Origin of the sequence: Streptomyces albidus (ex Kaewkla and Franco 2022) (assembly GCF_013870515.1) — a bacterium.
GTDB classification, from domain to species: domain Bacteria; phylum Actinomycetota; class Actinomycetes; order Streptomycetales; family Streptomycetaceae; genus Streptomyces; species Streptomyces albidus.
On record NZ_JACBXA010000009.1, the window covers coordinates 1 to 56,145 of the forward strand.

Below are 56,145 nucleotides of genomic sequence, written 5' to 3' on the forward strand. Positions count from 1 at the left end.
ATCCGGGTGCTGCGGGGTCCGTCCGTGCTCGGATGCGTCCGGGTTGGCTCGGGTGCGGTCGATGGCTTCGGCGAGGGGGACGCCGTATCGGGCCAGCCGCAGCGGCAGCCGCATCTGTTCCGGTGCGGTCCGGCGCCAGTTGCGGCCGTAGCGGGCGCGCAGTTGCTCGCGGTAGACGGCCCAGTCCTGCTCGAGGGCCACGGCGGTCTCGTAGCTGCGCAGCTCCCACAGCTTCATGCGCCGCCACAGGCCGAAGGTGGAGGGGAAGGCCAGCAGCCACCGGGCGAGGCGTACGCCTTCCATGTGCTTGTCGGCGGTGATGTCGGCGATGCGTCCGACCGCGTGGCGGGCGGCTTCCACGGCGACGATGAACAGCACGGGGATGACGGCGTGCATCCCGACGCCGAGTGCGTCCGGCCAGGCGGCCGCGGCGTTGAAGGCGACGGTGGCGCCGGTCAGCAGCCAGGCGGTCTGACGCAGCAGTGGGAAGGCGATGCGCAGCCAGGTCAGCAGCAAATCGAGCGCGAGCAGGACGACGATGCCGGCGTCGATGCCGATGGGGAAGTACGGGGCGAACTCGCCGAAGCCCTTCCGCTCAGCCAGATCCCGTACGGCGCTGTAGGAGCCGGTGAAGCCGATCGCGGCGATCACCAGCGCTCCGAGCACCACCACGGCGATCAGCAGCCAGCGCACCGTCGACGGGCCTGTGGCCGGCAGAGGCTGTGCCTCGTCCTGGTCCTCGACGACGGCTGGCAGCGGCTCCCTTGTTGGCGTCTCGGTTCGGGGTGCTGTGTCGGGGGGTGGCGTTGTGGTGAGGGGGCGGCCGTCGACGGCGACCAGGCCGACGCGGGTGGCCGGCTTGGTGCCGTTGCCGGACGTGAGCATGGGGTGCGGCACGGTCAACTCCAGGCAAGATCAGTGGGGTTCAAGGGCGGTCAGGTGGTGGTCTGGCGGTGCTGAGTGATGAGCAGAGCTAGCCAGCGGGCGTTGTTGGTCTGGCCCGCGTAGGAGCCGTTGGGAGCCCAGGCGTGCCACCACAGGGAGGGACGGCCGTAGAAGCGCTCGATGGTCAGCGCGACCGTGTAGCCCTTCAGGACTCCGGCCTCGACGGGCAGTTGCTGGACGGCGCCGGTCACGAGGTCCTGCCTGCGCGGGAGGGCTGGCAGGTGTGGGTGCGGGCAGCGCGGCGGGCGGCCTTCTGGTTGCGGTAGGTGCGGCGCCAACCGCAGTCGGGGCAGCGGGTCTTGGCGCTCATGCGATCCGCCTCCCTCGCAGCGGCAGCACCGCGGCATGGGCCTCGGCGGTCAGCTGCGGCGCGTACTCGGGCAGCTGGTCGAGCTGGTCGAGGGTGTCGATGAGGACGGACAGCGGCAGCGCCTGGCCGTCGAAGTGAGCTACGACGGCGGTGCGGGCAGCGGCCAGCAGCTCGGCGTGGTCGTGCCGCAGCGCGGCCAGCTGCCGGCGCAGGTACGCGGTACTGCTGGCGAGTTCGGTACGTGTCGGGGTCGACATGAGCGGAGGAACCTCCACAAGTAGGGCGCCACCGGGCCGCGATGAGCCAAGGCGACGGGCACGCGGCCCGGCGGCGTCAGGACGAGCGAGGGATGAAGGAGGCGGTCAGCGGTAGGAGGCGAGGCTGCGCATCACCAGCACGCAGCACGTGATCGCTACCGCGGAGACACCGACGGCGACGGCCACCACCGCGACGGACAGCAGCAGCGCGACCACCACGGCACCCACCACCAGCGCACCGGCAGTGCCGACACCGACAGCAGAGGCCTTGAACTGCCCTCGTGAGCTGGGCTGTTGACCTGAGTCGTGATGCGAGCAGCAGTGCGGCACCGCGGCGGTCGGCGGGGCAGAAGCGACCTGGTGCGCGGACGGAGGCTGAGCCGCTGGCGCGAGGGAGGCGAACTGCCGCCCCGAGGCGTCGGTCAGGACGTACGCCGGATTCGCGGCCTGCGTCTGCGGACTCTGGAGCTCGGTCATGCCGCCTCACTCCTCGACCGCAGTGCGCGGCGCTCCTGGGCGGTCAATCCGCCGAACACTCCGAACTGCTCGCCATTGGCCTGCGCGCGATCCAGGCATGCGGTCCGTACGGGGCAGGATTCGCAGATGCTCTTGGCGATCTCGATCGCTGCGGCGTGTTCAGAGAAGAACAGCTCGGTCTCGACCTCGGCGCACGCGGCGCCGGCTTCGACAGTGGGGTCGGCTCCCGGTACGGGCGGGCCGCCGGGGCGGCGGTGGTTGGGGTGTATGTGGGTCTGCTTGGCCTGGAGCAGGTGCGGGCGGGAGGAGCCCACCACGCGGATCGTCACGGGACGGAGGACCATCTCAGCGCACCCCCTCACGCTCGAGGAGCGGGCCGGGCGTCCACATGTGGCCGCAGCTCCCGCACACCTCACGCGCTGCAGTGCGGCACTGCGAGACGCAAGTCGGGCTCTGGCAACGCGGGCACCGGGCCGATGCACAGGCCGAGCGCTGGTCGTAGAACGGACGCGTCGACATCATGCTGCGTCACCGTCCCGACCACTCTTGGGCCCCGCAACGCAGGTGTAGACGCGCACGTTGCGGTCGCCGACCTTGACGTGCGTCTCGAAGAACCACCAGTCACTGCCCGAAGGCTGAACCAGGGCAACACCACCGGCTCCCCGCGCGATCCGCGCGACTGCCTGGCATCGCTGACCCGGTTCACCGGGAGCAGAGCAGATCTGTACGCCGATCGCGCCGTCAGTCGGAACCGTCACGTACAACTCGGGAAGGCCCGGAAAGCCTTCGAGAAGGTCCGCAACCAGCCGCAAGCCTGCGACTGTGCGGGAAGTGCCCAGCTCATCAGGCTGGGCATCGACCGCCACATCGGCGGTACGCTCGTTGAGCATCGTTGAACTCCTCTGGTAAGGACTCGCGATGTCGGGCCTCGGTGAGGTCGAGCCGGAGTTGCCGCTCCAGGTCGACCGCTCTCGCCGGGGCCTCTTCCTGTTCGCCCTCAGGCGGCGTCGGCCGTCGGCACCGTGCCCGCATCGAGCAGGTAGGCGTCGAGTGAAGGCCGGGGGATCCGCAGCGTGCCGCGGCCGGCACCCACACGAAGCGCATGCAGCCGGCCGGCCTCGATCTCGCGATAGACGGTGGCCACGTGCACGTCCAGGAAGTCAGCGACTTCCCTGACTCTCAGGGGGCGCTGATCGTGCTGGTGCGGCTGGCTGGGCTCGAGCAAGGGGAACCTCCTAGAAGGCGCTGCAAGCGCAGGGTGCGCTGCTTTCGCTTACTGTTGTAATGCAAGTAGTGCAACTAATGCAAGTACCTGTCTTGGTTTCACTGCCTGGACTGATGTGGCGTCGGTACGATGGCGAGATGCGACAGCTCCCCGAAGACGACCGCCCGAAGTTCGAGCGGCTGGCAGCTGTTCTTGAGAGCGACATCGCACGCGGTGATCTGAAGGCTGGGGAGCGCCTGCCGCCAGTTCGCGACCTACGAGCGACGTTCCCGGTGTCAGAGGGGACCGTCATCCATGCGCTGAGGCTGCTGCGCGAACGAGGCCTCATCTGGCGCGATTCGACTCGTGGACACTTTGTGCGTGAGCCCGTCGATGTCAGTGTCGAGTCGTCGGACGACCACAGCCCTGAGTACGACGCGATCATGCGTGAGATCCAGGAGATCCGCCGCGATATGAAGCGTCTGACACAGCGGCTGGATGGGATCGAGAAGGCGGGTCGCGAGTCACGTCCGTGAGAAGGCTCTCCGTCCTGTCCAGCAACTGTTGGGCTTCACGGCGCACCGCGCGCAGAGCTGCTGCCACCTCAGCCCGCTCGTTCGGGCGAAGTCGACTTGCCGCGTCTCGCTGTCGCATGGCCCCGTCATCCTCCCTGCCCACGGCACTTGAGCTGTCGTGAGTAAGAGCATGTGGCTTCACGCTGATGGGGACCCGGACACTCTGTCCGGGTCCCCATCAGCGGCTGCTTGAACTGCTGTTGCTACGTCACTTCACGGCTCTCTCCGCAGCGTTGAGAATCGCACCCCAAGGCAGGTCGCGGCCGGAAACGCCTTCGCGAGGCTCGTACAACGGCCAGACGTCGCTGCCCTGAATCATCAACACGCCTGCGCTTTCCAGAGCAGCCACGTGGCTCTTCCACGACGGGTGCCGCGCATGAGCCATGTTGATCCGTGGGAACACGACGACTGAGACGCCCTGCGTGCCGATCGCCTCATTGACCTGTGTGAGCGCCTGGTTGTCCGAGATCCCCACGGCCAGCTTGGCCACGGTGTTGGCGGAGGCCGGCGCGACCACGTAGCAGTCGACAGGGGGATGAGGACGTGCCTCGCCTGGCAGGCGTGGCTCATCACGTACAGGCAGAGCCGTGAGCTCCTCGAGCTGCCGCAACTCCCCACTCCTGCGGAGCCATTGGCCGGCAGTAGGAGTGAGGGTCACCGCAACCCGCCAACCGCGGTCGAGGGCTGGGACGACGAGCCCGGTGCGGAGTTCTTCCAACCCGCCGGCGCTTGTACCTACGACTCCCAGGACCGCTTGCCCCTTCGTGTTCACTGCACCGCCCTACACCGTTGGGCCATTGAGTAGAGCTCGGACGACCGAGCGCCACCCGTGACCGGTGATTGCTTCATCAGGTCCCTCAGCGTCTCTCGAACTCGAGGGTTGTTGCGTACGAGCTGAGGAGACGTCTGTTCCGCCCTACGTAGCTCGGCGAAGGCGTCGTCGGTCTGACCGGCGAGGCACAGTGCACGACTGTGGTCGATCCGGTGGGAGACACCGCGCTCTGCAGGCATGTGGTCGACGGCTATGTCGCCGTGCTCGATCACGTACGGGATATTCTCTAAATCGAGCTCGATCGAGAGACGGTGTAGTACTACGTTGGTCGGCCCGAACGATGTCTGCCAGAGGTTCTGATCCGAACCGAGGCGCTCCGCAAGGGCTTCCGCGCGGTTGAGCAGGTCGGAGGCGGTGCTCCGGTCCTGATGGCGGGCGGCGGCAACCGCCGCGCGCAGATGGATCATCCCGAGCAAGCTCAAGGCGGCAGGATCCTCGTTCTGCACCTGTGATGCGAGCCAGCGCGCCGCAGCGTTGCCCAACTCCAAGGCGTCGTCATAGCGACCGTTGGCGAGCAGGGCGTGAGTTCCAGAGCGTGCCGCCGAAACCAACGAGAGCGGGTCCTCAGACGCGTCCGCGGCCTGCATCGCGCGCTCGGCGGCGAGCCAAGACAAGTCAGACTCCCCGACTTTCGCGAGAGTCGTCGCGGCGAGGTGATGCGTGCGTGCTGAGACGGCCCACCCGTGGCGGTGCATCGACTGTGACCTGGCTGCATCTTCCAGCCCTTGAGCTGTTTGGAGCAGGCCGGGGAGGGCCGACACGACGTGCCCGAGACGGCCCGCCTGATAGTCGTCCCAGCTGCGTTCCACAACGGACGCAGCGTGCCGAGGCTCGGGGACCTGCGCGTCCGCCGTCGGACCGAACAGCAGCTTCGACAGGCGGCGGGGGCTCATCAGCGCGTCTCGGACAGCCGGGACATCGTCCAACTTCTTGTCGTCCTCCAGGAGCACGGACTGCCCCAGCAGATCGCCCAGCGGGACACGGAGCACCCGAGCAAGCTCCGACAGCTTGTCGATTCGAGGTGGTTTTCTGATTCCCCGCTCGATCTTCGCCAGCCAGTCGGTGCTGTGGCCAACGAGCCCAGCTAGCACTTCCTGGGTGTAGCCACGACGTACGCGGTAAAAAGCGATCCGTTGGCCAATGCTGAGGTGGTCACCAAGACCACGCATAGGGCGCCTCCCCTGGACGATTGGTCCGCTGACAACGGTAGCTGGGTCGAGAGTGGGGCCGCGGCGTCCATTCGAGCCGGACACTCTGTCCGGCCATGCATGCCCTAGGTGGGCCCACATACCGCATCCGCTGAAATTGGTGGCCCCGTCAAGGGTCGGCGGTGACGAACCTTCTCGCCGGCGGCTCACCCCTGCTCGCGCGGGGACCACTGGATCGGGACCTTCCCGGACGGCCCGAGCCCCGGCTCACCCCCGCTTGCGCGGGGACCACAAGGCGGAGGTGTGGCGCTGGCCCGTCTGTGACGGCTCACCCTCGCTCGCGCGAGGACCACGACCGTGCGGCTGTCCTTCGCGGTGTCCGGCTCACCCCCGCTCGCGCGGGGACCACACGGCCAACTCGGAGAAGTGGAACGTGCGGGACGGCTCACCCCCGCTCGCGCGGGGACCACACCGGAATCTGTCCGCAGGCGCCTCTTCCTACCGGCTCACCCCCGCTCGCGCGGGGACCACGACGGCCGGCAGGTCAGCGTCGCCGTCGCCTACGGCTCACCCCCGCTCGCGCGGGGACCACTACCCATGCCCGTACAACCGTTGTGCCTTCAACGGCTCACTCCCGCTCGCGCGGGGACCACCGAGGCACCATCAACCTGCGTCGCCTGCCGACCGGCTCACCCCCGCTCGCGCGGGGACCACGTCCTTCGCGGACTTCTCCGCCACGTCCGTCGCGGCTCACCCCCGCTCGCGCGGGGACCACGAAGGCGAGGGCACCGAATCCAGCGTTTGCAGCGGCTCACCCCCGCTCGCGCGGGGACCACCGGCTGGAAGCCGCGGAGGAGTTGTGGAACAGCGGCTCACCCCCGCTCGCGCGGGGACCACCGTACGGGGCCATCGTCCGCGGATCCCACTCAAAGGCTCACCCCCGCTCGCGCGGGGACCACCCTCGCCGACCAACCCGCGGCCAACGCCGCAGCGGCTCACCCCCGCTCGCGCGGGGACCACTTCCACACGTGGTAGCCGATGCCTGGAGCGAACGGCTCACCCCCGCTCGCGCGGGGACCACTTGCGCTACTGCACGGTCACCTCCACCCGTGGAGGCTCACCCCCGCTCGCGCGGGGACCACTTGCGCTACTGCACGGTCACCTCCACCCGTGGAGGCTCACCCCCGCTCGCGCGGGGACCACTAGACCGTGTTGATGATGAACGCGATCGGCTTCGGCTCACCCCCGCTCGCGCGGGGACCACCTCCGAGAGCTGATCCGTCGACACGGACGAGCCGGCTCACCCCCGCTCGCGCGGGGACCACGGCCACCGCGAGTGGCCAAAACCCGCGGCAACTGGCTCACCCCCGCTCGCGCGGGGACCGCACGCCAAAGCCCGCCGCATCCGCTACGAGTTCTACGGCTCACCCCCGCTCGCGCGGGGACCACGGCTGACCCATGCCGCCGAAGGCGCACGACCACGGCTCACCCCCGCTCGCGCGGGGACCACAGGATCCGCGCGACGTTGTCCGTACCGCGGTCCGGCTCACCCCCGCTCGCGCGGGGACCACAGGACAATGAAACGTGGAAGTTCCTGTCTCTCCGGCTCACCCCCGCTCGCGCGGGGACCACTGACGCAGCCACCGGAGAACGACCTCCAGCTGCGGCTCACCCCCGCTCGCGCGGGGACCACTTCGCGGTGACCGCCGCGTCCGGCTTCCCGTCCGGCTCACCCCCGCTCGCGCGGGGACCACGAGCTGGACGAACAGCGGGGGCCCCGTGGCTCCGGCTCACCCCCGCTCGCGCGGGGACCACCTGCACGTCCTGCCGTGGGTGGCCGGCCTCATCGGCTCACCCCCGCTCGCGCGGGGACCACTCGCCGCTGCCCACGCGGGCGCCAACTACCAGCGGCTCACCCCCGCTCGCGCGGGGACCACTCCATCGAGCTGGTGGCGGAAGCAGACCACGACGGCTCACCCCCGCTCGCGCGGGGACCACTTCCTGCCCGAGCGTCTGCCGCTTGATCTGCGCGGCTCACCCCCGCTCGCGCGGGGACCACGACAGCACACCCTTGTTGACGGCCTGCTTCGCCGGCTCACCCCCGCTCGCGCGGGGACCACTGTCCTGCCATCGAGAACAGGAAGGCTGACTACGGCTCACCCCCGCTCGCGCGGGGACCACCCGAACGGCATGAGGTAGCTCTCGAAGCGGATCGGCTCACCCCCGCTCGCGCGGGGACCACCGTACTCCGACGACGGTATCGACTCCGACCCGCGGCTCACCCCCGCTCGCGCGGGGACCACACTTCTCGACCTGCACAGTTAGGGGCGCTTTGCCATTCCGTGATGTCTGCCCACGTTGAGCTTCACGATCTTGGGCAATTGAAACTTCCGTTCCCGAGTTTTGCGCTCTTCTTCTGTGATATGAGTTTTCGCCTGATTGATCCGATTGTCAGAGGTGTGTGCTCTGCTAGTTGGGCACTGTAGCTAGGGGGCAGGAATGAGTATCCGTGGTGTCGATTCTCGACTGTGGGGCAAGCAGGCGGGCTTAGATCGCCCATATCCGCTGGTGTGTCACCTGTTGGACACCGGGGCGATAGCAGGGGCTTTGTGGGACGTGTGGTGGCACGGCGCCGCGGCTGCCAGAGCATCGACGGAGACGGGGTTGCCAGCACGGGAGTTACGGCAGCTCGTGTGCTTCTGGGCAGGTCTCCACGACATGGGGAAGATCAGCCCTCCGTTCCAGGTGAAGGTGCCGGAGTTGCACCGCCAACTGCTGGACGGCGGTGGGAGGTACGGCCCTGACGTGGTCTCGGATGAAGCCCGGCGCCTGCATCATAGTGAAGCTACTCACTGGATACTGCCCGAAATCCTTGCCGGGCTCGGCTACCCCGCGGGTGGCAGTGCCAGGAGGCACATCGGCCATCAAGTTGCGCAGATGCTCGGCGGTCACCACGGCAAGTTCTGGGAGTCGATGCGGCGAGAGGCGCTCGTATCCCCCCGCGGGCACTGTCCAGCACTCGGTGTTGAGACTGGATGGGTTGAGCAGTGCCGGGCACATGTTGATGTCCTGCAGCATCTGACGGGGGCCGGAGCTCTCACGTCCCCGCTTTCTCCAGCCCTCGCGGTCGTCATTTCCGGCGTTGTTGTCGTTGCTGACTGGCTGGCAAGCCAGGAGGAGTTCATAGCGGCTCGACTGCCTCAGACGCAGTGGTCTGGGGACGTGGACGAGCTCTGCGCGCACTGGAAGCAATCGGTGCACGATGCCCCGGACGTCGTCCGAGAGGCGGGCCTGGGCCGGGCGTTGGTGACTCCTGCCAGGGATTTCGTCGAGCGGTATGGCTTTGAGCCGAACGCGTTGCAGGCCTCTCTGGCGCGGGAGTTGCCGCACCTCGTGTCCCAAGGCAAGGGGACGGGCCTGCTGTTGGTGACAGCTCCGGCAGGTGATGGGAAGACCGAGGCAGCCTTAGAGGCAGCGGCTGTGCTGGCAGGTTTCTCCGGTGCGACGGGAATTGGCTTCTCGCTGCCCACGATGGCGACTGCCGATGCCATGTATAAGCGGGTCGAGGCCTTTGCCCGTCAGGCTTTGCAGGGCGACGCCGCGCTCACGCGGGTCCACAGCATGGCGTGGCTGGCGAAGTCCGCGGGTGGGGACGCGGCATCGCAGTCGTCTGAAGCTGGCAAGGTGCTTTCGGGGCAGACGGCCTCGGTTGAGGCCGCGCAGTGGCTCCACGGTGGGCGTCGCGGTCTGCTGGCGCCGCTGAGTGTCTTCACCATCGATCAAGGACTGTCAGCGGTTCTGCCCCTGCGCTACAACGCGCTCCGGATGTTGGCGCTCTCCGGGAAGGTCCTGGTCGTGGATGAGGCCCACGCCTACGGCCCTTGGATGCACGCCCTGTTGGTGAGGCTGCTGGAGTGGCTGGGCGCGCTCGGGGCTCCTGTGGTCATGCTGTCCGCCACCTTGACCGGACGTGTTGCGCGTTCGCTGATGGCGGCCTACGTGCGCGGCTCCGGCGCCGACGCGGGCGACGGCCCCGGAGCCGAGATGCCGCAGCTGCACTATCCGGGGTGGGTGTGGGTCGATGCCGGGGGAGAGGTCAGTCCTCCACGAGCGGTGCGCAGCGAACGTGAACACCTACTTCGATTCCAGGTCGAGCCGGTACGGCGGGACACGGAAGTCACGCATACACGACACAGGCTCTCAGTGATCAAACGACTGTTGGGGCCGGTCGTGGACGAAGGCGGCTGCGTGCTGATCTGCTGTACGACCGTCGCCGAGGCCCAGCGGACCTGGCACTTCATCGCCGAGTGGTTCGACGAGCTGGCCCCGCAGGACCGTGAGCTCCCAGAGCTGTTCCTGCTGCACTCGCGATTCCGTGCCGGAGACCGAGCGGTGCTTACGAAGCGCTGCGAAGGAACATTCGGTAAGCAGGGTCGTCGGCCGGTGACCGGAGCGGTCATGGTCGCCACACAGATCGTCGAGCAATCGCTCGACCTGGACTTCGACTTGGTGATCAGTGAGCTGGCCCCCGTGGCACAGCTTATTCAGAGAGCAGGACGCTGCCAGCGTCACCGGCTGCAACCCGACGTCCCCGATCCCCATCGAGATGTCCGGCCGGCCTGGCTGTCCCAGTCGTCGGTGCCGCCCACCGTCGAAGTCGTCGTGCTGGACCCTGTCGGTTCTGACGGTGTGTTCGACCGCCCCAGGGAATGGGGAGCGGTATACGACGAAGGGCTCCTGCTTCGCACGAGCGAGCTCCTCGCTGCCTTGGCGGTGCGGCCGCAGGAGGTACCAGCGGGTGTCCAAGGACTCGTGGATGCCGTGTACGCAGAGGACTTCACATCTGTCGCCGCGATGGACGAGACGGTGCAGAGGCGCTTGGCGTTGGCGGATGCCGAACGCTTGGCTGAGGAAGCTGCCGAAGAGCAACTGGCTGCGATGGTGCGCATTCCTTCCCCCGGCGACTTGGGGAAGGACCTGCATCCGCTGAGCGCCACCTCGGTGCCCGTCGACGAATCCCTGATCGCCACACGCCTCGGCGCTGATTCGGCGCGACTGGTCTGCGCTTACGAACAGCCCGACAAGGGCTGGACGCTTGATGAGGCAGGGGAGCTGCCGATCCCGGGGATAGCCGGCGGGACGGCGGATTCGCGATATCAGGCGCGGCTCGTCGCCGACTGTGTGATCCCGGTGCCGGGCAGCTGGGTGCGTGGGTGTGCCGAGTTGCTGCCCCAGCCACAAGCCTGGACGGACAACGCCGTACTCCGCTCGTGGGCGTTGATGCCGATGCGGCGTGGTTCCGACGGAAGTTGGCGCGGCCTCCTGAGACCTGGAGAGGTCTCGTACGGCACATGTGGCCTCGCTCCCTACGCCGAGTTCGGTGACGGCCGAGTCGGTGCCGCGTCTGCGGAAAGCGCCGAAGGAGCGCGTTCGTGAAACCCATCCGTGCGCATCGGCCTTGAACTCCCGTTCTGTACCGCAGTGGGAGGCGAGACCAATCGTGCTCCTGCGTCGCTCGCGGACGTCCCAGCTCTATCTGTCGCAGAGGAAGGCGGAAACATGGACCATCAGGGGCACTACCCCCTCACGAGCAAGCCCTGGATCGGCGTGAGGTGGCGGTCTGATCAGCACGGCCAACCTGCTGTCGGTCTTCGGGACTTGCTCGTCCACTCTCACCGGATCGCCGGGTTGACTGTCGGTCCAACACCCGCGCTGTCGGCTCTCTATCGCATTCTGTACGCCCTCACGGCACGGGTCACCGGGCTGGACGAAGCCAGGAAAGGCCGGGACGACTGGCTGGACCGGCGCAATGAAGTCCTTGATTCGGGCATCGAGGCTCAGCGTGTCGATGACTATCTGAGTTCTCATGCCGAGTCGTTCGACCTTTTCGGCTCCCGACCCTTCCTGCAGGATCCGCGACTCGCTCAGGAATGTCCGAAGACCGCCGGGGTGAACAAGCTGCTGTTCGGACGTTCCGCCGGCAACAACCACTCCTGGTTCGGCCATCACAGGGACGAAGCCCCCCATGCGCCGAAAGCCTCGGAAGCCGCACTGCATCTGCTGATGTGGCTGTACTACGGACCGTCAGGACGCTGCGGGACACGTATTGTCGAACAGACCAGCGCCGCGGACGTGTCCGCCGGACCTCTCCGTTCGAGCCTGTCTTTCCACCCCGAAGGCTCGTCACTTCTGCAGACCTTGCTGGCTGGCCTGGTACCTCCGGAGATCAGCGACAGGGCCGAGACCGACCTTTGCCCCTGGGAGCTCAACGAGCTGCCTGATCCCCTCTCCGCACCGGAGTCGGGCTCAGGCCCGTGTTCACGGCTCACCAGCGGCTGGCAGCATGCCGTGCTCCTGGTCCCGGATGCCGGCGGGGAGATGGTCACAGACGCTTACGTCACCTGGGCCCGCAGGAAGAAGCTGCCCCGAGCTGACGACGCCTATCTGATCTGGCAGACCAGCCAACAAGGCAACCTCTATCCCCGGCCTGCGGACTCCGGTCGTGCTCTTTGGCGGGACTTGGACGCGTTGCTCTTGACGAAGCCAACAGGGTCGACTCAACCCCACCGCCCGCCCGTTCTCGCCAGCACAGCGGAGCTGGAGGAAGTCCTCGACCAGCTCGCCGTCCGTGCTCTCGGCTTCGAGCAGGACGGAAAGACGAAGGACGTGCAGTACGTCTCCGCGACAACTCCTGCAGTACTCGGAGGCATTGAAGAACGAGAGCCGCACATCGCGCACAGCATCGGCGATCTCCGCAAAGCGGGTGAGAGCTACGGCGCGCGACTGACGTGGGCGACGAAGAAGGCATGGGCCGAGGTCACCGACACCAAGGCAGGTGACTGCGCTTGGGCAGACCAGGCGGCGGCTCTCTACTGGCCCGAGGCAGAGCGCTTCTTCTGGAGACGTCTGGAGGATCGCGACTTCGACGGAAGCTGGCGCGAATTCCGACAGCTGGCCGTGGACGTCTTCGAGCGAGTCACTCGAGCCGCCCCTCCCACATCGCGTGCCGTCCGAGCTGTGGAGAACGCCCGCTTGGAGATCTACGGCGGACGACAGCGCAAGAAGCGCCCTACGCCACAACCCTCCTGAACGCCTTACCGACATGAACGGAGCACCCATGACCGAGACACAAGCGCCGACCAGGGCTGCACCCGGAGCGGCACGCGAACCGTCCGACGCCTATAAGCGGGCCCAGAAGTTCGTCAGCCGAGTCCACGACTTGTGCGGCGATCCCGGTCGTCGTGCAGCGCTGCGCAGCGGCCTCGGCCGTCCTTTGGACCGCTGCTCCCGCATGCACGCGGTCATCGCAGGTTTTGTGCCGGAACGCCTCTCCGAGAGCAGCCAACGCGCGCACTACTCGGTTGCCGCGATGATCGCTTCCTTGCCGCCTGCCGCGCGACGCAGTGCCACCGCAGAGCCGGCGGAGCATGCTGACGCCCCGCAGCGCAATTTCGGGCGTTGTCTCGCGGACGCCGTCGAGAGCGGTCGCGTCCGTGAGAGCGCCGCGGAAGCCCGTCTGAGTCTCCTAACCCGGCAAAGCGTGAGCGGTTTGCATCGCCACGTTCCTTCCTCGGTACGCCTGCTCACGTCCAGGCCCGACGACGTCGACTTCGCCCAGCTGCTGGTCGACCTGACCTATTGGGACCGCTACCCCAGGCGCATCGGGCGGACGTGGCTGCAGAGCTACTACCGCTCGCGAATGCGCGCAGATCAGCAGGCGGCGGAGGAAGCAGACGCACAGCTGCACCAGGGCCACGCAGACGAAGACCACTGACACCCGACACCGTCCCAACCCGACAGGAGAACCCTCCATGACCCGCACTCCCGGCCGCTTCATCGAGGCGCACATCATCCAGACCATCCCTTACGCCAACCTGAACCGCGACGACACCAACTCGGTGAAGACGGTGGAGTTCGGCGGCGTCAATCGCACGCGCATCAGCAGCCAGTCCTGGAAGCGGGTCATGCGGCTGCGTCTCCAGGAACAACTGGGGGAGCAGGCACTGCGAACCCGCCGCCTGGCCGAGCGCATCGAGCGCCATCTCATGGCTGAGCCTCACAGTTGGCCGAAGGACCTCGCGGCGCGAGCCGGTCGTCACGTCGTGGTCGCCAGCAGCGTCGGAGCCGAGCCCCCGAAGAACGGCGAAGACAGCAGCGCCTGGTCGAGCGCGGTGATGGTCTACGTGCCGGACACTGCAGTGGCACAACTCGCCGACTTGGCCGCCGAGCACCGCACGGCCCTGGAAGCCGCGAAAGACACCAAGACGCTCACGCAGAAGGACGCCCTGGTCCCCACCGACCGTGTGGATGAGGTGCTGCGCTCCCGCAACGGCGTGATCAACCTGTTCGGACGGATGCTGGCCCAGGTCGAGGACGCCAAGGTGGACGGCGCGGTTCAGGTTGCCCACGCCTTCACCACCCATGGCACCGACACCGAGATCGACTACTTCAGCGCCGTCGACGACGTCACCGACGGCTGGGGCGACACCACCGGAAGCGCCCACATGGGACACGCTGAGCACAGCGCCGGCGTCCTCTACCGATACGTCGTCCTGGACGTGGCGGACCTGCTGAAGAACCTTGGCGGGGACACGGAAGCCGCCCGCCGCCTCGCCACCGGATTCCTCGACGCCGCCCTGCTCTCGATGCCTGCGGCGAAAAGGAACTCCACCGCCCCACACACCATTCCCGACATTGCCCATGTCTGCGTCCGCAGCGACCGCCCGGTCTCATACGCCTCCGCGTTCGAGCGACCCGTGCGCGCTGACTCCGAGGGTGGCTACACCCGGCCGTCCATCGCGGCGCTGGAGGCGTACGCCGAAGCGGCAGGGAAGCTGCTCGGCAGCTCCAACTCGCTGCACAGCGCACACGCCACCTTGGAAGCGAAGGATCTCGCCGGCGTGGGTCGCCGCGTGGATTCGTTCGAGGACCTCACCAGCGGCGCAGTCGAGGCAGCTCTGGGCACGGCACCGACGGAGTCCGCATGACGGCCACGACGGGGGCAACTCATGGCCTGCTGCTGCAACTTGCTGCGCCACTGCAGTCTTGGGGCGAGCGTTCCCGGTTCACGCACAAGCGGGACACGGCCGCAGCTCCGACTCGGTCAGGACTGATCGGCCTCATCTGCTCGGCATTGGGGCGTCGACGGGATGAGTCCATAGAGGACTTGGAACCGTTCGCGTTCACCGTACGAATCGATCGGCCGGGGACACAGGTAAGAGACCTGCACACCGTGGGTGGTGGCCTGCCGCGGCACCTCACCGTCGCGACGGCCGAAGGCAAGCGACGTACAGGCGAAACAGGCACGTTGCTCTCGCATCGCTACTACCTGCAGGACGCCGTGTTCACCGTCGCCGTGACGGCAGCGGACCAAGCATTGGTACAAGAATGCGCGGATGCCCTGCGGTGCCCTGTCTGGCCGCCCTACCTGGGGCGCCGTTCCTGCCCGCCGAGCGGACCCATGGTGCTTCTCGGCGCTGTTCCCGATCCGCTCCACCATCTACTGGAGCTGCCGCTCGCCCGTACCGCGCCGGCAAGCCAGCGGCGGACCCCGCAGGCGACAGTGCGAGTCGACTTCACCTCCGACGAGCCGCTCTCCCAACTGCTGACGGATACCGCAGTGGACAGGGCAGAGCAGATCGTCGGCGAGGCCCAGGACGACCCGGTCTCCTTCGCACCGCTGGACCGGCGCTACCGGACACGGCCGGTGCATCGCACGACCCTTCAACTGCCCGCACTGCTGTGCGGCGGCTACGGAGTCGACTACCTCACAGCCCTCCACACCTACCTCGACCATGACAACCGCACGGAGGCGTCGTGATTTCCAAGTCCTTGTGGGTCACGCAGATCCGCCCCGATACCCGACACAGCCGTGACGCCCGACGCGACGTCAGGAGTGCCGTCGGGCTGCACCATCGCGTCATGAGCCTGTTCCCCGACGATCTGGGCCCAAGTGCTCGGCAGCAGGCAGGGGTGCTGTTCCGCCTCGACGAAGGTCCCGACGGGCATTCGGTCCTGGTCCAGAGCACGGTGAAGCCGGACCCGACCCGGCTCGAGGACTCGTACGGTGTGGCACGCGCCAAGGAGCTCACCCCCCTCCTTGAGCAACTCCGCCCCAGAACAGCGGTGCGATACCGGATCACTGCTAACGCCACTCGCAAGCTCGGCAAGAACACCGTCGCAGGGCGCCCGAAGCAGTTGGTGCCCCTGCATGGTCAAGATGCCGAGGAGTGGTGGCTCCGTCAGGCGGACCGCGCAGGACTAACCATTCGGACCGTGGCCAGCACCGCACTTCCGGACGCAGGTGGCGAGCGCCGTGACAAGCACACCGTCACCCACGCCCGTACCCGTTTCGATGGGCAAGCCCTCGTTCGCGACCCTGCTGCATTGGTTGAACACCTTGTTGCCGGCTTCGGGCGAGGTAAGTCGTACGGATGCGGTCTCCTGAGCATCGCACCCGCCCGGTGACCACTCGGCAACCCGGCCAGGCGCGAAGGCGCCTGGCTGCCCCCACAGCTGCGATGTTGCCCCGCATCGGTGACAGCCTGTCCTTCCTGTACCTGGACATCGCACGCGTAGTGCAGGACGACACAGGGGTGGATGCTGTCATCGAGACGACCCATGGCGAGCAGCGAATCCCCCTGCCGACGGCTGCATTGAGCTGCTTGCTTCTGGGGCCAGGCGCGTCCATCACAACGAGGGCACTCACCACGTTCCCTCGGCATCGCACGACCGTGATCTGCACCGGCGCCGCCGGAGTTCGCTGTTACAGCGCCACGGTGGCGGACTCGCTGCCGACACGTTGGCTGGAGGTCCAGGCGCGCGTCTGGGCTGATCCCGAGCAGCGTACGGAGGTCGCCCGGCGCATGTACCGAACTCGGTTCGGTGACACCGCGCCGCCGGATGCGACCATCGCTCAGCTGCGTGGGCTCGAAGGACAGCGGATGAAGGCCCTGTACCGGATGCTCGCCACGCAGCACGGTGTCCGCCCGTTCAAGCGATCCTACGACCCCGATGACTGGGACACCCAGGATCCGGTCAACCAGGCACTCTCAGCCGCGAACACCTGCCTGTACGGCATTGTGCATGCCGCAGTGAACGCCCTCGGCTGCACGCCCGGTCTCGGATTCGTGCACACCGGGACTTCGCACTCCTTCGTCTACGACTTGCCGACCTTTACAAGACCCGTCTCACGCTTCCTCTCGCCTTCTCACTGCACAGTTCTGATGACCCCGAGAGCGATGCTCGTAGATCCTTCCGTGAGGAACTCCGGCTGTTCCGCCTCCTGCCGCGCGTTGTCGCCGATATCCAGAACCCCCTGGAACCTGGCTCAGGCGCATCCGATGAGGACGTGGAAGAAGCCACTGAGGAGCTGGTCGATCTTTGGGACCCGGACACCGGCACGGTGAGCGGCGGCGTCAACTATTCGCCCGATAAGGACCTCTGACCATGGCGAAGATGACGGTCATCGCCACCACGGCCGTGCCTGACCACGTACGAGGCGCTCTCAGCCGTTGGATGACGGAGACCATGCCTGGGCTGTACGTCGGGACACTCTCCGCACGTGTCCGAGAGGAACTCTGGACCGCGGTATCCGCCACCGTCGAGTCGGGGGCCGCCGTCCTGCTGCACCCTGAAGCGAATGAGCAGGGCTACACCCTGCATACCGTTGGCGAGAGACGTCGACGGCCCGTGGACTTCGACGGACTGATGTTGGTGGCGATGAATCCTGCTGAGGTTGGTAACGGAACGGCAAAGCCAGCGTAGCGTCGCAGGTCGCGAAGTGTGGTCCCCGCGCAGGCGGGGGTGAGCCTGCACAGGGACTCCGGTCCCCTCGGGGGCAGTAGTGGTCCCCGCGCAGGCGGGGGTGAGCCGCACCGTGGCCGTACGTGCAGGGATCTCCTCAAGTGGTCCCCGCGCAGGCGGGGGTGAGCCGACATGCGCGGAGAGCTGGAACGCGCAGCACCCGTGGTCCCCGCGCAGGCGGGGGTGAGCCGCACCGCAATTCGTGCAATTCATCGTTCCCCCTGTGGTCCCCGCGCAGGCGGGGGTGAGCCGGCGCCGGCGGTGACGACACCGGTCGTACCGACGTGGTCCCCGCGCAGGCGGGGGTGAGCCGGTCAGGAGCGCGGTGACGATGGCGCCTTGGGCGTGGTCCCCGCGCAGGCGGGGGTGAGCCGTGCCCTGGAGTGGAGTCGAACCACATCCGACCGTGGTCCCCGCGCAGGCGGGGGTGAGCCGACCACGGCGTCAGTGGAGAGGCTGAGCGGGTAGTGGTCCCCGCGCAGGCGGGGGTGAGCCGATCGAGCTGCGCGCCGAGCTGTCCAAGCTCACGTAGTCCCCGCGCAGGCGGGGGTGAGCCGGTCACCGTTCGGACAACCTGGGTCACGACCACGTGGTCCCCGCGCAGGCGGGGGTGAGCCGACGTACGCGCTGTGGGCGTCAGACGAGACATCGTGGTCCCCGCGCAGGCGGGGTGAGCCGGTGGCCGTGGCCCAGGCCCTCTCGCCTCTCGGGTGGTCCCCGCGCAGGCGGGGGTGAGCCGTGCTACGACTACGAGCCGAACTGGACGGGTGAGTGGTCCCCGCGCAGGCGGGGGTGAGCCGGCCGTGTACGTGCTGGCGAAACCGAGCGACTCGTGGTCCCCGCGCAGGCGGGGGTGAGCCGCACGGCGACAAGCTGCCGTCCGTACGCGCCCTGTGGTCCCCGCGCAGGCGGGGGTGAGCCGTGAGCTGGGGCTTCGCTCCGTCAGCCGGAAGGGTGGTCCCCGCGCAGGCGGGGGTGAGCCGCCGCGGATAGACCCCACAGACCGCACCCTCGAGTGGTCCCCGCGCAGGCGGGGGTGAGCCGGTGATCGAGGCCGGGGTGTACCGGTGCGTGACGGTGGTCCCCGCGCAGGCGGGGGTGAGCCGTGCTGGCGATGCCAGGACTGGCGCGAGGTGATGTGGTCCCCGCGCAGGCGGGGGTGTGATCCGCAGGCCAACGAGCTGTTGTTGGACACCTTCGGTGTGACCCTGTGTAGCTTCATTTCACCTAGGCGGGCGTGCATCATCCGTCCGGCGCTGCTAATTGCTTGCTAACTGGGCTCCTGCGCACCATGCGAAACAGGTTCAAAGAACCTGCGCTTAGGGCCCACTATGGCGACAAAGACGAGGTCAGCTACCCCCGCGACATCCACCAACGCGCTTGTAAACAGAAGGTCGTCGGTTCGAATCCGACAGGCGGCTCCCAGGTCAGAGGCCCCGTTCCATGATCGGAACGGGGCCTCTGTGCGCTGTACAGCAGGGAAGTACAGCAACAGTCGTGATTCTCAGCGTCTGTGCGGGGACTGGCCGAGGCGTTGGGGAGCCGGTCTGGTCAGGTGCCGGCTCCGACCTTGGCCTCTTCGGCTGTTGCCGACGACGGGGGTGTCTTCTTGGGGTAGAGCGTGGAGCGGGCTTGGGCGCTGTCGAAGTCGTTCTCCCACTTGCCGATCACGATGGTGGCGACGGCGTTGCCCAGCACGTTGATGAAGACACGGCCCTCGTTCAGGATGCGGTCGATACCGACGATCAGTGACAGGGCGGCCAGGGGGATGTGGCCGACTGAGCTCACCGTACTGGCGAGAACGATGAACGCGCCTCCCGCGATGCCGGCAGTTCCCTTGCTGGTGAGCATCATGACGCCCACCATGACCAGCTGCTGTTGCCAGGACAGATCGATGCCGACGGCTTGGGCCATGAACATGGAGGCCATCGTCAGATAGACGGCGGAGCCGTCGAGGTTGAAGGAGAAGCCGGAGGGGATGACGATGCCGACCACTGGGCGGCCGACGCCGAGGGTCTCCAGTTTGCGCACGAGCTGCGGCAGCACGGCCTCACTGGAGCAGGTGCTGAGCGCCACGAGCAGCTCGGCCTTGAGGAACCGAATGAGCGCGAAGAGCCCGAATCCGCAGACCCGCATGATGGCGCCCAGCAACACCAGGACGTAGACGACGCAGGTCGCGGTGAACAGGATGATGAGGTAACCGAGTTGCTTCAGGCTCTCGGCGCCGTAGGTGGAAACCACCATGGCCAGGGCGCCGAAAGTGCCCACAGGAGCCAGCCGCATCACCCAGCCGACGATTCGGAACACCACGTCCGACAAGGCGCGGATGCCGTCGGTCAGCGGGGCCGCCTCCTCCCCGGCCATGTTCAGCGCTATGCCGAAGACGATCGAGACCAGCAGGGCGGCCAGGATCGTGTCCCCCGTGATCGCCCCGAAAAGTGAGGTGGGGATCAGGGAAGAGATGAACCCGGTGAAGGTGGCGTGCTCTTGGCTGGTCTTGGGGACGTCGTCAGTGTTCAGCGTCGAGGGGTCGACGTTGAGCCCGGCGCCGGGCTGGAAGACGTTCGCGACGACCAGGCCGATCAGCATCGATGCCAGCGACAGCACCAGGAAGTAGCCGATTGCCTTCACGCCTATGCGGCCGGCCTTGCGCAGGTTGTCCATGGAGGCGATGCCGGTGGTCACCACGCAGAAGACGACGGGTATCACGATCATCTTGACCAGTGCGATGAACCAGTCGTTTAGCGGACTGAGGGCTTCTCCGAAGCCGGGCGCTGCGATGCCGACGGCGATCCCGAGGACTGCGGCCAGCACCACCTGGAACCACAGCTCACGTATGAGTCGGTTCAGCCGCGACCGCTGCGGGTGGTCGGAGGCGGTGGTGGATGTCATTGTTCGTGCTCCCTTGCGCGATGATCTTGAAGATGCCTGTCCTGTGGAGTGCAGGGGACGAGAAGTGGTCCGCGTCCCAGGTGATGTGTGTGGTGCGCTGATCGAGGGGTGGCCCATCGGGGCGGTCGGAGCGACCGGGTTCGGCCCTGTCAGCTGTGCAGCTCGCGCAGCACCTTGTAGAAGGCGGCCTTGCCTTCGAAGCCGATTCCGGGGGTGTGGGTGAGGCCGACCTGGCTCTTTTCGACGACGGCGTCGTCGGCGAAGCCGCCGGTGGGCTGGAACTCGCCCGGGTAGGACTCGTTGCCGCCGAGCTTGAGAGCGGCGGCGATGTGCAGAGAGAACTGGTGTCCGCCGTGCGGAATGCAGCGGCGTGAGGACCAGCCGTGCTGACGCAGCATGTCCTGGATGCGCAGGTACTCCACCAGGCCGTAGCTGAGCGCGGGATCGACCTGGATGATGTCCCGGTCAGGACGCAGGCCGCCGTAGCGGATGAGGTTGCGGGCGTCCTGCAGGGAGAAGAGGTTCTCGCCGGTGGCGATCCGGCCGGAGTAGTTCTCGGCGACCACGGCGTTGAGGCGGTAGTCCAGCGGGTCGCCGATCTCCTCGTACCAGAAGAGGCCGTAGGGCTCGATCGCCCGTGCGTACTCCAGCGCGGTGGCGAGGTCGAAGCGGCCGTTGACATCGACTGCGAGCCGGGATCCGTCCCCGTCCAGGACGTCGATGACGGCTTCGATGCGCCGTAGATCCTCCGCCAGGTCGGCGCCGCCGATCTTCATCTTGACCACGTCGTAGCCCAGGTCGAGGAAGCCGCGCATCTCGTCTTGCAGATCACTCAGGGACTTGCCCGGGGCGTAGTAACCACCAGCGGCATAGACGAACACCGAGTCGTCGGGATCGCCGTCGCCATAGCGGTCCGACAGCCACTGGTACAGCGGCCTGTCCGCGATCTTGGAAGCGAGGTCGAACAGTGCCATGTCCACCACACCGACCGCGACCGAACGTTCCCCGTGTCCGCCGGGCTTTTCATTGCGGAGCATGATCTCCCACGCCTTGGCGGGATCCAGCTCGCCCTGCTCGTCCAGCAGGCTGCCGGTCTCGGCATCCATCAGCCGCGGCAGGATGCGCCGGCGCAGGATCTCGCCCGCGCTGTAGCGGCCGTTGGAGTTGAAGCCGTACCCCACGACGGGCTTTCCGTCGCGGATGACGTCGCTGACGATCGCCACGATCGAGCAGTCCATCGCGCTGAAGTCGATCCAGGCGTTGCGGATGGAGGAGCTGATCGGGACGGTGCCTTCGTAGACAGCAGTGATCTTCACTCGGAGCCTTTCTCATATCTTATAAGTTGCGAGGGTGTTAGGGTGAGATGGCCGAACAGGGGCTGTCAAGGGCTAGGACGTCCGGAAGGATTCGCAGGGGCGATGGCAGGCACGAACCTTTTCCTCAGCAAGAGCGATCTTGCATACGCGGAGCTCCGTCGCCAGATCCTCTCCGGCGCTTTCCCTGCCGGCTCACGCCTGGCTCAGTACGAGCTGGCTGGCTCTCTCAACATGAGCATCACGCCCCTGCGCGAGGCCATCCGGCGGCTCAGCAGCGAGGGGCTGGTCGACGTCGAGACCCACCGCGACGTCCGGGTCTCGTCGATGAACTCCGACGAGGCGCGGCAGCTGTTCGAGGTGCGGCTCTCGCTGGATCCCACGGCAGCCGAACTCGCGGCGACGAGGCGCACTGCCGAGGACGTCACGGCCATGCAAGATGCGGTCGACAACCTGCTCCCCGTAACGCGCCAGTGGGGCGAGGATGCGCTCACCGCCCATCGCACATTCCATCAGGCGCTCTACCGTGCCTCCCACAACGACGTTCTCATCCGCCTCCTGGACGACCTGTGGGACAAGTCCGACCGCTATCGCCGTCTCGGCCTCGAACTTCCGCCCGGCGACGGACCCCGGACGCGAGACCTCCAGGAGCACCACGACCTCGTTGAACTCATCAAGGACGGTCAGGCTGCCGAGGCAGCCCAGCTCATGCGTGACCACGTCACTCACAGCCTGACCGCCACCGCCATCACCGCGCTCGAAGACCGCGAGGGCAACCAGGCCGACTGAGCCGCCATCGGGCAGTAACCCCCGCCAGCCATCGCGAACTCAAGGCGACCTTGGTGGCATTCAGCTCCGGCGAGCAGACCTGCCGGCTTTGCTTGAGCCGCAAGCACAACTCCGCGTAGAGCGATGCTGAGGCACCAACTGGCGGTCTGAGCGAGCACTTGGCGCGACTGTGCGTGACTTTGATCGCGAATGGCAAGGCCCCTCGGGATCAGTCGGGGAGTGCTGATTGAGGATGTCCGCAGCGCAAACGGCTCTTCGTGATCCTGCTTGTCGACGGATCTTGTCAGGTGCCCCCTCTGCGCTGACACCAACAGGTGCGGGCACCGACGGTCGGCAGCGGGTGTTGAGGGACCGCTCATCGAGGTCCGAAGCGGATTGACCGAAGCCCACGACCCAGGCAATCGACCTGATGAGGATGCGGTCCCTTCCTCATGCCCCGCCGGGTGGCACGGGCTGCCGAACGGTGAGGATTGCGGCAGTACCTGGGTGCTGGCAGGCTCCTTGAGCGCCAGCCGAACTTCTGGCGTACGGGCGGAAATCTGCCGGCACTGGTGGCCGGCAGGTCTGCAGTCTGAACAGAACCGCGTTGCCGTCGAAACCCTACGACCGAGCGTGGGTTGGATGGCGAGACGGCCAAGAACGCTGAACGAACAAGGCACAGTCAGGATGACCGAGTGAACGATGACATAGCGCAGCCTGCTCTGCGTCCGATTCGAGGAGCGGCCCGCTGGGCAGTCGCCAGTTTGGTCCTCGCCGGCGCCGCCTCGGCAGCAAGGGCCGTGTGCGAGGTCCGGCTTGCCATGGCGGGGCAGCCGCCTTCCGGGCCGCCGGACCAGGGCGGCGGCCGACACCGTCCGCTGACCGGGCTGGAGAACGCCTACGACCTCTTCAGCGCCGTGGAAGTCGCGGCCACGGTGTTGTGCGCGGTCGCGTTCCTCGGGTGGCTGTTGCGCATGAGGAGCAACGCGCGTGCTCTTTCGGGAGATTCGCCGCGCTATGCCTGGCCGTGGGTCTACGCGGGCTGGATCGTGCCCGTCATGAACCTGTGGGTGCCTCGCGGGCTCCTTGTGGACGTCCACGAGGACAGCGCCCCGGACAAGCGGCTGCCGCGCGTCGTGAACTGGTGGTGGGGCCTGTGGCTGGTCGGGAGGCTGGGCACTGTGGGGGCGATGTACCCCGGGTCCTCGGAGGACGCCGTCGTGCGTGTCTACACGGACGTGCGGTTCCTGACGGTGGCCAACGTGGCGGTGGTGGGCGCCGCCGTGGCCGGTGTTTTCGTCGTCCGCGCACTGACCGCGGCGCAGCAGGAACGCATGCAGGGCCTGGGACACGGCCCCGACCAGGCGCACGGGCGGACCCGGCTCGGGGCGCGGGGATGAACTCGCGACCCTGCCGTGCCCCGTTCAGCTGAGAACCACCGACGGACAGCACGCATGAAAACGGCCCCCGACCAATTTCCCCGGTCGGGGGCCGAGTTGCCTGAGTACGGCAGTGAAGTACAGCACCCTCGCTGACCGTTGGCGGCCGTAGGCCTGTATAACCGTCGCTCGCGCGACCGCTCCGACCGTGGATGCCCGAGCTGCCCCCAGCTTGTCAGCCACCCTGAGGTGAGCCTCGAAGATCAGGGGACCACTTCGGGCCAGGCGGTCAGGAGACCGCCCGAGTCGCGGGAAGCTTGCGAGCTCAGAGCGCGGGTTCGATTCCCGGCACATGCTCCATGGAAAGGCCCAGCTCAAGGGACTTGATCCCGATGCTGGGTCCTTGCCTGCCCACCGCGCCATCCGCGTCCGTCGGATGGAGCGCTCAGCGGCAGGTGAACTCGTTGCCCTGCTCGTCTGTCACCGTCTCACCGGGGGTGCTGCACGCGTTCCCTTCGGCTGGGGGCGCGTCCGCCCCTGTCACGAACCTGCCCAAGAAGATCAGTCCGACAATAGCTAGGAAAACCACCAGGCAACCCAGCCCGTTCTTGGCCTCTTGCGACATTTCGATCTCCCCCTCCGACGCGCTGACGCCCGTCGCCACCGCGCCGCGAACCGATGGTTCACGTCTTTGTCGCGTCAGACTAACGAACCGTCAAAAGGCTTTTCTGCCAAGCGGCTTAACCGCTCATCCGCTGGGATACGTGCTTCCACCCGGCGTCATCGAAGAGCTGAGGGAACAGACGAGGCGCTGGTACGAGACCGGACAAGCCTCTCGTCGGTCCCCGGTCAGAGAACCGTAGGCATCACTTCCGGATGAGCTGACGTCACCACCTGGCACTCGCCGTTGACGTACATGATGGCCGCATGGCCCAACTTCACGACATCGTGTTCGACTGCGCTGACCCCGCCGGCACGGCTCGCTTCTGGGCCGCTGTCTTGGAGGGGTATGCCGTCGCCCCGTACGACGACGCGGAGCTCGCTCGCCTCCGGGCCAAAGGGATCACACGTGTGGAAGACGATCCCACCGTGCTCGTCGAGCCGACGGTCGGCGGACCTCGTCTGTGGTTCCAACTGGTGCCAGAGGTCAGGAGTGGGAAGAACCGTGTTCACCTGGATCTGCTTGCCGCTGATGTGGAGGCAGAGATCCGGCGCTTGGCTGAGCTCGGCGCAACGGTGCATGCCCGGCACGAGGACCACGACGTCCTGGCTGACCCCGAGGGAAATGAGTTCTGCGTGTTCCCAATCGGGTGACAAGAGAAGGGACTCGTACGTGCGGGCCGCTGGTCCTCGCCGCGATTTTCGCCAGGGCTGCGCGATGATCGGGGAGGTTCTTCCGGCTTGCACGTTCGGCTGGACCGTCACGTTGGTTGCCCCCGATGTGCCGGTGGGAGAGGCTGTGCCATACAACAAAGTGTGCGAGGGGTGGTCAATGTGGCTGAAATGAGTCGTGCGCCGCTGGGGTCTGTGCTGACGGCGATCGTCACCCCTTTCGACAGCGGTCTCGAGGTGGACGAGCAGGCGTTCGTGTCGCTGCAGCGTCATGTGCTCGCGAACGGGTCCGACGGTGTCGTGGTTGCCGCGACGACGGGAGAGCCCTCCACTCTCACCAACGCCGAACATCTCCGGCTGATCGAACTCGCATGTGCCGAGCGGCCGGCCGGTACGAGCGTGATCGCCTCCACCGGCTCGAACAACACGGCTCAGGCCTGCGTAATGACCGAACGGGCCATCGAGCTGGGCGCCGACGCGGTTCTCTCGGTGGCGCCGTACTACAACCGGCCGAATCGCCGTGGCTTGGTGCGGCACTACACGGAGATCGCGAAGGCCGCCGGGAAACCCGTCGTGCTCTACAACATCCCGACGCGCGCCGGTATCGACATGCCGAACGATCTGCTCGCCGAGCTGGCCCAGATCGAGCACATCGACTACGTCAAGCAGGCCAACAACGCCAGTCTCGCCCCAGTTGACGGGCTTGGCCTGTATGCGGGGAACGACGACGTCTTCGCCCGCACCCTCGACCTGAACGGCTGCGGGGGAATCCTCGTCGCCAGCCACGTCGCCGGACACCTGATGCGGCGCATGGTCGACGAACCCCACCGGCGCGCGGAGATCGACGACATGTTGCAGCCGCTCTACCAGGCGCTCGGCGTGACGACCAATCCGATTCCGGTCAAGGCCGCTCTCAACCTGCTGGGCCACCGGGTGGGCGGCCTGCGCCTGCCGCTGGTCGAAGCCGACGAGGAAGAAACGGAAGTCGTCCGCACGGCACTTGTCGCCTGCGGCCTGCTCGCCTGAGCTGGCGAGCGGAACAAGTCGGTTGGGACGACACGGCCTGAGAGGCCGTTTAGCCTCGGGGCCCGTGCCAGATGCGTGCCGGAAGACGTGGGAAGCCGCGGTCGACACCGGTCACGCATGGGCCTTGTCGCGGGGCGGATTGCATCCCGCTTCGGTGCGCGGACGCCCACTGATACGCAGCTCGCACAGACACACTCGGAGGGTCGGCACATCTGCTGAAGTGGGCCTCCGCCACCGCCTCGGCGCCGTGTGACGGGGAACGCCCGTGGTCAGTCCGCGCTGCCCTGCATCGGGGCCCAGAACTCCTCGAACGACATCGTGCCGTCGCCGTCCGTGTCGAGTACGTCGATGAATTGCTGCGCCTGCTCGTCGGTGAGGTGCTCGCCGCGCAGCTCGGCGACGACCTGCTGGTATTCCTTGGCAGTTATCTGCCCGTCGCCGTCAAGGTCGTAAGCATCGAAGACCTTGCGCGCGGCCGCCTTCATGTCCACCACGTGAGTTCGCCTTTCCTCGTTGGATGTTGCGCGATGCTACTTCGCATCGATCCCCTGCAGCACGCCGAAGCGGGACGCGGTCCGGGGTCGGCCAGATGGCCGCCAGGACGCCGATGACGAGGCCGGCACCGGGTGTTGCACGTGATGCACCGGGCGTGGAACCAGTCTGGACTGCAAGTCCTACACCCCAACGCGGCACACTGACACACCCGCCCGAGCCGCTCTACCGACATGCGAAGCACCACTTGTTCAAGGTCATTGGACCCGAGCCCCCTAGGTAATCCCTGACCTGCCAACACCATGGCTACCGCCGCGGACCTCGCCAATGATCGGGACATGCAAACAACCATGAATCGCAGCACTGCTCTACGCGGACTCGTCACCGGCTCCCTCGTCCTCTGCAGCGCCGCCGCCCTCGTCGCCCCAGCCGGGGCATCTTCCGATGGCCTCGACATAACCGGCGGGCGCGGCGCCTTACTCTCGGTCGAGAAGGGCAAGACCCTCACTGCAACCGACGTAGTGGCAGCGCTGGACGACAAGATGGATGCAAGTGCGGTCCGCTACGGCGTGGCGACGTACGTGGTCAGATACCGCACCATCGACCACGCCGGCGCTCCCACCATCGCAAGCCAGCTCCTCGTCCTCCCCGAGAACGGCGACCCCTCCGTGTCCGTCGTCTCCTGGCTGCACGGCACCATCGTCACCAAGACTGATGTCGCTTCTGTGCGGACGGATACCAACGACTACCGCGCCGCCCTCCTCTTCGCCTCGACCGGGAGCGCGGCCTCCGCCCCCGACTACGTCGGGCTCGGTAAGGACAGTCCGGGCCGGCACCCCTACGGCGACCCGCGGGCCACCGTTTCAGCCACCGTCGACGCGCTGCGTTCGGCCCGTACCGTGGCCCACGGCATGGGCCGAGCGTTGGAGCGGAAGGTTCAGGTCAGCGGCTTTTCGCAGGGCGGGCCCGCAGCCATGCTGGTGGGACGGGCGCTCCAGCAAGAGGGCGCCGACCGCTACTTCCGGCTCGGCGCGCTCGCCCCGACCGGCGGCCCCTTCGACCTGAGCACGTTCGAGGCGGCCGCGGCCGATGACCAGATCGCCAAGTCCGGTATCTACCTTGCCTACTTCGTCACTGCCTGGAACCGGATGTACGGCGGGCTGTACGACTCCACCGGTGAGGCGTTCAAGGCCCCGTACGACACCAAGGTCGATGAACTGTTCGACGGGTACCACACGCCGGAGGACATCATGAAGGAACTGACACTCGTCTCCCGGGACTTGTTCACCCCGGAGTTCCTGGAGAAGATCCGGCATCCCGAGGGGGTTCTGAAGCGGAAGCTCCGCGCACTCGACACCACCTGTGACTGGCGCCCGCACGTCCCGGTGCAGATCTTCCACGGCCGCGGGGACCAGGACGTCGCATTCGCTCACGCCGAGCAGTGCGGGGCCCAACTGAAGGCAAACGGCGCCAAGTACACATTGACGAATCTCGGGAACTACGACCACAACGCCTCGGTTCAGCAGGCCCTGCCGCGCATCGTCCGATTCTTCGAGGAGTCATCGAAGCAGTCCAGGGGCGCGGTTGTACGGCAGCGAAGTACGGCAACCACAGCGACCGTCACGGACGGCCTTCGGTAGCTGAATCTAGCTCGGTCGACTGAGGTCATTCGAGGCAGCGTGGTGGCGTTGCGAGTCGGCAAACGAGCCGACTGGTGGATCCAGAGAAACAGTCGCCCGAGGTATCCGGTTAACCGCAAGGCCCGCCTCATCGGCGGGAATTCGAGGGGTCGAGTACGCAAAATTGCTGCGCTTTCATCGACCGGGAAATTCGGAATCGCATCAGTCTGTCAGTGCACCAGCACAAGAGGCGGCGTGTTGCAAGCAGAACGCCCTGCTCGGGGAATACGGTTTGCCACTGCCTAAACGCGATCAATTACTGATCGTGTCCAGTCCTCATGGAAGTGGAGATGTAATGCGCAAGCTTCGCGAAGCTGCCGTTGTGGCCGCCATGGTCGGTAGCGTCAGCATGCTCGGTGCCGGCGTCGCGTCCGCCTACGGCGGCGAGGAGCAAGAGCTCCCGACCGTCAACTGCGTGCAGGACGCCGACAGCAACAGCGCAACGATCACGTTCGCCGGGACCCTTGTCCCGGTGACCACCGGCGACGCCGGCGACGCCGACGCCAGCGCCACCCAGCAGATCTGCGGCGTCGGCAACGAGGAGAACGAGAACACCGCCGGCGACGCCACCGGCGGCACCGGGACCTCCGTCGCCGGAGGTGGAGGTGGTGGGGGCGGCGGAAACAACTGAGACGCCGTAGCGGCCCCGGGCAACCGCGGGTCATTCCAGCTCACAACGACGCTCCCGGCCAATGTTCTTTGTCCGGGGCGTTGTTGTGTACTGCTGTCCGCCCAATACCGTTCCCGTGGTTTCCGGTAGTTGGCGTCCGGGCCGCACAGCCGTCCCGGGACATGTCTGTAAGACCCAGGAAAAGAAACAGCCTTCACAACAAGTCCTGTGCCGTACTCGTGCCGGATTCAGCGGGACAACGGGAACGGTAGGGTCACGATCATGAGCGTTGAGGTGGAGGTCGTCCGTGAGGCGACCGACGAGGTGGTCGAAGTACTCGCTCGTCTGCTGCCCCAGCTTTCGAGTACGGCCGGCGTGCTTGACCGGGAGTCGGTGGCCCGGCTGCTCGGCAGTGACGCGAACACGCTGGTGATGGCCCGAGTCGAAGGCCGAGTGGTCGGCATGCTGACCCTGATCATGTTTCCGCTGCCCTCGGGTCTGCGCGGCCGCATCGAAGACGTGGTTGTCGACGAGGCTGCCCGGGGCCACGGTGTGGGAGCGGCATTGACGGGTGAGGCAGTGCGCCTGGCCGAGGCGGCCGGGGTTCGGACAGTCGACCTCACCTCGCGTCCGTCTCGGCAGGCAGCGAACCGGCTGTACGAACGTCTTGGGTTCCAGGCCCGCGATTCCCAGGTCTACCGGTTCGTCGTTCAACCGTAGGCAGGTCCCTGTGGCACACAGGGCGTGCTCTGTGCCGCGGCCTGACGGCGGGCGGCCTCCTTGCTGGCGGACCTACTGGGCGCTGCCAACGCTGATGCTGCTGGCGTCGGCAGCGGAGGCGGAGGCGATGACCGAGGCCGGTTCAGCCAGGTGACGCTGAAGCAGCCGGTGCCGGAACTCGTAGTAACCGTTCATCTGCCGCAGGATCCCCCGCTCCCGCGCGTCCTCCACGAACGCCATCAGCCGCATCGGCGTACGCCCGCGTACGGCCAGCCAGACGCGGGTGATCACGAACCGTCCCCATGAGCTGGATCCGATCGCCATCAGCCCGAGCCCGGTGGCGCTGAGCAGGGCACCGGCGGCGGCCCCCATCAAGGCCTCGACGGCGGTGGGCAGTTGGTCGATCAGGGTGACGTCGTCGAGCTGCGGGACGCGCCGGCCGTCCTTGATGGACGCGCCGAGGTAGGCCCCCGTGAGTGCCCCGGCCACGGCGCCGGCCAGCCAGGCGTAGACCACCGCTGTGCGGTCGGAGCGGAGCAGGGCGGTCGGGGTGACGGCCTCCATCGGGTCGCTGGGTTCGCTGAAGTAGCGGGCTGCGGCGTAAGTGATGCCGGTCAGCACGCCGCCGATCACGGCGTACTGAGGCCTCTCGTACAGGAACCAGGCGATCACCGCGGTCGCCGCGGCGCCCATCGCTCCGAAGCCGAGCACCCGCTGCAGTGCGTGCGAGGACGGCGCTCGTACGGACCGGAGGCGGGGCTTGGCGCGGCGCGGATCGTCCTGCGGCACGAGCTCCACCACAGGCGCACCGATCAGCGCGGCGCCCAGGCCGATCCACAGGCCCAGGAGTGGACGTCCGAAGAGGGCGAAGAGCGCGATCGCCGCAGCCGAGCAGCAGATGGACGCGTTGAACCAGGCCACCGCCAGATACACCCACCGCGGCACCGCGCGGTGCAGCTGCCACCAGGCCAGTCTGCCCGTGGCGGAGTCGACGTTCCGGGCGAGGAAGGCAAGGTGGCGGCGGGCCTCGTCGGCATCGAGGTCACCGCGTCGGTAGGCCCGGGCGATGCAGGCCCCCAGCAGATGCTGCTTGATCCGCTCCTCGGCCCCCGGTCCGGTGGCCGAGAGCAGTTCCCCGGGCAGCGAACCGCCGAGCGCCACGAGCAGGGAGAGCATGAACGGTGTCTCCAGCGCCCGCGCCAACGGTCCGTCCGGCCGGGCGTCCAGAGCGGAGGTCAGCGGCTCCAGGGCCGGCTCAGGACGAGCGGTCTCCAGGATCCCGCGGGCCTCGTCCGCGCGCAGGGGTTGCAGCTGTACGACGAGCGCCTCGCTCAGCAGCCCGCCGGCGTCCAGCCGGTCGAACTCGGCGCTCCGGCAGCTCAAGATGAAGCATCGGCCCTCCAGTTCGTCCTCGATACGACGCAGTGCGGCGGCGGGGTCGCCGACCTCGTCCAGTCCGTCGAGAACGGGGAGTACGTGGTGCTGAACGAGCTTGCCGGCGATCTGGTGACTTCTCGTCTGGTCCGCGAAGGCCGGGTAGTTGGTGGTGAGTTCGTCGGTCATCCAGTCCATGAGCGGACGGGCCGGGTTCCAGGAGGAGAGCCGGAACAGCACGGGAACTGCCGGGCCGTCCGGTTCGGCGAGCTCCACAGTGGCCAGTACGCACACCGCCGTCTTGCCGGCTCCCGGTTCTCCCGTCACCACCAGCCGGGACAGGCTGCCTTCGCGGGCGTGCCGGGCGAAGGCTCCCGTGAGCTGGTCCAGTACGCCCTCCTCGGGCAGTTCGGCGGACAGCTGCGAGACCCGTCCCGAACCGGGCCGGCGTCGCCAGCGCACCGCCATCCGGCGCTCCGAGAAGAGGCCGCGGTGACGGCTCTCCTCCACCCAGTCCCTGGCGATCTTCCGCGCCAGCACCGGCACCTCCGCTGCGACCGCCTCGTCCAGCGTGACAACCGGACCCCGGCTGCCCTGGAGCACGGTCGTCACGATGTTGGCGACGGTGAGTACAACGGGGACGAAGGATGCCCACACGTCCAGTGCCTTCAGATCGCCGTTCATGACACCCCGTAGGGCTATGCCGACCGTGGCCACCAGGATCGTGGCGAGTGCCGTGTAGACGACCGCCGAGAGCGCGCGCCGGGCCGTCATTGTCCGGCCTCCGGTGCGGCCGGCGGGAGGGCGTCCGCACCGCGGGAGAGGAAGGCCAGCACGGCGGACCTCCTGGCGGGGCGGCGCGCCAGCCGGCCGACGACGGGCAACCTTCGTCCCACCCACGACTCGAGAAGCAGGAAGAAGAGCATCCCGCAGTACGGTCCGGCGGACCGGACGCCGTAACACGCCACCAACCGCGGCTTGACGGCGCGCAGTCGCTCCGCGATCTCGGGCAGGGTGATCATGCCGAGGGTGGCGAGGGTGGTCACGCCGTGGGCGCGGTCGAACTCGACGTCCATGTAGTCGTCGAGGGACTGCAGGGCCTCGCCCAGATCCATGGCGAGCTCCCGTTCGGCGGACTCCAGGCCTGGATTGACGATGCCGCAGAGGATCAGGTTGGCCGCCCTGCCCTTGCCGATGGTGATCTTCTCGAGGACGTCGACGGGGATGTCCGCTTCGCGCTGGCGGCGGGAGAGGACCTGGTACTCGTGCAGCGAGATCAGCGCCATGAACGTGGACTCGTCGGGGGTGTGGCCGAGTCTGCGCTCGATCTCGTACACCAGCCGCCCGAGGAGCAGTTCGGCCTCCGTGCCTGCGGTGAAGGGGCGGTTGCCCAGCAGTTCGGCGAGGCGTGCGTCAGCCGAGGGGCCGACGTCGCTGTCGATGATGTCGTCGTAGAGCCGGGTGACCGCTCCGGCCAGGACGGCGACGTCCAGTTGGGGTCTGCGTCCGGTCAGGCGGGCGTAGGCCAGCATGGCCAGGCCGAACTTCACGCTCATCGCTCGCAGGGACCGGCCGGCTCGGTCGCGCTCGTGCGGGTCGGTGAGGGTGTCCGTGAGGAACGGGGCGACGACTTGCTCGTATGCCTCGGCGAGCCCGGGCAGTGAACGGTATGCGGCCACCGCGGCCGAAGGTAGCCCGGTGGCCATCCTCAGCGACCGGAAGAGCGCACCGATCTCCGTGAACCCCTGCCTCATCCGCCCCCCTCGCCCGAGGGGTCCGAGAGTGCCACAACGGTGAGCAGCCGGTAAACACATCAGTGGGCCCTCAACTCGACCTCCATTGCTGCTACTTGAGCGCCGGTGTGTGGAGCGGCGGATGCTCGGTGAGAGGCCTGCGAGGTCCGCATGGAGGCACTGGTCGCGGACATGCTCCCCGCGCAGCGAAGGGCCGCCCTTCCCGAAGGAAGAGCGGCCCCCATGCACTTGAGCCGTATGCCCTGTCCTACTGAGCGGCTCCCTGCCTGCGCCGTCGCGTCCACCACACCAGGGTTGCTCCGGCCGCCGCCAGTGCCGCGGCGACAGAGGCGATCAACCCCACCGGGATGTCGGACCCGGTGTCGGCGAGGTCACCGTGCGGGTCCTTGGCGGGAGGCTTCGGCTTGTCGCCTCCGCCGGGGGAGGAGGGGTCCGGAGCCGGGCTCGTCGGCCCACCGGTGGGCTTGTCCGTGGGCGTGGGCGTGGGCGTCGGGGTGGGGTCCGGCTCGTCGCCACCGCCACCGCCGTCGTCCCCGCCACCACCGGTGTCGGTGTTGACGGTGTTGCCGCCCAGCAGCAGCAGGTTCTGCTCACGGTCCTTGGTGTTGTCGGTGAGGGTCTGGACGCTCGTCCGGGTCTGCTTGGGCAGATGCCGGTGCTCGGCCGAGAAGCGCACCTTGTTCATGTTGCGCTTGGGCTGCTTGGAGAAGTCCACTCCACCGACGCTGTAGGTGTACGGACCGCCGCCGGCGTCGTGCTCCCAGCTCTCCTCACCGTTCTTCAGCGAGTCCAGATACGCCTGGTAGGGCTTCTCCCGCGTCCAGTCCTGATTGGGTGCGCGCAGCGGCCAGGCACTCACGTCGTTGCTGTTGATGATCTTGTGATAGTCGGTCGGGTTCTTGGCGTCCTGCTGCCGGATGAACTCCGCGGCGACGCGGGCGGTGTAGACGCGCCGCAGGTCGGCGTAGCGGGGTGAGGTGTTCACCTGCTTCTCGACCTCGGGCATGATCAGCCGGTTCATGCGGCGCTCGGTGGCTTCCTTCTCCGCTTCGTCGAAGTCGCAGAGGTAGGGGTCGCCCGGCATGTTGTCGATCTTCAGGTACTCGGCCTTGACCGACAGCGGGGTATCCAGGATGTGGATGCCGCCGTTCTCCTCGCGGACGACGGCTTCCTTGGGCTCGATCCAGTTGCGGACCTGGAACCAGCAGGGCTGGCCCTTGTCGTTGCGGGGCAGCGACTTCCAGTACTGGTCGGCCTCGGGTCGCTTGGTCGGGTTGATCGCGGCGGCGAAGTCCTTCTTCAGCCCCAGGTCGGCCTCCAGCAGGACCCGGCCGGCATCGGTCTTGCCGAACTGGGAGTCCATGATCTTGTCCGGCTGGTCCGGGTTGAGGTTCACCCAGAACTTCTCCGGAGTGAGGGCGAGCCAGGTGAAGAACGCGTCAGAGATGAGCTGGGACTTCGCCTTGCCGCCCCATCCGGACTGTCCGGTCGGGTCCTGCTTGGCGGAGAACCCGTAGTCCAGGCCCTTGCCCTTCTGGGGCTTGCCGACGTACCGCAGTTCCAGGGTGGTGAAGTCGACCCCGCCCGGACCACGCGGAGACAGCCGCTTGGGGTCGGCCGCGTTCTTCCGGTCCAGGAACTCCTTCATCTCCTTCGGGTTCGGCCGCGACTCACGGATGAGGTCGGAGGCACCGCCACCCGTGGTGCCGGACTTCCCCGGGGGCTGCATGTTGGTCGACTTGTAGCGCACACCGCCGCTGGGGGCCTTCTCCACCTTGTCGGAACGGTAGTTGTACTCCGTCACCTGGCGGCCGTTGGTCTGCGCCGTCTTGCGCTGCTCCTCGATGAAGTTGCCGGACCCCTTCGTCTGCGGCTCGGCGAAGACGTACTTCCACGACGTGCCCCGCCACTTGGGGTCCTTCGCCCAGGCACGGTCCTTGGGCTTCTGCGTCTCCGTGAGCTCGCCGTTGCCCTTGACCTCGAGGATCTTGCCGGTCTTGGGGTTGTAGGCGTCGAGCTGACGGCGGTGCTTGATCCCGGTGTCGGGGTCCTCGAAGATCACTTCCTTCTGGCAGATCCAGTCCTTGCTGGTCAGCCCGTGATCCTTGATGACCTTCTTCTCGAACGCCTTACCGCGCGGGTCGTTGCCCGAGTTGCGGATGAAGCGGGCGTCGCGCCAGTGGTCCCACCGGGACCAGTTCTTGGAGTCGTTCTCCTTTGCCCGGATCCACGTCCAGTAGATCCGGTCCGTCGGCTTGGACTTCGGCGGCTTCTTCTCCAGAGCCCCGATCCTGGCTTCCTCGGCAGCCGACGGGGCCTGGAGCCCGTCCCACTTCTTGCCCTCGTTGACGTACTCGTACGTGTCCCACTGGGACTTGGCCCGTGAGGCGTCACCTTCCGGGAGGTCGACGAGGCCCGCTGCGTCCTCGAGCAGCTCGAAGTACTCGAAGCAGGGAAGGCCCGGGTCGAGCGGCTTGGGCTTCGCGGAGGCCTGCATGGTGGCCGGCAGCCCGCCGAGGGCCATGACGGAGGCGCAGGCCACAGCGATGGCGGCACGGCGCAGCACGGACCAACGCCCTAAGCGCATAGGTCGTTTCACTTGTATCCCCGTTTGGGGGCCCGGAGGAGCAGAGCTCGCGCGGCGCCAGGGCCCCCCGTGGTCTGTGTCGCCGCAGAGCACAACGACCCTAGGAGTGAAGGCACCGGTACGGCAAGGAATTTCAAGTGTCGAAAACGTCAACTCTCCGTGTATGTCGGACAGTTGGAGTGCGGACGACTCGGGCGGCTAGGCTCGGTGGCATGGAGATGACCAGCGCGGAGTACGAGGAGCTGCGGGAGCTGGACCGGCTCCGTTCGGACAACCCGGTGCTGAACGCGTGGCTGGAGATTCAGCGAGACGAGTTCCCGACGTGGGCCGAACGTCACGGCGGGGGCTGGGACTTCAGCCTCGACTCCCTTGCCCGGGTGGAGGAGCTGGTGCGCTCGACGTACTCCGGTAGCGCTCAGGCCCAGGAGGAGATCGGTGGCGACTTCCTTCAGACGGCGGCCTGGTATGTCGGCGAGGTCCACAACCGGCACTTCGGGACGGTGTGGCAGTACCACCCCGATTCGTTGGAACTGGACCCCGGCGCATGGCCGTTCGTGATCGTTCCGTTCGAGCGGCTGGAGGAGTTTCCCGACGAGGACGGCATCGAGCCGGACGGGCGACCGCACTACCGTCCCGTGCGCCGGCTGTGCGGCGTTCTCGACCCGGACAACGGCCATCTGGCGACCGACGTCGACGTCCACACGCCAGAGCACGGTTAGTGTGCAAGCGGGAGGTCAGCAACCCCTGCGACCTTCGTCAACGTGCTTGCGGGCCGCGGGTCGTCGGTTCGGATCCGGCAGGCGGCTGCCGGAATCAGGCGGGCGGTGGGGTCCTGTGGGAGTCGATCGCCCGGCGTCCAGAAAGCGATCGGTCGGGGAACGCCGAGGCCCCGGTGCCGACTTGGTCCTCTCCATCCGGAGGGAGACGTTCAGGAAGGGCGTTCAGCAACCTCGTGGTTATCCGTGCCGACCGCTAACGTGAGCGCCACCAGCGCTCAACAGCCGTGACACCGGAGGCCGCCCCGTGTTGCTCCAGCTTCTGATCATCTGCGCGTGGGTGGTCTACCTCGTCGGTTTCGTCCTGCTGCTGGCCGTGCTCGACAACTTCCGCAGCAGAAGGACCTTGCTCCGCCTCGTGCTGTGCACGCTCAGTCTGATAGCCAGCGGCGTCATGCTCAGGGTGGCCGGGAACGCCGAAGTGCCGGACACCTACGCCGACACCGCCCTGACCCGGGCGCTCGACTCCGCTGCACACTGGCTGTCGTACGTACTTGTCGTCACCGGCGTCGCCGTGTTCGTCACGGCCGGAGTCCGGAGGCTGCCTGCCTTCCGCTCCCGGTGAGCGTGGCAGCGCCCGAGGCCGACAGCGCTGCTTCGCGAGCGGTGCGACCGTCGGCATCGGATGAGGCCTGACTCCTTCTCGTCCGGCCCGGTGCCGGGCCGCCACATCCGAGTAAGTGAGCCTGTCGCACCCATGACTTCCGGACCCGTGCGCTGCGGCAACCCATGAGGACCGGCGAGCCTCGGTGACCCGGCAGCGGTCCCGCCGGGTCATTTCGATCAGGTGGTGCCGGCACGCTTTTCGAGGCGGGTGCCTTGGCGCAGGGTGACGGACATGAGGTCGCTGGGGCCCTCCAGTTCCAGGCGGTGCCAGCGCCCGCGGGGGACGATCACCGCGGTGCCCGCTGTCAGCCGCACCAACTCATCGGCGGCCTCTGCGTTTTCGGCGTCCTCGCCCTCCACCGGGCGGAGGTAGAGGCGCACGCCACCGGTGAGGCAGCACACCGCCTCCTCGGCGTGCGGATGCATCTCCCAGTGGTCGGCGTGGACATCGGCGTCGGTCTCCACGTGGAAGACCCCGATCTGCCAGGCGCCCGATGCGCTGCCGGTCATCTGCCGTTCGTCGGCTCGTACTTCACCGTCTTGGTGGAAGTGCAGTGCCGAGGCGAACAGGTCGACCTGAGTGGGTGTCATGACGGTGTTCCTTCCAGGCGGTTCTCTGCGGATGCGGATGCGGATGCGGGGGACGGCGTGGCGGTGTCGGCCGTCCGTCCGCGCGGCAGCACGCAGACCGCCATGACTGCCGCGAGCAGGAAGAGGGAGGCGGTGAGAGATAGGCCCAACGCGTAGCCCTCGTTCAGGGATGCGGCATCGGTGGCCGTACCGGTGCGGTGCGCGGAGATGGTGGCCAGAGTGGCCAGGCCGATGCAGCCGCCCAGTTGGCGGGAGCTGTTCAGCAGGCCGGAGGCCATGCCGGCCTCGCCGCGTGCGACGCCCGTGGTCCCGACGGCGATGACCGGGGCCAGGACCAGGCCGAGGCCGACGCTGGTGACGGCGGACGGGCCGAGCACGTCGGTGACGAAGCCGCCGTCGGGGCTGATGAAGGCGAACCAGGCCAGTCCCGCGGTGGCCAGCAGGGCGCCGGGAATCAGGGAGGCACGGGGGCCGCGGCTCGCGGTGACGCGGGTCGCGACGGCGGTGCCCGCGACCAAGCCCACCGAGACGGGCAGGAATGCGGCACCGGTCGCTGCGGCGCCCATGCCCAGGACCTGCTGCATGTACAGGGACACGAAGTAGAACGCGGTGAACTGCCCGGCCGCGGCCAGGAACACCAGCGCGTTCGCGCCGGCCACCCAGCGGCTGCGCAGCATGCCGAGCCGGAGCAGTGGTGCTCCGGCCCTCGATTCGACGAGTACGAAGGCGGTCAGCAGCACGGCCGCGGCGGCGAGGGTCCCGTAGGTGGCCGCTGTGTCCCAGCCGAGAACGTCGGTGCGGACGACGCCGAAGACCAGCAGCCCGACTCCGCCTGTCGCCAGGACGGCACCCGGCGCGTCCAACCGCTCGCGCCGGGCGGGCCGTTCCCCGGCGGGCACCCCCGCGTACACCAGCGCGAGCGCGGCCGCCACGACGGGCAGGTTGATCAGCATCACCCACCGCCAGCCTGCGTACTCGGTCAGCAGCCCGCCCGCCAGGACGCCCAGCGCTCCGCCCGCAGCGTTCACCGCACTCCACACCCCGAGAGCGCGCACCCGCCGGGGGCCTTCGCCGAACGTGGTGGTGAGCAGCGACAGTGCGGCAGGGGCGGCCGCGGCGGCGCCCAGGCCCTGTCCGGCCCGGGCGGCGATCAACTGCCAGGGCGCCTGGGCGAGTCCGCCGGCCAGTGAGCACAGCCCGAAGACGGCAAGCCCCAGGACGATCAGCCGACGCCTGCCGTACAGGTCGCAGGCGCGGCCGCCCAGTAGCAGGAATCCGCCGAACGTGAGCGCGTAGACATGCACGACCCAGGACAGGTCGAGCGGTGCGAACCCCAGGGCGGCGCGGACGGCGGGCAGTGCGACGTTGACAACCGACATGTCCAGGGCGAGGACGAACTGGGTGACGGCAGCTGCCGCCAGTACGACGGCAGGTCTCTCTCTCAAGTTTTTATACACGTAAGAAAAATAGCCCCGGAGGGCCGTCGCTGTCGACCGCTGAGGGATGATGACGGCATGCCGCAACCGTCCGTACCGCGCAAGACCCTGGGCCGACCGCCCCGAATCTCCCGGGAGCAGGTGGTCGCAACGGCCCGCCGGATCGTGGCCGAGGACGGCGTGGACCGGCTGACCATGCGGCGGCTGGCCGCGGCGATCGGCAGCACGCCGATGGCGCTCTACCACCACGTGCGCAACAAGGAGGAACTGCTCGTCCTGCTGTTGGACGACTACGCCGCACGGACGCTGCGCCGGCCCGAACTGCCCGCCGACCCCCGCGAACGGATCGTCGTCTCAGCCTCCGCGATCCATGAGGCGCTGGCCGACTGCCCCTGGATCGTGGAGGTGCTGACCGCCGACGACCTGATGTCCACGTCCGCGCTGTGGTTCGTGGAGCAGATCGTCGACGGCCTGACCGAGTGCGGGCTGACTCCGGAGAGGGCCGTGCACGGCTACCGCGCGATCTGGTACTACACCGCCGGAGAGATGGTGGTCCGGGCAGCGGCGGCCCGGCGGCGTACGGACGACGACCGTGCGACGTACAGGGAGCGGGTGTTCACCGAGATCGATCCGGACGAGCTTCCCCGCCTGGCACAAGTCGCCGACCGCTGGGCCTCGTTGACCGTGGACGACACCTACCTTGACGGCCTCCGGGCCCTCGTGGACGGCCTCCTCGCCACCCGCTGAGCTCCCGCACGCGCGCAGGCGAACGCATCGATGCTGCCTGCATCCCCCGGCAACACACCGGTCCCGCCTCCTCTGTCGAGGAGACGGGACCGATGGGACCCGGTCCGGTGCACCGGCTCTCGCAGGGCTCGCCGCTCACGTCCAGGGTGCGCGGCCTGAAGCAACGCCGTGGGGGAGGTGGGGAGTTCGGTGTCGCCGCGAAGCTCCCCCTTCCCGTTCGGGGTCAGTTGGTGGTTGCTCAGTCGCGCTCCGGCGCCTCCTCCTTGACCTTCGGACGGCTTCCCGCAGCACCGGCCGGAACGACCGGGGACCGCGGAGAGCGGCGTACGCGCTGCGGCAACCGGTCACGTACGAGCCGCCAGACCACCAGCAGCAGCGCCAGAGCGGCCAGGAAGGGCAGCGCGGCTCCGATGACCACCGCGACCCAGCGCATCGTCGTGACGAACGCCTCCCAGCCGCCGTCCAGCGCGTCCGTGAACCCCGTCTCCTCGTCCTTCTTCTCCTCCACCTCGGTCTCCGAGAGCACGAGCGTGATCGTGGCCAGGCTCGTACGGTCCTTCAGCGACGCCTGCCGCGCCTGAAGTGCCTCCAGCTCTGCTTGACGGGTGCTCAGCTCGCCCTCCAGCGAGACGACGTCGGAGAGCTCCGTGGCCTTGTCCATCAGGTCCCGCACGCGTTTGACGCTTGCCTTCTGGGAGTCGATCCGGCTCTCGACGTCCACCACCTGGTCGGTGACGTCGTCGGCCGACACCTTCCGTTCGATGAGTTTTCCGCTGCCCGACAGCTCCTTCAGGACGTCCGCGTACTCCTCCTGCGGCACCCGGAGCACCAGGTGCGACCGCTCGTGGCCATAGCCGTCGCGGTCGGTGGTCTCGTCCCCGACGTAGCCGCCGGCGGTCTCCACCACGGTCCGGGTGTCGTCGAGGGCGGACGACACGTCCTTGACCCGGACGGTGAGCCTGGCCTTGCGGACGACGTTCTCCGATGCGATCTTCGGCGGCTTCTGCCCAGCCGAACTGTCCTGGCCGCCGGGGCGGTTGTCGGCTGTCGATCCCTGGGCGGGGTCGGCCGTCTCGGCGGCTCCGGCGTCGCCGTTCGACGGTGCCTCGGTCGCGTACTGACGCTCGTCCGCGGCGCTCCCGGAGTCCCCGCTGGAGCCGCTGCAGCCCCCGACGGCCAGCGCCGCGGCGAGCACCCCTGCTGCGAGCAGCGCGACCGAACGGCGTGGATGCCGGCCGAGGCTGCGGCGGTTTCGCGTCGTGGGCGGTGCTGGATCGTTCATGAGGCTCCCCCTGTGGCAGTGCTGGTTGTCGCTGTTGCCGGTTGGACGGGTGGAGCTGTGCCGGGGTTGCTGGATGCCTGTCGCGATGCCGTCACGGTCGGGACTCGATCAGGGCCCGGTCTGCGGCTCCGTACAACCCCGAGGTCAGCGGGGCTCGCTTGTCACCGGGGACGGGGAACGGGCGCCCGCGTCACGGGGGAGAGCGCGAGGGAGAGAAGGCCTGTCACGCTCTGGGGGCGTCGAACCGGCGCGGTAGATCTTGTGGCCACGGCGAAGGACCGGTGAACTGAATCGATGGGCCTCTTCGACAAGTTGAACGGCACGAAGCGACCCGGCAGCGGCGTCGCGCCCGGGCTCAGCGGAGGAGGTCCGGGCTGCGCTTCTTGGTCTGAACAGTCCGGACGTCCCCTACGTCGTGCGGGACGGAGCCGAGGAGGGTGCCGACCTGGTGGCCGAATGGCGGCTGACGGAGCCGGCCTGGCGGACCTTCTTCGCCAGCACTCAACTCGGTCGCCGCATCCGGATCCGGATGCGCATCATGCCGGGGGACCACGAGATCCGTGCTCTGGACGAGCAGTGGAAGATCAAGTGGGTCGGGGGAGTGCCGGTATCGCAGGAGTACGGACGCGGGCCGGTGAAGACGGTCTCCAAGGAATGGACGCTGGGACGGGGCGCCGAGGGCGGTCTCGAGGTGACCGAGACGTTCAGCTTCGACAGTTCGGACCTGAAGGACCCGCTGCGGAACACGGTTCTCACGGCGGGGTGGACCTGGCGAGGAGTGGTGTTCGGGAGGCTGTGAGCCGACCGGCCGGACGGCAGGCGCCTCCCGCTGCCGCCCGTCGGGACATTCTCGTCGGGCTCTCGCGGTGGTCGGCTGCGAAGACGGCGGGAGCTGCTCCGTTCGGGGAGGGGCGTCAGAACGCGGGCCGGTTGCCGCCCTGGGACTGGCGGGCCAGCTCCTTCGCCTCCGCCGCCGTCGCCACCGACGGGGGCGAGCCCTTCAGCGGCTGCTGCGCGGTCTCCTTCAAGAGCAGCACGGACACCACGCCGACCAGCGCGAAGAGCGTCGTGTAGAAGGCCGGCATGAGCTGGTTGTGTGTGAGCGTCACCAGCCCGTCCATGATCAGGGGCGTGGTGCCGCCGAAGATCGCGACGGAGATGTTGTAGCCGATGGCGAGCGAGCCGTAGCGCACGTCGGTGGCGAAGAGCGCGGGCAGCGTGGCGGACATGGTCCCCAGCAGGCACACCAGCGAGAAGCCCAGCAGCAGCATGCCGCCGATCACCGCGATGAGGCTGCCCTGCTTCAGCAGCAGGAAGGCCGGCAGGGTCAGGACGAGGAAGCCCAGCATCCCGGTCATCAGCAGCGGCTTGCGCCCGTACCGGTCGTTGAGCCGCCCCACCCGGTTGATCACACAGATCATCAGCACCATCGTCCCCACGAGAATGAAGGTGCCGTGACTCGCCGGGTAGTCGAGGGTGCTGCTGAGATAGGTGGGCATGTAGGACAGCAGCATGTAGTCGGTCACGTTGTACGCGGCGACCAGCGCGATGCACAGCATCAGTACGCGCCACTGGGCCTTGAAGATCGTCGCGAACTCCTTCTTGTGACTGTGCTCGGAGAGATGCGGCTGCGAAGTGAGCCCGTCGTCGTTCTCGGTCATCCCGCCGGACTCGCTCGCCAGACGGCGGAAGGCGGGCGTCTCGTCCAGCTTGAGCCGCAGATAGAGGCCGACGACGCCCAGCGGGCCGCCGATCAGGAACGGGATGCGCCATCCCCAGGAGATGAGATCGCCGTCGCTCAGAGTGGCCTGCAGAGCGGCGGCGATGGAGGCTGCGGCGGCGTATCCGATGAGGGTGCCGAGCTCCAGGAAGCTGCCGAAGAATCCGCGCTTCCGGTCGGATGCGTACTCGGCGATGAAGGTCGAGGCACCGCCGTACTCACCTCCGGTGGAGAAGCCCTGCAGCAGCCGGAAGAGGATCAGCAGGATGGGAGAGACGACGCCGATCGTGGCGTAGCTCGGGATGAGGCCGACGCAGAAGGTCGCCGAGGCCATCAGGAGCATCGTCGTCGCGAGGACCTTCTTCCGGCCGATGCGGTCGCCCAGCGGCCCGAAGAACAGGCCGCCGAGCGGCCGGACTGCGAAGGTCACGGCGAACGTGCCGAGGGACGCGAGCGTGCGTGCGCCTCCGTTGAGGCCGGAGAAGAAGACGTCGCCGATGGTGACGGCCAGGTAGGCGTAGACCCCGAAGTCGTACCACTCCATGGCGTTGCCGAGGGCCGCGGCCCGGACGGCACGCTTGACCGACCGCTCGTCGGTCACGGTGATGTCGCTGCGACGCCATGCGGGGTGCAAGCGTCGCCTGATGGCCCGGAACATCGCCTGGTGGCGCTTCACAGCCTGCGGATCGTGGCCGTCGAGCTGCCCCTTGTTCTCGAGGTTCCCGGGCATGGCGCAGTTCTCCTCCGGACCCGCGTGACCTGTGCGCTTCGTGTGTCAACGGTCACCTGGCACGGCGGTCCGCGCCACCTGGAACACCGGCGTCGGGCACCTGTGTCGGGGGCCCGGCGACGGGGAGGCGCACCCGTTCGGGGGCGGACGTGCCGGGCTTCTCGGCTTCCGGCAGGCCGGGCGCTCGGCGTCGGCCGCGGCTGCTTTGCCCCGACGCGCGCCCTCCGCCGGGTCGTGCCTTGGTCAGCGGCGCATGTGACGGGAGCGGACGACGAGTAAGGCGATGATCAGCATGGAGATCACGCCGCATGCTCCGTAGACGATCTCCACCGCGGTCAATTGCCCGCCGTCACCCGAGAGCAGCGCGAAGAGCGGGATGGCGAGGGCAGCGACCGAAATGCACATGAGCAGCCCTGTCAGAACAATCGCCGCGATATTGATGGTTGCCCGGTCGCGGTCCACAGAGGACGCCGGAGTCCCGGTCAGCAATCGCATCATTGCGACACCGTACTGCTCTCCCCGAGTCCGTGGTCCTGCTTGGACGGGCCGGTAGTGAACAACGGACGATGCCCGATTGCCCGCCCAATTGCCCCCGGGCGACGGGGTGCTCGTCCTCCGCCCAAGCCCGCGAGTATCGCCGGGCATAGACCCAGGCGTGTGCGGACGATGTCGGTTGATCCGTAACGCACCGAAAAGCAGGCTTTGTTGGATCTTGAGGACTTGCGACGGACGAGGCTCCTCTTCGCGTCATGATGCAATGGCGAGACACATTGCTGTGTGACTGCCATGACTGGCGACGACCAATGGGACCACCTGTGCGCGAATATCTACTGACGCTGTGTGTCACGGCTGCGGTCACATACCTGCTCACGGGCCCGGTACGTAAGTTCGCCGTCATCATCGGCGCCGTGCCGAAGATTCGCGCGCGTGACGTGCATCGTGAACCGACTCCCCGGCTCGGCGGCATCGCGATGTTCGGAGGGCTGTGTGCGGGACTGCTGACAGCCAGCCGGCTGACGAACCTCCGCGAGGTGTTCGACGCGACGAGCGAACCGTTCGCGCTCCTCTCCGGCGCCTCTTTGATCTGGCTCCTCGGTGTGCTGGACGACAAGTGGGGCGTCAGCGCGCTGCTCAAGCTCGGCGGTCAAGTGATCGCTGCCGGTGTGATGGTGCTGCAGGGACTGACGATTCTGTGGCTGCCGATTCCGGGGATCGGTCCGGTCCACCTGGCCGACTGGCAGGGAATGCTTCTCACCGTGATCGTGGTCGCCGTCACGATCAATGCCGTCAATTTCGTCGACGGCCTGGACGGGCTCGCCGCCGGCATGACGTGTATCGCCGCAGCGGCTTTCTTCTTGCACGCATACCGCATGTGGTACGGCTACGGCATCGAAGAGGCCGCTCCCGCAACGCTGTTCGCCGCTGTACTGATCGGCATGTGCGTGGGGTTCCTTCCGCACAACATCCATCCGGCGCGGATCTTCATGGGTGATTCGGGGTCGATGCTCATCGGCCTGGTGATCGCTGCGAGCGCGGTGTCGGTCACCGGTCAGGTGGACGTGGATCTCCTGGGCGAAAGGACGGGGAGCACCCGCGAAGCTACGCACGCGATGATGCCGGTCTACATTCCGCTGCTGCTGCCGCTGACCGTCATCGCCCTCCCTGTCGCGGATCTCCTTCTGGCGATCGTGCGCCGCGTGTGGAACGGGCAGTCACCCTTTTCCGCGGACCGCGGACATCTGCATCACCGGTTGCTGGACATCGGGCACTCGCACCGCCGCGCCGTCCTCATCATGTATTTCTGGTCGGCACTCATCGCCTTCGGAACGATCGCCTTCTCCGTGGACAACAGAAGCGTCTGGGTCATAGCGGCCATCGTGCTCTTCAGCTTGCTGGGCCTCGTCCTCCTGCTGCTGCCCCGCTTCGCGCCACGCTGGGCCCGACGACTCGTGCCCCGACGCCTCCGGCGCGCTGCTCGCCCGCGCGATTCGGAGCCCACGGAGGCGCACAAGGACGGTCACGACGAACGCCAGGACGAACGCCAGGATGAGCGGCACGACGAGCTCAACAGCGAACGCAGCAAGGTGTCGTCGCTCGCCGGCGACTGAACTTCGAACGTCCTGAGTGTAGTTGCCGACCGGCAAGCCGGATCGGTACCGGGCGCCCGCCTACCGCGACTCCTCGAGTTGGAAGTGCCAGACGACTGCGATCGGTGAATCGTCCAGAGCCGCGGCGGTTGCTTCGGGAACCCGGTGCAGGAGATCCCAGGAGACGTGCGCCGGCAGCGGGTCCGGGGCGGACGCGGGGTCGAGGGAGCGCCGAGGCCTGCGGGGTTCCTCGCAGTGGCGGACCTGGAAGCCGAGCGGGATCGCGGCGGCCAGATAGTCGCTGAGAGGGCGATGGTGCTCGTCGAGGATCGCGGTGCGACCGTCAGGTCCCGAGCGGGCCATGAGGGGCGCGAGGTAGGACGTCATCAGGTGTGCGTCCGAGATCACCAGATGTCCGCCCGGTCGCAGTACGCGCGCGAACTCCGCCAGCACCGGGGAGAGTTGGGGCACGTGCGACAAGGCCAACGCGCACACGACGGTGTCGACCGCGTCGTCGGGGAGCGGCAGTTCGTGCAGGTCTGCTTCCCGGAGGTCGACGTCGGGGAGGCGCCTACGTGCTCGGGCGAGCATCTCCGGTGAGCGGTCGACGCCGATCACGCGGTGACCGAGTCGGTTCAGAAAGGCGGTGTGCCGGCCGGTGCCGCAGGCCGCGTCCAGCGCGGTGCCTTTCGGCAGGCCGTCGAGGATGCGATGAACGAGCGGCTGCTCGACGTCGATCATCTGGTTGCCGGGCGCGTCGTAGTGCGGGGCCCAGTCCCTGTACACCTCGGCGGTGGTGATCGCCCCGGGTGCAGCCGTCACATCCGCGCTCGGCGAGAGGTCGGTGCTGCCCAGCAGGGCGCGGATCTCGGCGATGCGGGCCTCGACGAAGGCGCGGTCGGCGCTTCCCTCCCTGTAGCCCCGCAGCAGCGCCACGCCCTCGATGCCGAGCAGATAGCCGAGGGCACTGAGATACGTCATCGGGGGACGGTACGAGCGTCCCGGCCGGCGATGCCATGGGTTTTACGGGCGCCCCGCTTGGGCCGAATGCACCGCCGCACACCCGCCGAACCCGGCGTCCACGGACCCGAAGCGCGTTCCCGGATGAAATTCTCCCGGGGAGTGTCGAGAACACGTCCTCTGCTCCGACGTTCCCTGTGAGAGTTGCCCAGAAGGGGCTGCTGCGGACTTAAGGAGCGAAGTCATGAAGTATCTGGTGATGGTGCAGGGGTCGCAGGCGCACTACGACTCGATGAACGGCAAGGAGTCGCCCGGGCACCCCGTCTGGAGCGAGAAGGACCTGCAGACGATGTTCGCCTTCATGGGCGAGATCAACAACGACCTCGCCGAGTCCGGTGAGCTCCTGGAGGCCCACGGCCTGACCGAGCCCGCCCAGACCCGTCTGGTGAGCGCCGGCAAGGACGGCCGGCCGGTGATCACGGACGGTCCGTACAGCGAGACCAAGGAGCTGCTCGCCGGTTTCTGGGTGCTGGAGTGCGCGAGCCTGGAGCGGGTCACAGAGATCGCGGCGCGCGTCGCCCAGTGCCCGGTGCCCGCGGGCTCCGAGGACAGCGGCGTGGTGATCCGTCCCATCGGTGAAGCGGACGGAGGCGGTAGTTGAGCCGCACGACAGAGGTCGAGGACCTGCTGCGCCTGCACGCGCCGCAGGTCCTCGGCGCGCTGGTACGCCGGTACGGGCACTTCGGCGAGGCTGAGGACTCCGTACAGGAGGCGCTGCTCGCCGCTGCCCAGCAGTGGCCTGAGCGCGGCCTGCCGGACAACCCCCGCGGCTGGCTCATCAAGGTCGCCTCGCGCCGGCTGACGGACCAGCTTCGCAGCGACGAGGCGCGGCGCCGACGCGAGGAGACGGCCACAGCGCTCACCCCGCGGGACGCCTTCACGGCGCCGCCGCCCGGCGAGAGCCGCGCACCGTCCGAGGACGACACGCTCACGCTGCTCTTCCTGTGCTGCCATCCCGGGCTCACCCCCGCCGCGCAGATCGCACTCACCTTGCGCGCCGTCGGCGGGCTGACCACCGCCGAGATCGCCCGCGCGCACATGGTGCCGGAGGCGACGATGGCGCAGAGGATCAGCCGGGCCAAGCAGAAGATGAAGGACACGCCCTTCCGGCAGCCGGGGCGCGACGACCGCGACCAGCGCCTCGGCGCCGTGCTCCAGGTGCTCTACCTGATCTTCAACGAGGGCTACACGGCCACCTCCGGCCGCCATCTGCACCGCGGTGACCTGGCACGTGAGGCGATCCGGCTGACCAGGGCCGTACGCAGACTGCTGCCCCAAGAGGGAGCGGTGACCGGGCTGTTGGCGTTGATGCTTCTCACGGAGGCACGCAGTGAGGCGCGCACCGGACCGTACGGGGAGCTGATTCCGCTCGACGAGCAGGACCGCACCCTCTGGGACCGGGAAGCGATCGCCGAGGGCACCACCCTGGTGGAGGAGGCGCTGTCCCAAGGGCAGGCGGGGGCCTACCAGTTGCAGGCGGCGATCGCGGCCCTGCACGACGAGGCCGCCCGCGTCGAGGACACCGACTGGCCGCAGATCCTCGCCCTGTACGACGTCCTCCTGCGTATCGAGCCCGACCCCATGGCCGGACTCGGGAGGGCCGTGGCCGTGGCGATGGTGCACGGGCCGCAGGCCGGGCTCGCCGAAGTCGCCGGGCTCGAGGCGCGGTTGGAGGGACATCACCGCATCGATGCCGTACGGGCCCATCTGCTGGAGAGAGCGGGGGACGCCGAAGCCGCCCGGGACGCCTACCGGTTGGCGGCGCAGCGCACGCTCAGCGTCCCCGAGAGGCACTACCTCCGGACGCGGGCCGCGCGGCTGCGCACGGATGTGCCGGAGGACGGGGCGCAGGAGGATCCGGACCAGGGAACGTAGAGGCGGGGTTCAGCTGCCGGAGCTGCCGGTTTCCGCCGGGTCGAGAAGGTGCGGGCCGTTGTTGCGCACGTTGTTGACGGCGGTGGAGACCGCGCGCGCGTCCAGATGGCCCCCTGCGGGGGAGGTCAGGAGTGCGCGGAGCTCGTCGGGATTCTCGTGTGCGGGGTCGAGCCAGGAGGCCTGGTCGGCGGGGTCGAGGGCCAGCGGCATGCGGGGATGGACCCTCCCGGCCGCGTCCGTGGCCTCCGTGGTGATGACGGTGCAGGTCGTCCACCATGCTGCGGGGTCGTCCTTGTCGCGCTCGGGATCCCGCCAGATCTCGTACAGCCCGGCCAGCGCCATCATCTGCCCGTCCTCGGGGCTGATGAAGTACGGCTGCTTGTAGGCCTTCCGCGTCCCCGTCGCCGGCACGGTCTGCCATTCGTAGAAGCCGTCGGCCGGCAGCAGGCAGCGGCGCTTGGCGAACGCGCGGCGGTAGGCCGGCTTCTCGTGGACGGTCTCCACCCGGGCGTTGATCATCTTGGCGCCGACGTTCGGGCTCTTCGCCCAGAACGGCACCAGCCCCCAGCGCAGCGGCCGCAGTTGACGCTCCACCGCCCCGGTCTCACGGTCGGCCGCTTCCAGGACCGCCCACACCTCGTCGGTCGGGGCGACGTTGTAGTTCGGTGCCAGTACCTGCTCCGGGTTCCACTGGTCGACATGGAAGAGGTCGACCAGGTCCTCCGGGCTGCGAGTCGAGGCGTATCTGCCGCACATGCGTCCACCTTGCCACGCCGGGAGGGGAAGCCCATGTGGTCGTGCGCCGGGTGTGCGACTCCGGCTTCCGTGCGTGAGGGTCGAGCAGCGCACCGGACCCGCGCCGTGCACGGTCCGGCTCCGGGTGGCCTGTCGGCGAAGCGGGGGCGCACCTATGGTCTCCGGATGCGGCCGTAACCGGATCCGGCAGTTCCGCACGCCTCGGCCGGGACATGCATGCTTGGTCACCGGGGCCGATGCCGACCTCAACTGCGAACGTGGAGGCGCAATTCCGATGAACTCTGGCAACGACATCGATCCGACCGAGGAGACGATCTTCACCTGGGGTGCGCCCCCGCTCAAGTTCGGGGCCGGCGCATCCGACGAGATCGGCTTCGAGATGACGCAGTACGGAGCTCAGCGCGTCCTCGTCCTGACCGACCCCGGAGTCGGTGCCCTCGGCGTTCCGCAGCGCATCGTGGACAACCTCAAGCGCTACGGCGTCACCGCGGCCGTCTACGACGGTGTCCACGTCGAGCCGAACGACGCGAGTTTCGCCGCCGCCATCGAGTACGCCGAGGGCCACGGCCCGTGGGACGGCTTCATCGCGGTCGGCGGAGGATCGGCCATCGACACCGCCAAGGCCGTCAACCTGCTGACATCGGCCCCCGGCGAGCTGATGGACTACGTCAACAAGCCCATCGGCAGGGCGAAGGTGCCGCCGCCGCAGCTCAAGCCGCTGATCGCCGTGCCGACGACCGCGGGCACGGGCGCGGAGAGCACGGCGATGTGCGTGCTGGACATCCTGTCGATGAAGGTCAAGACGGGGATCAGCCACTGGCGGCTCCGTCCCACCCTCGCCGTGGTCGACCCGCTGCTGACGATGACCCTGCCGCCGGAGGTGACCGCGTCGGCGGGCATGGACATCGTCTGCCACGCGCTCGAGTCCTACACCGCCAGGTGGTACGCGGAGTCCGCCCGCCGCAAGCCCGAGGAGCGGGTCACCTACTGCGGCTCCAACCCGGTCTCCGACCTGTGGTGCGAGAAGGCCATGTCCCTGATCGCGACGTCGTTCCGCCGGGCGGTGCACGACGGGAGGGAGGACGTGCAGGCCCGTACGGACATGATGATGGCGGCCACCTTCGCCGGGATGGGCTTCGGCAACTCGGGGGTGCACATTCCGCACGCCAACGGCTACCCCATCGCGGGGATGGTGAAGGACTACCGGCCGGCCGGGTATCCCCAGGACGAGCCGATGGTGCCGCACGGTCAGTCCGTTTCGCTGACGGCTCCCGAGGCGTTCCGGTTCAGCTTCCAGGCGGCCCCCGAACGGCATCTGCGCGCCGCGGAGTTGCTGGCGCCGGACAAGGAGAAGCTGTCCGATCCGGCCGAGCAGCTGCCGCAGGTGCTCATCGACCTGATGCGTGAGATCGGCATCCCGAACGGCATCGGCGCCGTCGGCTACGACGAGAGCGACGTGCCGGATCTGGTGCCGGGCACGATGAAGCAGCAGCGCCTGCTGACCACCTGCCCCCGCCCGGTCGGGGAGGAGGAGATCGCGGAGATCCTCCGCAACTCCGTCCAGAACTGGTAGCCGTCCTTCCCGGGCCGCGCCTCAGTGGTGGCCCGGGGATGTCGATCGCGTGCACGCGCTGCCCCTCGGGATTCCGGACGCGGTGACGGGAAGCGGGCCCGTCACCGCCTCTCCGGGCCCCTGCGGGCGTTCCTGCGCGTGGCCCTTGGGGTACGGCGAGGCGTCCGATTAATACGTTTATGTGCCGTTACATTCGAGGCTGCTGCTGCGCGACTCATCGACATCTACGGAGGCACGCATGCCACTGCCCAGGTCCGGCCCGTCGCGCCGTACCCGCACCGGCACGGTGGGGACCCCCGCCGTACTCCTCACCGCTCTCGCCCTCCTGCTCGTACTGCCCGGAACGGCCGAAGCGGGAGGCGAGGGGGAGCGACTGGCCCACCCGGACAAGGACTGGATGGGCTCGACCATCAGCATCAACGAAGGGATCAGCCCACCGGCCGACGAGTCGTCGACGAGGACGCTCGCCGCATCCGTCGAAGGTGTGGACGTCTCCAGCCACAACGGCAACGTGCCCTGGGCCTCGCTGTACAAGAGCGGCGCGCGCTTCGCCTACGTCAAGGCCACGGAGGGCACGAGCTACAAGAACCCCAACTTCGCTCAGCAGTACAACGGCTCGTACAAGTCGGGCATGATCCGGGGCTCCTACCACTTCGCGCTGCCGTCCAACTCCAGCGGCGCCGCCCAGGCCAACTACTTCGCCTCGCACGGAGGCGGCTGGTCGCGGGACGGCAAGACCCTGCCGGGCGCTCTGGACGTGGAGTACAACCCGTACGGTGCCGCCTGCTACGGCAAGTCCACGGCGGCGATGGTCAACTGGATCAGCGACTTCACCAAGACCTACCGCACCCGCACCGGCCGGGACGCCGTCATCTACACCTCCGCCACCTGGTGGAAGAAGTGCACCGGCAACTCGACGAAGTTCAGCAAGACCAACCCCCTGTGGATCCCCAGCTGGGGCACCTCCGTCGGCTCGCTGCCGGGCGGATGGCCTTTTCACACCTTCTGGCAGTACACCTCGACGGGGCCCACCGTCGGTGACCACAACCGCTTCAACGGTGCGTACAGCCGTCTCAAGGTGCTCGCCACCGGCTGATCACGTCCTTCCGCACCGCATCGCACGCTTCGGATTCATCGGTGGCCCCCGGAACTCGCTTCCGGGGGCCACCGGTCTGTCCGCCGGTCCTGGCCGAGACCTCGGCCCGCTCAGGGGCGGCCCGCGAGAAGTCCCTTATCGGACCGTTCGTCGCTTGTGCCTCCGCAGTCGCACCATGGAAGGGGCAGGGGGGCGATTGGAGGAATTTCGTCATGATGGAAGTCAAGACGATCGACAAGGCCGACGAACGGCGGGACTTTCCCCGGGGACACATCGAAGCGCTGCATCTGAGCGGGCTGGACTTCGCCGTTGCCACCTTCGAGCCCGGCTGGCACTGGACGGAGTCGGTAGGTCCGATAGCGGGCACCGCCAGCTGCGAGGTCCATCACAACGGGTTCATGGCGCAGGGGCGCATGCGCGTGAGGATGGACGACGGCACGGAGAGCGAGGTCGGGCCGGGCGACGTCTTCGTCTGCTCCCCCGGGCACGACGCCTGGGTCGTGGGGGACGAGCCCGTGATCATGTACGACTTCGCCGGGTCGATGGCGACCGAGTACGGCAGGTCATGAGCTGAATCTCCGCGCCTTCCGTAGCCGGCGCAGGCGGTCACCGCCGGACCTGCTGATTCAGCGGCGACCGCCGCTACTCGTCCGTAGGGTGTTTGTCGTGACGGACACCGACCACTTACGTGCGCTCTACGACGCACAGATGCGCGGGACGTTGCGCACCCTGCCGGCGGGGGTCGTCCACGAACAGGACGGGCCGGTGGTGCGCATCGTCGGCGAAGCGCGGGGCCACGTCGTCACCGTTCTGCCCGACACCGGACTGCGGGGCGTCGAGCTGGACCGTCTCATCGCGGCTCAGCGCGACTACTTCGCCGCCCGAGGAGAGGCCGTCGAGTGGCGGACCCACGGCCACGACGGACCGGCCGACCTGCGCCCCCGTCTGCGCGCCGCGGGATTCGCACCGCAGCGGCGGAAGTCCGTACTGATCGGGTCGGCGCCGGAGAGCGCCGGGGCGCCGCTGGTGCCGGAGGGCGTCGTGGTGCGCCGGGTCCGGTCGCGGGAGGACCTGCGGCGCATCGCCGCGATGGAATCCACAGTCTGGGGACGCAACGAGAGCTGGCTCGGCGACGCCCTGACCGCGAGGCTCGAAGCCGCACCCGGAGAGACGGCCGTCCTGGTGGCCGAGGCCCAGGGCGAGGTGATCTGTGCCGGATGGATCCTCTTCAGGCCCGGAACCGACTTCGCCACCCTTTCGGGAGGGTCGACGCTGCGCGGATGGCGAGGGCAGGGCATCTACCGGGCGCTGGTCGCACGTCGCGCCGCGCTCGCCGTCGAGCAGGGCGTGCCGCACCTCCATGTGGACGCCACCGATGAGAGTGCTCCCATCCTGCGCCGCCTGGGATTCCGCGAGGTGACGACGACCACGTCCTACGTACGGGCAGCACCCGCGCCCGCGCGCTGAGTGCTCCCACTCGCCCTCGCATCACTTGTCAGTGGCGGGGTGCACGATGTGGCGATGGCGAAGAAGAGCACGGCGGTGAAGGCGCCGCAGCGGCCGCAGGTGTCGCTCCCTCAGCTGCGCCCGTACGCGGCGGACGGGGGCGGCCTGAGCCCGGACGGGGACTACGACGGGGTGGGTTTCGAGGATCTGGACCTGGGCGGCACGGACGGCGCCGGGGCCACGTTCCTGGACTGCGGCCTGTATCGCTGCTCGCTCGACGAGGCGCGCTGGGAGCGGGTGCGCCTGCTCGACAGCGTGCTGGACGGCGTCACGGGCGTGGGTACGGATCTGGCGGGAGCCGAGCTGCGCGACGTGGAGGTGCTGGACGCCAGGCTGGGCGGCGGGCAGATACACGGTTCGCGGATGTCCCGGGTGCTCGTGCGCGGCGGGAAGATCGACTTCCTGAACCTGCGCCAGGCGACGCTGATGGACGTCACCTTCGAGAACTGCGTCCTGGTCGAGCCGGACTTCGGGGGAGCCAAGCTGGAACGCGTCGCCTTTCCCGGATGTGTGCTGCGCGGCGCGGACTTCACCCAGGCGACGTTGAAGGACGTGGATCTGCGTGAGGCGGCAGAGCTGGAGATCACGGCGGGCGTGGGGCGGCTGGCGGGTGCCGTGATCAGCTCGTCCCAACTGATGGATCTGGCCACGGCGTTCGCGGCGGAGATCGGCGTACGGGTCGGGTCCTGACGCCGAGGTGCGGCCGGCGCAGCTTCACGACGGCCGTCCGGCGTGGGGCCGATGAGCCTCGGGGCGGCTCGCGTCACACGCGGGGGAAGCGCGCCCGCAGCGTCCACAGGGCGGGGTTGTCCTCCAGCCCCTCGTGCATGTCCGTCAGATCCGCGAGGAGGTCGTGGAGGAAGTCGCGTGCCTCGCGGCGCAGTTCGGTGTGCTGGAACGTCAGAGGAGCCTCGTCGGCGGCGTTCCAGTCCGCCGTGACGTCGACCCAGCCGAAGCGGCGCTCGAAGCGCAGCCGTTCCGTGCTCTCGGTGAAGTCCACTTCGGCGCGCTGCGGTCCGGCGGCCCGGCTGCCGCGCGGGTCGGTGTCGAGCTGCTCGACGATGTCGCACAGGGCCCAGGCGAAGTCGAGCACGGGCAACCAGCCCCACGCCGTGGACAGTTCGCGGTCCTCAGCGGTGTCCGCGAGATAGACGTCGCCGCTGAACAGGTCGTGCCGCAGCGCCCGTACGTCTGCCGTCCGGTAGTCCGTCTGCGGCGGATCCGGGAAGCGGCGGGAGAGCGAGTAACCGATGTCGAGCACGGGGCCGATCGTGTCACGGCGGGCCGTGGGTGAGGTGGGGAGCCCCGTGGGGTGCGGCAGCCGGGACGGAGGATGCGGAACGGGCGGTGCCCCGCCGAGGGGGCACCGCCCGTTGCCGTGTGAGCGCGTGGGTCAGACGTTGACGCCGAAGTCCTGAGCGATGCCCACGAGGCCGGAGGCGTAGCCCTGGCCGACCGCGCGGAACTTCCACTCTGCGCCGTTGCGGTACAGCTCGCCGAAGACCATGGCCGTCTCGGTGGCCGCGTCCTCGCTCAGGTCGTAGCGCGCGATCTCCGTCTGGTTCGCCTGGTTGACGATGCGGATGAAGGCGTTGCGCACCTGGCCGAAGTTCTGGCTGCGGGTCTCGGCGTCGTAGATGGAGACCGGGAAGACGATCTTGTCGACGTCGCCGGGGAGACCCGCGAGGTTGACGTTGATCTGCTCGTCGTCGCCCTCGCCCTCACCGGTGACGTTGTCGCCGGTGTGGACGATGCTCTGGTCGGGGGTCGCCTTGTTGTTGAAGAAGACGAAGTGCTGGTCGGAGTAGACCTTGCCGGTCGGGTTCACGGCGATGGCACTCGCGTCCAGGTCGAAGTCCGTGCCCGTGGTGGTGCGGACGTCCCAGCCGAGGCCGACCGTGATGGCGGTCAAGCCCGGTGCCTCCTTGGTGAGGGAGACGTTGCCGCCCTTGGACAGGCTTACAGCCATGGGGATGCCCTTCTTTCGGTGAGGCCGTTCGTGGTCTGTTTCTCACCCTGCACAACGCACCTGATGGAGGGACGGGTTCCAGCATTCTCGACGTTCTTGCTTCTCCGGGGCGCCGTAGGGCGGAAAACGCGGTGACGGCGGCGCCGGGAAGGCGCCACCATTGACCGTATGTCCCCTCCATACGTCATACGTGGCTCCGTCTCCCTGCCTGAGGCCGAGCTGGTGTGGCGTTTCACGCGTTCGTCGGGGCCGGGCGGGCAGCACGTCAACACGAGCGACACACAGGTGGAGCTGCGGTTCGACCTGGCGGCCACGACGGCGCTGCCCGAGGTCTGGAAGGAGCGGGCGCTGGAGCGGCTTGCCGGCACGGGACGGCTCGTAGCCGGCGGAGTCGTCGTCGTACGGGCGAGTGAGCACCGCTCGCAGTGGCGGAACCGCGAGGCGGCAGGCGAGCGCATGGCCGCGCTGCTGGCGGAGGCCACGGCGCCGCCGCCGCGCGCTCGCCGGAAGAAGAAGGTTCCGCGCGGGGTCAACGAGCGGCGGCTGCGGAAGAAGCAGCAGCGGGGCGATCTCAAGCGGGGACGGTCGGGCCGCGACTGGTCTTGAAGCGGGTCGCCGAGGGGCGCATCGGGGCCGGCCCGCGCCGTTCACGCAACCGCCCGGGCCCGCGGCCGGGCCGCGCCGCCCCTCGGCCCGCGATCCGTCAGGACCCGCCCTTGGACAGCGAGTGGTAGCGCCCGCGGAAGTAGACGAGCGGCCCGTTGTCGGGGGCGTGCGGCAGGCCCGCTGCGAGGACCCGTCCGATGACCAGCGTGTGATCGCCGGCCCGTACGCGCTGCTCCGTGCTGCACTCGATCGTGGCCAGCGCCCCGTCGACCAGGGGCGCGCCGGAGGCC

General features: G+C 68.1%; 55 protein-coding genes and 3 CRISPR repeat arrays (1 of these 58 only partly in view). Of the genes, 29 read left to right on the forward strand and 26 right to left on the reverse strand.

Annotated features, from left to right (window positions below):
* The 8 genes from H5J26_RS03180 to H5J26_RS03210 form a co-directional block, all read right to left on the reverse strand.
* Positions 1-684: DUF2637 domain-containing protein (locus H5J26_RS03180; RefSeq protein ID WP_181764169.1), on the reverse strand; the 684-nt coding region annotated here is incomplete at its 3' end.
* A gap of 251 nt (positions 685-935) precedes the next feature.
* Positions 936-1,136, reverse strand: coding sequence for a hypothetical protein (locus tag H5J26_RS03185; RefSeq protein WP_181764118.1), 201 nt, complete (start codon positions 1,134-1,136; stop codon positions 936-938).
* Complete coding sequence (locus tag H5J26_RS31850; protein WP_268932973.1) at positions 1,133-1,255, reverse strand: hypothetical protein; 123 nt, start codon at positions 1,253-1,255, stop codon at positions 1,133-1,135. The genes H5J26_RS03185 and H5J26_RS31850 overlap by 4 nt, the downstream gene beginning before the upstream one ends.
* On the reverse strand, positions 1,252-1,512 hold the full coding sequence (locus H5J26_RS03190; protein ID WP_181764119.1) for a hypothetical protein: 261 nt from the start codon (positions 1,510-1,512) through the stop codon (positions 1,252-1,254). Before H5J26_RS03190 ends, H5J26_RS31850 begins: the two co-directional genes overlap by 4 nt.
* 105 nt (positions 1,513-1,617) lie before the next feature.
* Positions 1,618-1,989, reverse strand: coding sequence for a hypothetical protein (locus H5J26_RS03195; protein ID WP_181764120.1), 372 nt, complete (start codon positions 1,987-1,989; stop codon positions 1,618-1,620).
* Complete coding sequence (locus H5J26_RS03200; protein WP_181764121.1) at positions 1,986-2,333, reverse strand: WhiB family transcriptional regulator; 348 nt, start codon at positions 2,331-2,333, stop codon at positions 1,986-1,988. The genes H5J26_RS03195 and H5J26_RS03200 overlap by 4 nt, the downstream gene beginning before the upstream one ends.
* 174 nt (positions 2,334-2,507) lie before the next feature.
* Positions 2,508-2,879 (reverse strand): hypothetical protein, encoded by a 372-nt coding sequence (locus tag H5J26_RS03205; RefSeq protein WP_181764122.1) that lies wholly within the window; start codon positions 2,877-2,879, stop codon positions 2,508-2,510.
* Between the two features lie 107 nt (positions 2,880-2,986).
* On the reverse strand, positions 2,987-3,214 hold the full coding sequence (locus tag H5J26_RS03210; RefSeq protein WP_181764123.1) for a helix-turn-helix domain-containing protein: 228 nt from the start codon (positions 3,212-3,214) through the stop codon (positions 2,987-2,989).
* 137 nt (positions 3,215-3,351) lie between these two features.
* Here H5J26_RS03210 and H5J26_RS03215 point away from each other — a divergent pair, with 137 nt between their 5' ends.
* Positions 3,352-3,729 (forward strand): GntR family transcriptional regulator, encoded by a 378-nt coding sequence (locus H5J26_RS03215; protein WP_181764124.1) that lies wholly within the window; start codon positions 3,352-3,354, stop codon positions 3,727-3,729.
* A 247-nt stretch (positions 3,730-3,976) separates the two neighbouring features.
* Here the strand turns inward: H5J26_RS03215 and H5J26_RS03220 are convergent, their stop codons facing one another.
* Positions 3,977-4,540, reverse strand: a complete 564-nt coding sequence (locus tag H5J26_RS03220; protein ID WP_181764125.1) for a flavoprotein — start codon at positions 4,538-4,540, stop codon at positions 3,977-3,979.
* The gene (locus H5J26_RS03225; protein WP_419183747.1) at positions 4,537-5,691 is read right to left on the reverse strand and encodes a helix-turn-helix domain-containing protein; all 1,155 of its coding nucleotides are present in this window, start codon (positions 5,689-5,691) and stop codon (positions 4,537-4,539) included. The genes H5J26_RS03220 and H5J26_RS03225 overlap by 4 nt, the downstream gene beginning before the upstream one ends.
* 259 nt (positions 5,692-5,950) lie before the next feature.
* A CRISPR array of direct repeats spans positions 5,951-8,051; the repeat unit is 29 nt; unit sequence CGGCTCACCCCCGCTCGCGCGGGGACCAC.
* Positions 8,052-8,247: 196 nt separating this feature from the next.
* On the opposite strand from H5J26_RS03225, the gene cas3 reads away from it, so the two are divergent.
* The 8 genes from cas3 (at position 8,248) to cas2e (ending at position 17,514) form a co-directional block, all read left to right on the forward strand.
* Positions 8,248-11,184 carry a CRISPR-associated helicase Cas3' gene (cas3, locus tag H5J26_RS03230; RefSeq protein ID WP_181764127.1) on the forward strand — a complete coding sequence of 979 codons (2,937 nt, stop codon included), beginning with the start codon at positions 8,248-8,250 and terminating at the stop codon, positions 11,182-11,184.
* Positions 11,185-11,307: 123 nt separating this feature from the next.
* Entirely contained in the window at positions 11,308-12,837 is a 1,530-nt protein-coding gene (casA, locus tag H5J26_RS03235) for a type I-E CRISPR-associated protein Cse1/CasA (protein ID WP_181764128.1), read from the forward strand.
* Positions 12,838-12,865: 28 nt separating this feature from the next.
* Complete coding sequence (locus H5J26_RS03240) at positions 12,866-13,522, forward strand: type I-E CRISPR-associated protein Cse2/CasB (protein WP_181764129.1); 657 nt, start codon at positions 12,866-12,868, stop codon at positions 13,520-13,522.
* A gap of 37 nt (positions 13,523-13,559) precedes the next feature.
* Positions 13,560-14,735 carry a type I-E CRISPR-associated protein Cas7/Cse4/CasC gene (gene cas7e / locus H5J26_RS03245; RefSeq protein WP_181764130.1) on the forward strand — a complete coding sequence of 392 codons (1,176 nt, stop codon included), beginning with the start codon at positions 13,560-13,562 and terminating at the stop codon, positions 14,733-14,735.
* Entirely contained in the window at positions 14,732-15,568 is an 837-nt protein-coding gene (cas5e, locus tag H5J26_RS03250) for a type I-E CRISPR-associated protein Cas5/CasD (RefSeq protein WP_181764131.1), read from the forward strand. The genes cas7e and cas5e overlap by 4 nt, the downstream gene beginning before the upstream one ends.
* Entirely contained in the window at positions 15,565-16,215 is a 651-nt protein-coding gene (cas6e, locus tag H5J26_RS03255; RefSeq protein WP_181764132.1) for a type I-E CRISPR-associated protein Cas6/Cse3/CasE, read from the forward strand. Before cas5e ends, cas6e begins: the two co-directional genes overlap by 4 nt.
* Before the next feature lie 53 nt (positions 16,216-16,268).
* Complete coding sequence (gene cas1e, locus H5J26_RS03260) at positions 16,269-17,156, forward strand: type I-E CRISPR-associated endonuclease Cas1e (RefSeq protein WP_419183748.1); 888 nt, start codon at positions 16,269-16,271, stop codon at positions 17,154-17,156.
* A 40-nt stretch (positions 17,157-17,196) separates the two neighbouring features.
* A complete protein-coding gene (cas2e, locus tag H5J26_RS03265) occupies positions 17,197-17,514 on the forward strand; it encodes a type I-E CRISPR-associated endoribonuclease Cas2e (RefSeq protein ID WP_181764133.1) in 318 nt (105 codons plus the stop codon).
* An 18-nt stretch (positions 17,515-17,532) separates the two neighbouring features.
* A CRISPR array of direct repeats spans positions 17,533-18,172; the repeat unit is 29 nt; unit sequence GTGGTCCCCGCGCAGGCGGGGGTGAGCCG.
* A gap of 91 nt (positions 18,173-18,263) precedes the next feature.
* Positions 18,264-18,720: a CRISPR direct-repeat array (repeat unit 29 nt; unit sequence GTGGTCCCCGCGCAGGCGGGGGTGAGCCG).
* Positions 18,721-19,104: 384 nt separating this feature from the next.
* Here the strand turns inward: cas2e and H5J26_RS03270 are convergent.
* Both H5J26_RS03270 and H5J26_RS32185 read right to left on the reverse strand, forming a co-directional pair.
* Entirely contained in the window at positions 19,105-20,445 is a 1,341-nt protein-coding gene (locus tag H5J26_RS03270; RefSeq protein ID WP_181764134.1) for a cation:dicarboxylate symporter family transporter, read from the reverse strand.
* 149 nt (positions 20,446-20,594) lie between these two features.
* The gene (locus H5J26_RS32185) at positions 20,595-21,761 is read right to left on the reverse strand and encodes a mandelate racemase/muconate lactonizing enzyme family protein (RefSeq protein WP_181764135.1); all 1,167 of its coding nucleotides are present in this window, start codon (positions 21,759-21,761) and stop codon (positions 20,595-20,597) included.
* 102 nt (positions 21,762-21,863) lie between these two features.
* On the opposite strand from H5J26_RS32185, the gene H5J26_RS03280 reads away from it, so the two are divergent.
* The 4 genes from H5J26_RS03280 to dapA all read left to right on the forward strand — a co-directional run bounded on the left by H5J26_RS03280 (position 21,864) and on the right by dapA (position 26,263).
* On the forward strand, positions 21,864-22,547 hold the full coding sequence (locus H5J26_RS03280; RefSeq protein WP_181764136.1) for a GntR family transcriptional regulator: 684 nt from the start codon (positions 21,864-21,866) through the stop codon (positions 22,545-22,547).
* A 674-nt stretch (positions 22,548-23,221) separates the two neighbouring features.
* Entirely contained in the window at positions 23,222-23,926 is a 705-nt protein-coding gene (locus H5J26_RS03285) for a DUF4328 domain-containing protein (RefSeq protein ID WP_181764137.1), read from the forward strand.
* Between the two features lie 906 nt (positions 23,927-24,832).
* Complete coding sequence (locus H5J26_RS03290; RefSeq protein ID WP_181764138.1) at positions 24,833-25,219, forward strand: VOC family protein; 387 nt, start codon at positions 24,833-24,835, stop codon at positions 25,217-25,219.
* 171 nt (positions 25,220-25,390) lie between these two features.
* Positions 25,391-26,263: a 4-hydroxy-tetrahydrodipicolinate synthase gene (dapA, locus tag H5J26_RS03295; protein ID WP_210770964.1), complete on the forward strand. Its 873-nt coding sequence runs from the start codon at positions 25,391-25,393 to the stop codon at positions 26,261-26,263.
* 269 nt (positions 26,264-26,532) lie between these two features.
* Here the strand turns inward: dapA and H5J26_RS03300 are convergent, their stop codons facing one another.
* Positions 26,533-26,748: an EF-hand domain-containing protein gene (locus H5J26_RS03300; RefSeq protein ID WP_210770969.1), complete on the reverse strand. Its 216-nt coding sequence runs from the start codon at positions 26,746-26,748 to the stop codon at positions 26,533-26,535.
* A gap of 357 nt (positions 26,749-27,105) precedes the next feature.
* On the opposite strand from H5J26_RS03300, the gene H5J26_RS03305 reads away from it, so the two are divergent.
* The 3 genes from H5J26_RS03305 (at position 27,106) to H5J26_RS03315 (ending at position 29,764) form a co-directional block, all read left to right on the forward strand.
* Complete coding sequence (locus tag H5J26_RS03305; protein WP_235980368.1) at positions 27,106-28,395, forward strand: alpha/beta hydrolase family protein; 1,290 nt, start codon at positions 27,106-27,108, stop codon at positions 28,393-28,395.
* 334 nt (positions 28,396-28,729) lie between these two features.
* A complete protein-coding gene (locus tag H5J26_RS03310; protein WP_181764141.1) occupies positions 28,730-29,065 on the forward strand; it encodes a hypothetical protein in 336 nt (111 codons plus the stop codon).
* A gap of 261 nt (positions 29,066-29,326) precedes the next feature.
* Positions 29,327-29,764: a GNAT family N-acetyltransferase gene (locus H5J26_RS03315; protein WP_181764142.1), complete on the forward strand. Its 438-nt coding sequence runs from the start codon at positions 29,327-29,329 to the stop codon at positions 29,762-29,764.
* 72 nt (positions 29,765-29,836) lie between these two features.
* On the opposite strand, the gene H5J26_RS03320 is transcribed toward H5J26_RS03315, so the two are convergent.
* The 3 genes from H5J26_RS03320 to H5J26_RS03330 form a co-directional block, all read right to left on the reverse strand.
* Positions 29,837-31,912 carry an NACHT domain-containing protein gene (locus H5J26_RS03320; protein WP_181764143.1) on the reverse strand — a complete coding sequence of 692 codons (2,076 nt, stop codon included), beginning with the start codon at positions 31,910-31,912 and terminating at the stop codon, positions 29,837-29,839.
* Complete coding sequence (locus tag H5J26_RS03325) at positions 31,909-32,892, reverse strand: hypothetical protein (protein WP_181764144.1); 984 nt, start codon at positions 32,890-32,892, stop codon at positions 31,909-31,911. Before H5J26_RS03325 ends, H5J26_RS03320 begins: the two co-directional genes overlap by 4 nt.
* 247 nt (positions 32,893-33,139) lie before the next feature.
* Positions 33,140-35,479 (reverse strand): hypothetical protein, encoded by a 2,340-nt coding sequence (locus H5J26_RS03330; protein WP_181764145.1) that lies wholly within the window; start codon positions 35,477-35,479, stop codon positions 33,140-33,142.
* Between the two features lie 212 nt (positions 35,480-35,691).
* Here H5J26_RS03330 and H5J26_RS03335 point away from each other — a divergent pair, with 212 nt between their 5' ends.
* Both H5J26_RS03335 and H5J26_RS03340 read left to right on the forward strand, forming a co-directional pair.
* Positions 35,692-36,198, forward strand: coding sequence for a hypothetical protein (locus tag H5J26_RS03335; protein WP_181764146.1), 507 nt, complete (start codon positions 35,692-35,694; stop codon positions 36,196-36,198).
* Positions 36,199-36,502: 304 nt separating this feature from the next.
* Entirely contained in the window at positions 36,503-36,820 is a 318-nt protein-coding gene (locus tag H5J26_RS03340) for a hypothetical protein (RefSeq protein WP_181764147.1), read from the forward strand.
* Positions 36,821-37,038: 218 nt separating this feature from the next.
* Here the strand turns inward: H5J26_RS03340 and H5J26_RS03345 are convergent, their stop codons facing one another.
* A complete protein-coding gene (locus tag H5J26_RS03345; RefSeq protein ID WP_181764148.1) occupies positions 37,039-37,452 on the reverse strand; it encodes a cupin domain-containing protein in 414 nt (137 codons plus the stop codon).
* Positions 37,449-38,897 carry an MFS transporter gene (locus tag H5J26_RS03350; protein WP_268932974.1) on the reverse strand — a complete coding sequence of 483 codons (1,449 nt, stop codon included), beginning with the start codon at positions 38,895-38,897 and terminating at the stop codon, positions 37,449-37,451. Before H5J26_RS03350 ends, H5J26_RS03345 begins: the two co-directional genes overlap by 4 nt.
* A 69-nt stretch (positions 38,898-38,966) precedes the next feature.
* Between H5J26_RS03350 and H5J26_RS03355 the strand changes: the two genes are divergently transcribed.
* Positions 38,967-39,635, forward strand: coding sequence for a TetR/AcrR family transcriptional regulator (locus tag H5J26_RS03355; RefSeq protein ID WP_181764150.1), 669 nt, complete (start codon positions 38,967-38,969; stop codon positions 39,633-39,635).
* 238 nt (positions 39,636-39,873) lie between these two features.
* Here H5J26_RS03355 and H5J26_RS03360 read toward each other — a convergent pair whose 3' ends face one another.
* The gene (locus tag H5J26_RS03360) at positions 39,874-40,917 is read right to left on the reverse strand and encodes a DUF4349 domain-containing protein (protein WP_181764151.1); all 1,044 of its coding nucleotides are present in this window, start codon (positions 40,915-40,917) and stop codon (positions 39,874-39,876) included.
* Between the two features lie 415 nt (positions 40,918-41,332).
* Here H5J26_RS03360 and H5J26_RS03365 point away from each other — a divergent pair, with 415 nt between their 5' ends.
* Positions 41,333-41,716 (forward strand): hypothetical protein, encoded by a 384-nt coding sequence (locus tag H5J26_RS03365; RefSeq protein WP_309237757.1) that lies wholly within the window; start codon positions 41,333-41,335, stop codon positions 41,714-41,716.
* Positions 41,717-41,831: 115 nt separating this feature from the next.
* Here the strand turns inward: H5J26_RS03365 and H5J26_RS03370 are convergent, their stop codons facing one another.
* Entirely contained in the window at positions 41,832-43,367 is a 1,536-nt protein-coding gene (locus tag H5J26_RS03370; RefSeq protein WP_181764152.1) for an MFS transporter, read from the reverse strand.
* 243 nt (positions 43,368-43,610) lie between these two features.
* The gene (locus H5J26_RS03375) at positions 43,611-43,865 is read right to left on the reverse strand and encodes a hypothetical protein (RefSeq protein WP_181764153.1); all 255 of its coding nucleotides are present in this window, start codon (positions 43,863-43,865) and stop codon (positions 43,611-43,613) included.
* A 305-nt stretch (positions 43,866-44,170) separates the two neighbouring features.
* Between H5J26_RS03375 and H5J26_RS03380 the strand changes: the two genes are divergently transcribed.
* A complete protein-coding gene (locus H5J26_RS03380; protein ID WP_181764154.1) occupies positions 44,171-45,475 on the forward strand; it encodes a glycosyltransferase family 4 protein in 1,305 nt (434 codons plus the stop codon).
* Between the two features lie 60 nt (positions 45,476-45,535).
* Here the strand turns inward: H5J26_RS03380 and H5J26_RS03385 are convergent, their stop codons facing one another.
* Positions 45,536-46,435: a class I SAM-dependent methyltransferase gene (locus tag H5J26_RS03385; protein ID WP_181764155.1), complete on the reverse strand. Its 900-nt coding sequence runs from the start codon at positions 46,433-46,435 to the stop codon at positions 45,536-45,538.
* Between the two features lie 223 nt (positions 46,436-46,658).
* On the opposite strand from H5J26_RS03385, the gene H5J26_RS03390 reads away from it, so the two are divergent.
* The gene (locus tag H5J26_RS03390) at positions 46,659-47,075 is read left to right on the forward strand and encodes a YciI family protein (protein WP_181764156.1); all 417 of its coding nucleotides are present in this window, start codon (positions 46,659-46,661) and stop codon (positions 47,073-47,075) included.
* Positions 47,072-48,349 carry an RNA polymerase sigma factor gene (locus H5J26_RS03395; protein ID WP_181764157.1) on the forward strand — a complete coding sequence of 426 codons (1,278 nt, stop codon included), beginning with the start codon at positions 47,072-47,074 and terminating at the stop codon, positions 48,347-48,349. Before H5J26_RS03390 ends, H5J26_RS03395 begins: the two co-directional genes overlap by 4 nt.
* Positions 48,350-48,358: 9 nt before the next feature.
* Here the strand turns inward: H5J26_RS03395 and H5J26_RS03400 are convergent, their stop codons facing one another.
* Positions 48,359-49,105 (reverse strand): SOS response-associated peptidase, encoded by a 747-nt coding sequence (locus H5J26_RS03400; protein WP_181764158.1) that lies wholly within the window; start codon positions 49,103-49,105, stop codon positions 48,359-48,361.
* A gap of 274 nt (positions 49,106-49,379) precedes the next feature.
* Here H5J26_RS03400 and H5J26_RS03405 point away from each other — a divergent pair, with 274 nt between their 5' ends.
* From H5J26_RS03405 to H5J26_RS03425, 5 genes are all read left to right on the forward strand, one after another.
* Positions 49,380-50,678, forward strand: a complete 1,299-nt coding sequence (locus H5J26_RS03405) for a hydroxyacid-oxoacid transhydrogenase (RefSeq protein WP_181764159.1) — start codon at positions 49,380-49,382, stop codon at positions 50,676-50,678.
* A 238-nt stretch (positions 50,679-50,916) separates the two neighbouring features.
* The gene (locus H5J26_RS03410) at positions 50,917-51,774 is read left to right on the forward strand and encodes a lysozyme (protein ID WP_181764160.1); all 858 of its coding nucleotides are present in this window, start codon (positions 50,917-50,919) and stop codon (positions 51,772-51,774) included.
* Positions 51,775-51,986: 212 nt separating this feature from the next.
* Positions 51,987-52,343, forward strand: coding sequence for a cupin domain-containing protein (locus tag H5J26_RS03415; protein WP_181764161.1), 357 nt, complete (start codon positions 51,987-51,989; stop codon positions 52,341-52,343).
* A gap of 97 nt (positions 52,344-52,440) precedes the next feature.
* On the forward strand, positions 52,441-53,241 hold the full coding sequence (locus H5J26_RS03420; protein ID WP_181764162.1) for a GNAT family N-acetyltransferase: 801 nt from the start codon (positions 52,441-52,443) through the stop codon (positions 53,239-53,241).
* Between the two features lie 54 nt (positions 53,242-53,295).
* Positions 53,296-53,970 carry a pentapeptide repeat-containing protein gene (locus tag H5J26_RS03425; protein WP_181764163.1) on the forward strand — a complete coding sequence of 225 codons (675 nt, stop codon included), beginning with the start codon at positions 53,296-53,298 and terminating at the stop codon, positions 53,968-53,970.
* Between the two features lie 73 nt (positions 53,971-54,043).
* Here the strand turns inward: H5J26_RS03425 and H5J26_RS03430 are convergent, their stop codons facing one another.
* Positions 54,044-54,541, reverse strand: coding sequence for a hypothetical protein (locus H5J26_RS03430; RefSeq protein ID WP_181764164.1), 498 nt, complete (start codon positions 54,539-54,541; stop codon positions 54,044-54,046).
* Between the two features lie 132 nt (positions 54,542-54,673).
* The gene (locus H5J26_RS03435; protein WP_181764165.1) at positions 54,674-55,249 is read right to left on the reverse strand and encodes a TerD family protein; all 576 of its coding nucleotides are present in this window, start codon (positions 55,247-55,249) and stop codon (positions 54,674-54,676) included.
* 168 nt (positions 55,250-55,417) lie between these two features.
* Between H5J26_RS03435 and arfB the strand changes: the two genes are divergently transcribed.
* The gene (arfB, locus tag H5J26_RS03440; RefSeq protein ID WP_181764166.1) at positions 55,418-55,855 is read left to right on the forward strand and encodes an alternative ribosome rescue aminoacyl-tRNA hydrolase ArfB; all 438 of its coding nucleotides are present in this window, start codon (positions 55,418-55,420) and stop codon (positions 55,853-55,855) included.
* Between the two features lie 97 nt (positions 55,856-55,952).
* On the opposite strand, the gene H5J26_RS03445 is transcribed toward arfB, so the two are convergent.
* On the reverse strand, positions 55,953-56,145 hold the end of the coding sequence (locus tag H5J26_RS03445) for a flavin reductase family protein (RefSeq protein WP_181764171.1). It continues 341 nt past the right edge of the window; 193 of the gene's 534 nt are visible here — the last part of the coding sequence; its start codon lies beyond the right edge, outside the window — the gene reads right to left on this strand; its stop codon occupies positions 55,953-55,955.

Coding starts and splice junctions, on each gene's coding strand:
- H5J26_RS31850 (WP_268932973.1), bottom strand. CDS start 1,255: ATGAGCGCCAAGACCCGCTGCCCCGACTGCGGTTGGCGCCGCACCTAC.
- H5J26_RS03425 (WP_181764163.1), top strand. CDS start 53,296: ATGGCGAAGAAGAGCACGGCGGTGAAGGCGCCGCAGCGGCCGCAGGTG.
- H5J26_RS03335 (WP_181764146.1), top strand. CDS start 35,692: ATGGAGATGACCAGCGCGGAGTACGAGGAGCTGCGGGAGCTGGACCGG.
- H5J26_RS03330 (WP_181764145.1), bottom strand. CDS start 35,479: ATGCGCTTAGGGCGTTGGTCCGTGCTGCGCCGTGCCGCCATCGCTGTG.
- H5J26_RS03270 (WP_181764134.1), bottom strand. CDS start 20,445: ATGACATCCACCACCGCCTCCGACCACCCGCAGCGGTCGCGGCTGAAC.
- H5J26_RS03240 (WP_181764129.1), top strand. CDS start 12,866: ATGACCGAGACACAAGCGCCGACCAGGGCTGCACCCGGAGCGGCACGC.
- H5J26_RS03390 (WP_181764156.1), top strand. CDS start 46,659: ATGAAGTATCTGGTGATGGTGCAGGGGTCGCAGGCGCACTACGACTCG.
- H5J26_RS03405 (WP_181764159.1), top strand. CDS start 49,380: ATGAACTCTGGCAACGACATCGATCCGACCGAGGAGACGATCTTCACC.
- H5J26_RS03280 (WP_181764136.1), top strand. CDS start 21,864: ATGGCAGGCACGAACCTTTTCCTCAGCAAGAGCGATCTTGCATACGCG.
- H5J26_RS03360 (WP_181764151.1), bottom strand. CDS start 40,917: ATGAACGATCCAGCACCGCCCACGACGCGAAACCGCCGCAGCCTCGGC.
- H5J26_RS03205 (WP_181764122.1), bottom strand. CDS start 2,879: ATGCTCAACGAGCGTACCGCCGATGTGGCGGTCGATGCCCAGCCTGAT.
- H5J26_RS03435 (WP_181764165.1), bottom strand. CDS start 55,249: ATGGCTGTAAGCCTGTCCAAGGGCGGCAACGTCTCCCTCACCAAGGAG.
- H5J26_RS03300 (WP_210770969.1), bottom strand. CDS start 26,748: ATGAAGGCGGCCGCGCGCAAGGTCTTCGATGCTTACGACCTTGACGGC.
- H5J26_RS03380 (WP_181764154.1), top strand. CDS start 44,171: ATGGGACCACCTGTGCGCGAATATCTACTGACGCTGTGTGTCACGGCT.
- cas7e (WP_181764130.1), top strand. CDS start 13,560: ATGACCCGCACTCCCGGCCGCTTCATCGAGGCGCACATCATCCAGACC.
- H5J26_RS03305 (WP_235980368.1), top strand. CDS start 27,106: ATGAATCGCAGCACTGCTCTACGCGGACTCGTCACCGGCTCCCTCGTC.
- cas5e (WP_181764131.1), top strand. CDS start 14,732: ATGACGGCCACGACGGGGGCAACTCATGGCCTGCTGCTGCAACTTGCT.
- H5J26_RS03345 (WP_181764148.1), bottom strand. CDS start 37,452: ATGACACCCACTCAGGTCGACCTGTTCGCCTCGGCACTGCACTTCCAC.
- casA (WP_181764128.1), top strand. CDS start 11,308: ATGGACCATCAGGGGCACTACCCCCTCACGAGCAAGCCCTGGATCGGC.
- H5J26_RS03415 (WP_181764161.1), top strand. CDS start 51,987: ATGATGGAAGTCAAGACGATCGACAAGGCCGACGAACGGCGGGACTTT.
- cas1e (WP_419183748.1), top strand. CDS start 16,269: ATGTTGCCCCGCATCGGTGACAGCCTGTCCTTCCTGTACCTGGACATC.
- H5J26_RS03385 (WP_181764155.1), bottom strand. CDS start 46,435: ATGACGTATCTCAGTGCCCTCGGCTATCTGCTCGGCATCGAGGGCGTG.
- arfB (WP_181764166.1), top strand. CDS start 55,418: ATGTCCCCTCCATACGTCATACGTGGCTCCGTCTCCCTGCCTGAGGCC.
- H5J26_RS03195 (WP_181764120.1), bottom strand. CDS start 1,989: ATGACCGAGCTCCAGAGTCCGCAGACGCAGGCCGCGAATCCGGCGTAC.
- H5J26_RS03310 (WP_181764141.1), top strand. CDS start 28,730: ATGCGCAAGCTTCGCGAAGCTGCCGTTGTGGCCGCCATGGTCGGTAGC.
- H5J26_RS03370 (WP_181764152.1), bottom strand. CDS start 43,367: ATGCCCGGGAACCTCGAGAACAAGGGGCAGCTCGACGGCCACGATCCG.
- H5J26_RS03355 (WP_181764150.1), top strand. CDS start 38,967: ATGCCGCAACCGTCCGTACCGCGCAAGACCCTGGGCCGACCGCCCCGA.
- H5J26_RS03215 (WP_181764124.1), top strand. CDS start 3,352: ATGCGACAGCTCCCCGAAGACGACCGCCCGAAGTTCGAGCGGCTGGCA.
- H5J26_RS03190 (WP_181764119.1), bottom strand. CDS start 1,512: ATGTCGACCCCGACACGTACCGAACTCGCCAGCAGTACCGCGTACCTG.
- H5J26_RS03375 (WP_181764153.1), bottom strand. CDS start 43,865: ATGATGCGATTGCTGACCGGGACTCCGGCGTCCTCTGTGGACCGCGAC.
- H5J26_RS03325 (WP_181764144.1), bottom strand. CDS start 32,892: ATGAGGCAGGGGTTCACGGAGATCGGTGCGCTCTTCCGGTCGCTGAGG.
- H5J26_RS03400 (WP_181764158.1), bottom strand. CDS start 49,105: ATGTGCGGCAGATACGCCTCGACTCGCAGCCCGGAGGACCTGGTCGAC.
- cas3 (WP_181764127.1), top strand. CDS start 8,248: ATGAGTATCCGTGGTGTCGATTCTCGACTGTGGGGCAAGCAGGCGGGC.
- H5J26_RS03320 (WP_181764143.1), bottom strand. CDS start 31,912: ATGACGGCCCGGCGCGCGCTCTCGGCGGTCGTCTACACGGCACTCGCC.
- H5J26_RS03315 (WP_181764142.1), top strand. CDS start 29,327: ATGAGCGTTGAGGTGGAGGTCGTCCGTGAGGCGACCGACGAGGTGGTC.
- H5J26_RS03410 (WP_181764160.1), top strand. CDS start 50,917: ATGCCACTGCCCAGGTCCGGCCCGTCGCGCCGTACCCGCACCGGCACG.
- H5J26_RS03290 (WP_181764138.1), top strand. CDS start 24,833: ATGGCCCAACTTCACGACATCGTGTTCGACTGCGCTGACCCCGCCGGC.
- H5J26_RS03200 (WP_181764121.1), bottom strand. CDS start 2,333: ATGGTCCTCCGTCCCGTGACGATCCGCGTGGTGGGCTCCTCCCGCCCG.
- cas2e (WP_181764133.1), top strand. CDS start 17,197: ATGGCGAAGATGACGGTCATCGCCACCACGGCCGTGCCTGACCACGTA.